Here is a 57,671-nt window from a genome sequence, read left to right as displayed (position 1 = left end):
ACGCAGCCCGCCCACGGGAACGCTACTCGCGCTCTCCGGTGGCAACCGATTCCGGGATCTCCTGAGGTCGGTACTTCGGGAGTCGACTGGCGGGCACGATGGCGAGGAGGCTGACGCCGGCCAGGATCAGCAGTCCGCTGCGAAGGGCGCTGAGGCGGGCCTCCTCGTTCAGCGCGACGGCGGCATCGACCTGCGCCGGTGTGGCATCCGTCTCGTCGAGTACCTCTTCGAGTCGGTCGTTGCTGACGAAGTTCGTGCTGTCCAGGTCGACCTGTGCCACGAGGGACGGCGGCAGCTCGACGCTCCCGGACAGGGCGCCGACGACGTTGGCTGTGAGGATGCCGACGAGGAGCGCACCCGCCACGGCGGTTCCGACGGCTGACGCGAGGTTCTGGGTGGTGCCACGCACGGAGCCGACGTCGCCGGCGAGCTCCTTCGGCGATGCCGTCACCAGAACGTTGAACACGAGTGTGACGAGTGCGCCCTGGCCGATCCCGAAGACGACCAGACCGAGGATCGTCGGGACGGTCTCCCAGTTGTTGGTCACGACGAAGGACAGCCAGACCAGCGCGATAGTGGTGAGTCCGAACGAGAACATGCCGATGGTACGGGGCGGGAACCTTGTGTAGAACCGCACCACCAATGTGGCTGTGACGAACACCGTCAGGTTGAACGGGAGCATCGCCAGCGACGTGTCGAACGGGGTGCGTCCCTGCACGATCTGGATGTAGAGCGGCACAGTGAAGTTGAGCGCGGCCTCCATGAAGACGACGATGAACATGGCGTAGACCGCCGCCCGTTCCCGGGAGGAGCCGAAGACGGACAAGCTCACCAATGGGACCTTGCCGGCCCTGGTGCGTCGGCGGGTCCAGAGGAAGAACAGTTGCACGAACACGACGCCGAGCACGATGAGGATCGGCGCGGGCGAGATCCCGCCGATGTCGAACGGAGCACTGGACGTCGCTTGCAGAAGACCCCACGAGTTGAGGTTGTTGACGCCCAAGGTCAACAGGACGATGCCGGCGCCGATCAGGATCGCAGCGACCACATCGATCTTGACGCCGGGGTTTCCCTTGTCGGATCGCAGCCAGAAGCTGAGGATGAAGACCGCGACGGCGAGGATCAGGACCACCACGAAGACCTGGCGCCAGCCGACGAGGGTGGCAAGAGTGCCGCCGATGAGGAAGGCGCTGACGCCGGCCAGGGCGCGCGCGGAGCCCAGCGATCCGATTGCCGTCGCCTGTTGGTCACCACGGTAATTCTCGGCGATGAGGGCGACCAGTGATGGCACGATGATGGCCGCCGAAGCGCCGGCCAAGGCCTGCGCGAAGATGACCCAGCCGATGGACGGGGCGAGGATCATCGTCACGGCCGACACCGCGAACAGTACGACCACGATGCGGAACACGACGATCCAGCCGACGCGCTGCCCGATCTTCGCACCGACCATGACGAGCGCGGCCACCACGAGTCCGTAGGTGACGATCGCCGTGCTGACATCCGTGGGGGGCACACCGAAGTCGTCGACCATGCCCCCGAGCGACACCGGCAGGGCCGACACGTTGTACGACATCAGGATCTGCGCCAGGAACAGGCCGATCATCGGCACCCACGAGGTGCGGACCTCAGTTCGGGTCGTGACGGATGTCATCGTGTCTCCTCGCTGGTGCGTGAGGCCGGCTTCGCCGACGCGAAGTGGGATGCGGATGCGAACACATTCAGTCCAAGAGATCGGGAGAGGTAGGCGGTGGCGATCTGGCCGCGGACGCTGTTACCGGCGGAGTCCAGACGGGGCGAATAGGAGCCGATCCCCGCCTTTCCCGGCGCGATCGTGACGAGTCCGCCCGCGACACCGGACTTGCCCGGAAGCCCGATCTCGAAGAGCCATTCACCGGAGCGTTCATACAGGCCATTCGCCGCGAGGACCGCCAGGGTGTCGCGAGCGACCTCGGCAGAGACAACGCGCGTTCCTGTGACGGGATTCACCCCGCCATCCGCGAGGGTTGCGGCCATGACCGCCAAGTCGCGGGCATCGACCGAGATGGCGCACTGGCGGGTGTACACATCGACGACGTCGAGTGGGTCGTGCGTGATCCGTCCATAGCTCTCGAGCAGCCGCGCTATCGCGTGGTTTCGTGTGTTGGTCGCTGCCTCCGACCGATAGACGACGTCGTCCACATCGAGGGTTCGTCCGGTGAATGCAGAGAGTCCGGCCAGGATGGCGTCCCACTTCTGGCCCGGAGTGTCTCCGGGCATGAGCGCGGTGGTGGCGATCGCCCCGGCATTCACCATCGGGTTCATGGGGTGCCCGTCGTTGAGTTCGATGGCGACGACCGAGTTGAAGGCGAGTCCGGTGTTGTTCACCCCAACGACATCCAGGACCTTCTCGTGGCCGAACTCCTGACACACGAGGGCGTAGACGAACGCCTTCGAGATGGACTGGATCGAGAACCGGGTGCGGGTGTCGCCGAGCTCATGGAGACCCCCCTGGACATCGACGATGCAAAGGCCGAACGCCTCGGGGTCGGCCTCTGCCAGGATCGGGATGTAGTCGGCAACGACACCTTCGTGGTGGGATTCGGCTCTGCCATAGGCGGCCGCGAGGAGTTCATCGATGATCGGACTAGGAGGCAGCACACCCGTACTCGCCTCCTGGGAGACCCCGCCTACATCCAGATCCACATCGCCCCCGTTCGCGCGCCACTGCGGGCGCACTTCGAAACCTAGCGGATCGGCGACATCGGTGTACTTCTGGAGGTCTTCGGGCCTCGCAAAGCTGGATCGCCTGGGGAGGATTCCTCGCGGCCCTCAGTCAGCCAGTGTCACAGGGGCCGTGTACTTCTCGCCGTCTCGGACGTAGTCGATGGTGACAGTGTCACCCGCTTCGCTGGTGAGCTGGACATGGGTGAGTACATCGAGGTTCGCGGCTGCTTGCCCGTTCACGGCAGTCACGACATCGCCCGGTCGGATGCCGGCTTCGTCTGCTGGACCGCCGGCGGTGGTGGCCTGCACGAAGAGTCCGTACTCCACTCCGAAGTGCTCGGCAACGGCGTGCGGAATGGGGATGAGGTCGGCTCCGATGTTCGGGTAGGTCACCTTTCCATCCTCGATGAGCTGGTGAGCCAGCGGGATGGCGATCGCCTGCGGTATGGCGAATCCGATGCCGACGCTGCCCGTGCTGTTCTGGCCTCCGGCTCCGGGGACGGAGGAGATGGCCGTGTTCACCCCGACGAGTCGGCCGCGGCAGTCGACGAGCGCTCCTCCGGAATTGCCGGGGTTGATGGACGCGTCGGTCTGGATCGCTCCTACGAGGATGGCGTTGCGGTCGTCGTCGCTCGGCACGGGCACATTGCGGCCCAGTGCACTCACGATGCCCGCGGTGACGGTGCTGTAGAGACCGAGCGGTGCGCCGAGGGCGACGACGGGCTGCCCCACGGAGAGGGATCCGGAATCACCCTCGTCGATGACCTGGAGGTCGTCATCACCTTCGACCTTGACGACTGCGAGATCCGTCTTCGGGTCCCGGCCGACGATGGTCGCTGGCAACTCATGTCCGTCGCTGAAGCGCACGGTGACCGTTCCCGATGTGGCCGCCGATGAGATGACGTGATTGTTCGTGAGGATGTAGCCGTCCTTCGTGATGACCTGGCCGCTCCCGTTGCCCGAGCCGACGACGATCGTCACGATGGAGGGCAGGACCCGGTTCGCCACCGACTCGGCGTCGCAGGCTCCACGGCCGGAGCTCAGAGCCGAGGCGGTGACAGTTCCGGCGATGAACCCGCCGCCGACGAGGACCAACGCCGTCAGGACGGCGACGGACACGATCAGCCAGCGGGGGAGGTTGGGTTTCGCCGCGGCCTCGGAGTCCGTCGCGGCCGGCGCCTGAGGTACTGCAGGCGTTTCAGCGCCGTCCGGTGAGATCCCGTCGTTCTGCTCCATCGTCAGCCCCTTCTCGCGTGTGCGATCAGGCTAGCGTTCAGTGCTCCGCCACCCGGGGATGATCATCCGTGAATGGCGACCCGGGTCGGCCTCAGAAATCGGCGCTGCCTTGACCCGGGCCATTGTCGGCCGTGTGGCGCTGGTGTTCCTCTGCTGTGCGCTGTCTCGCGACGCGTTCGCTGGCTGAGTCCTCGGCTGGCGGCTCAGAGCGCCTTCGAACCATTCGCACGATGAGAACTGACACCAACGCGAGCACAACGATCGCCAGGATCCAGTATTCGATTTCCATGCCGCACCTCCGTGCGTCTTCCCCCGCACTTGCCGACATCGTACGCCCCGCACTTCAGCCGTCGCAACGGCAGCCGCAGGACGCCAGGCCCAACGTTTCTGCCCGCCAGAACCCGACTGGACCGTCTCCGAAATAACAAAACCCCCGGAAGGCCGGGGGTTTGTCAGTGGGCGATACCGGACTCGAACCGATGACCTCTTCCGTGTGAAGGAAGCGCGCTACCAACTGCGCCAATCGCCCATCGCTGCAGGGTTGCCCGTGCTGCGGATACCGATACTAGCCGACGGATGGCGGCCGACGCACATCGGCGCACGGCCGGCCGGGGCATGCAGCATCCGTTGAACGGATTCTCAGCTTGGACACGCCCGGAGCCTGCTCGTTTTGTATGCGGCGACGGTTTCGGTTATTGTCGTTCTTGTTGCAGAAATGCAGCAGCGAGGCTGCGAGAGCAGTTACGCGGATGTGGCGCAGTGGTAGCGCATCACCTTGCCAAGGTGAGGGTCGCGAGTTCGAATCTCGTCATCCGCTCGAAGAGGATCGGGCGCAAGCCCGGTTCATTTTCATGGAGTGAACCCGCACGGTGGATTGGCCGAGAGGCGAGGCAGCGGCCTGCAAAGCCGTATACACGGGTTCGAATCCCGTATCCACCTCCAAGTTGAGATCGCAGATCCCAGCCTTGGGCGATTGGCGCAGCGGTAGCGCGCTTCCCTGACACGGAAGAGGTCACTGGTTCGATCCCAGTATCGCCCACCAACAAGCAGTTCGAATCCTCGGGTTCGAGCTGCTTTTTGTTTGCGCGGGGATCGCCCCTGGTGACCCCGCGACGGCATGCGCCGCCGTCGCGCTGGTTCGATCCCAGTATCGCCCACAGCACACCCCCGGTCCTCCGGGGGTGTTGTCGTTTAACCGGCTGCGTTCCGCGGCCTCAGGAGTGGGGTGCGTCGGCGGCTGGGGCCGTCAGTGGGCTGACATAGACTTTCCCCCGCGAGCCGCCGCTCGATCCGTTTCCGCACCGCCGCGGCGGAGTCGCGAAGTGGGCGGCCTCAGGCGAAGGAGGCACGCATGACGGGGTTCGTGTCGATGTTGTTCGGGCTTCCCGTGCAGCAGCCGGCCGAGTACCGGAAGCTCACACGGATCCGCGAGTGTGTCTACACGACCGCCACCGAACTAAGTGCGGAGATCGTGCGCTCGCCCGAGCCGATCCCTTTCGACGAACTCGATCGCTCGGCGTTCAGGCCGCTGAAGACCGGGACGCACTGGGGCAAGGTCTTCGACTGTGCCTGGCTGCGCATCACCGGTGATGTGCCCATCGGAGCCGAGAACGCCGTCGTGCTGCTCGGCATCCGGGGCGAGGGCCTCGTGCACTCCGCGGAGGGTGAGCTCCTCGACTCCGTGAGCACCGTGTTCCAGCAGGGCGACCTGCCGCAGAGCGGCGGTCAGTACCGCCCCGTGCGCAACGTCGACCTGAGCGCCGGCGGCATCGAGCTCTACGCGGACGTCACCTACAACGGATGGATCCTCTACGAGGTCGGTCGAGCCGTGTACCACGGCGCCCGGCTCGCCACCCGCGACGACGAGGCCTACGCGCTCTACTACGACTACCTCACGCTCGTGGTGCTCGCCGGTGCGACCGAGGACACCGGCCTCGAGAACGAGGTGCGTCGGGCCCTGGCCGCCGCATACGCCCGCTTCGATTCCGGAGATATCGCGGGCTCCCGCTCCGTGCTCGCTGATCAGCTGGCGCAGCCGTCGACGAGTGAATTCGTCTACAGCGCCGTCGGCCACGGCCACCTCGACATGGCGTGGCTCTGGCCGCTGCGCGAGACACGGCGCAAGTCGGCTCGCACCTACGTGCGGGCGTTGAACACGATCGACCAGCGAGACGACTACATCTACGGCACCAGCCAGCCGCAGCAGATGGCGTGGACGAAGGAGCGGCATCCGGCACTCTTCGAACGGATGCGGCACGCCGTCGCCTCCGGACGCCTCGAACTGCAGGGCTCGTTCTGGGTCGAACCAGACACGAACCTGCCATCGGGGGAGTCTCTGGTGCGCCAGGCGACTGTGGGACGCCGCTTCCTGCAGGAGGAGTTCGGGCTGACGGACGAGCAGCTGCGCCTGTGCTGGCTGCCCGACACGTTCGGCTACAACGGCAACCTGCCGCAGATCCTCCGTGGTGCGGGCATGGACTGGTTCCAGACCATCAAGCTGGCGTGGAACAAGGTCAACGACTTCCCGCACCGCACCTTCCACTGGCAGGGCATCGACGGCTCGAGCGTGCTCGTGCACATGCCGCCCGAGGGCGACTACAACAGCCGCGGCGCTGCCGACAACCTGCTCACCGGGCTGGCGAGGTACCCAGAGCGTGCCCTGAACACGGCGCTGCTCGTCTACGGCTCCGGCGACGGCGGTGGCGGGCCCAACGAGATCCATCACGAGGTGACCCGACGCGAGCAGAGCCTGCGCGGGCTTCCGAAGGTGGAGTACTCCTCGGCAGGGGACTTCTTCCGTGCTCTCGAGAGGCGCGACATCGCCCACACCCATGTCGGCGAGCTCTACCTCGAGACGCACCAGGGCACGTACACGACGCAGGCGCAGATCAAGCGGCACAATCGGCTCGTGGAGCGCAAGCTGCACGAGGTCGAGGCGCTGGCCGTGCTCGTCGGCGACGACAGCCGACCCGTGCTCGAGGAGCATTGGCGCGAGGTGCTGCTGAACCAGTTCCACGACATCATCCCCGGCTCCTCGATCGAGCGCGTGAACCGCGAGGCGATCGCCACCTACGAGCGCATCGAGGCCGACCTCGACGCCTACGCCGACGAACTGATCGCCAGACTCCCTCACCGGGGCGATGAGCCGGCCGCACTGAACCTCACCAGCCTGCACCGCGACGAGCACGTCAAGCTCGACGGCTCCTGGCACCGGGCGGTAGTGCCGCCGTACGCGGCCGCTTCGCTGGCGCCGGTCGGAGATTTCCCCGAGCTCGCATTCACCGACGACACCCTGAGCAATGGCATCCTGACCCTCCGATTCGACGACACGGGAACCATCGAGTCGTGCCTGGATGCCACCGGTTCCGAGCACGCCGGCGACGGTCTCAACAGGCTCGTCGTGCACAAGGACCCGTACGTGTGGCCGTTCAACGCCTGGGACATCAACCCCGACTATGTGAAGAAGGCGCCGCGCGTGCTGAAGGTCACGAGGGTCGAGAGCTTCGTCGACGGGGCCACCGTCGTGCGGCGGCAGCTCTATCGCAGTCGAACCGTGACGGTCGAACAGCGCGTCGTCCTCGAGGCGGGCAGCGACGTCGTGCGCTTCGAGACCATCGTCGACTGGCAGGAGCGGCACAGGATGCTCCGGGCCGAGTTCCGGCCGGCCCACTACGGCGACTCCGTGAAGTGCGAGATCCAGTTCGGCCACATCGAGCGTGTGACGACGGAGCGCGACTCGGTCGAGACGGCCCAGTTCGAGGTGTGCGCGCACAAGTGGATCGCCACCGAGGACGCCGGCGGCGGATTCGCTCTGCTCAACGACAGCAAGTACGGGCATCGGGCCAAGAACGGCCTGCTCAGCCTCAACCTGCTGCGCGCTCCCACCTACCCGGACAAGACCGCCGACCGTGGTCGGCACCGCTTCACGTACGCGTTCTGCCCGTTCGAGAGCGGCGATCTCGCGAAGGTCGTCCGCGAGGGCTACAGGCTCAACAACCCCCTGCGCATCACGGATGGCGCCGACTTCGACCCGCTTGCGACGGTGACGGATGCCGGAGTCATCGTCGAGACCGTCAAGCACGCGGAGCAGGGCGATGGAGTCGTGCTCCGGCTCTACGAGAGCCTCGGGCGCGCCACGACGACGGCGCTCCGGGTGAGCCTGCCGCACGGTGCCGCCCACGAGACCGATCTGCTCGAGCGGCCAACGGCTGACGCCGATCTCGAGCGGCTGGTGTTCCGTCCGTTCGAGATCAAGACCGTCCTGCTGGAGCCCGCCCGATGACAGTCACCACCGACCAGACGGCGACACCACCGGCGATTCCGCTGCGCACCCAGAGCCTCGCCGTCGTCACCGCCGGCTTCGGGCAGAACATCGTGCTCACCACGGTCTCGACGTTCATCCTCGTGTACCTGCTGCAGTACGCAGGGATCAGCACGGCCGGACTCGCCGTCGTCACCATCATCATCACGGTGTCGAAGATCATCGACGCGATCCTCGACCCCGTGATGGGCAGCATCATCGACATGACGCGAACCCGCTGGGGCAAGCTCCGGCCGTACATCCTGTTCTCGGCAGCTCCGGTCGCACTGCTCTCGGGGCTGCTGTTCACCATCCCCGACATCGCCGAGCCGCTCAAGCTGGTCTACTTCGGCGTCTGCTACATGCTCTGGAGCCTCGCCTATACGGTCTGCGACGTTCCGTTCTGGGGTCTCATCGGCTCGGCCTTCACCGACCCGGCTGCGCGCACCCGCGTGATCGGCATGGTGCGGGCGTTCGGCGCGATCGCCCTCGGGCTCGCGACGCTCGGGATGCCGTGGCTCGCCCGACTGCTGAGCTTCGGCCCCGAGACCACGAGTGCCGGCTGGTCGCTCGCCGTGTTCATCACCTCGATCCTCGGCATGAGCGTGTTCCTCCTCGCCTTCTTCTTCACCCGCGAACGCCAGACCACGGCGGCATCCACAGGCCTCACCATGCGTCAGCTGCTGTCGACGCTGGTGCACAACACCCCGCTGCTCATGGTGCTGCTCGGCTCGGTGCTCGGCTTCGGGCGTTTCATCGTGCAGGCCGGCGGTGCGGTGTTCGTGGTGATCGCCTACGGCGACGAGGGGACCTTCACGCTCGTCGGAGCCGCCATCATCCTCGGCATGGTGATCTCCTCCTTCACCACGCCGCTGCTGCTGCGCCGCATGTCGGCCCGCACGCTCGTCGTCGTGAGCACCCTGATCGCTGCCGTCCTGTACGCCGCGATGTACGTCGTCGGCTACTCGAACCTCGTAGCCATCCTGGTGTTCATCTTCCTGACTGGGCTCACCCTCGGCATCTTCCTCGTCACCCAGGCGACCATGATCGCGGACTCGGTCGATGACGCCGAACGCCGTCTCGGGGTGCGCAACGACGGCATCTCCTTCGCCGGGCTCACGTTCGCCTCGAAGATCATGAACGCCCTCGCGGTGCTCGTCTTCGGGGTGTTCGTCGTCATCGCGGGCTACGAGGCCGGCGTGGACGTCACGGAGTCGATGCAGAACACGGTCTTCGCTGCGATCACGCTGGTTCCGGCCGCGAGCTGCCTGATCTCGGTGATCCCGTTCCTGTTCTACAGGGTGGGTGCTCCTGCGGCATCCGTCACCCCCGAATGATGCGCTGACATCGAGCCGGATGTTGTCTGCGCATTTCGGGTCCGTGAACATCGCGTGGAGGACGCACTCCGCCCCCTTGTCGTGCAGCGCGTATGGGCGGAGACTGGCGCACGACCGATCGATCCGAGCTGGATTCGCGTTGCGGGGGACTCCATGAAGTCACGTTCTCGACTGATCGCGGTGGGCATGGCGACGACCGCCGAACTCACTGTCTCGCTCGTCGCGGCCGTACCGGCGCAGGCGGTCCCTCCGACGGTGCCGGCGATCGAGTTGCCCGCCGGAGTCGGCGGCGACTCGAGCTTCCTCAGCGAGTACGGGGCGACCAGTCCGGCCGCCCGGGTGATCCCGATCGGGCCGGCGACCACGTCGCTGGCCATCAGCCCGCCGTTCGACCCCTTCTATGAGCTCGCCTGCTCGCTCGAGGACGCGGCGGGCACGCTCGTGGCCGAGCGTTACTGGGGGGAGGGCGACGTGGATCAGGCACCGCCCTTCGTGATGCCCGTGCCGTCAGCATCCATCACGACCAGCGGCGGCCCCTACCTCGTCGACTGCTCCTCCCAGGCCGAGAGCACGTCTCGGGTGCAGTGGACGCTGACAGCGGATGCCGCAGCACCGGCGGCGGTCGTCCTCGAGCACGACCCGATCACGTACGTTCGGCTCACCGAGTTCGAACCGCTCGATGGCGGGTCTTATGCGCTCGATACCCCCGTGGCTCTCGGCGAGCGCGTGCGCATCCGCGGGAGCGCAGGCACCTGGTTCCCGGCGGGAGCGGGCTACGACCTCGCGACCAGCATCGAGGTGCCGGATGGCGACTTCCCGTTCTGGAGCGGACCCGCAGAGGAGGAGGCCGCCACGGCGTCAGGCGACGTGGTCGGGCTGACGATTCCCGAGTCGCTTCCCGCATCTGCAGGAACCGCCATTCGTGTCTTCGCACGTGCGCGATCGACTGTCGCCGGTACCGCCACGACGCCGGAAACCACGACGGTGCGCAGCTGGTCCACCCGCCTCGTCGTCGTCGACAAGGCCGCGACCAGCGCCGCCCTGCGCCTCGACCGTACTCTCGCCCTGACGAGTCGCGCTACCGTGCGCGCGCACGTCACGATCACCGCGGGGCCCACCGAGACGATCGCCGGCAGAGTGTCCCTGTTCATCGATGGGAAGCCGAGTTCGCAGGCCGCCATCACCGGGATCGGAGAAGCGACCACCACGATCCGACTGCCGAAGCTCGGGCGAGGCTCTCACGCGATCGTCGCCGTCTTCGAGGGTGGGGACAGCCTCCTCGGATCGACCAGCCCGAGTCGCTCGGTGCGCATCCTGCTCTGACATCCGGCAGCGCCGGGCGCGGAGGGTCGCGTCTCGCGCGGTCGACCGACAGGATGGCTGCATGGATGTCGTTGCCCGCCGCCCCCGCCGCCCCGTCGGCGTGACGATCGCCGTCGTGCTGATCTACGTGCAGGCCGTGCTCGAGGTGATCGCCGGTACCGTTCTGGTGCTCGCCCGCTACGGGGTCGACCCGAGCGACTCGGGAGCTGTGCTCGCCGTGACGTTGCTCGGCTGTGCGGTCATCCTGTTCGGGCTGTTCCTCATCGCTGTAGCGTCGGGAATCGCCCGAGGCAGCAGGTTCTCCCGGTGGATCGTCACGGCACTCCTCGCCCTCTCGCTGTCGGCGAACGTCGTGACGCTGATCGTGGGCGCGGGGGAGCCGTGGTGGACCGTCATAGACGGCCTGATCGCCATCGCCATCCTGCTCGTGCTGTGGACGGGACGCGGCCGTCGCTACTTCCGGGAATCGGTCGCTCCGACCGTCGACGAGTTCTGAGGCCCTGCGTCGGCAGCCGCTGAGGCGGAGGGGGTGACGGGCGCGATCGACGAACGGATGACGCGACGGTAGACGAAGCGCACGATCTCGATCCCCGCGATGGAGAGCGCCGAGATGACCGCGACGAGGAGGGCGGCATCCGGACCCGGATCGACGAGCTGGAGGAAGTCGGTGACGATCGGGATCGTGTACATCAGCACGAGGGCGATCATCATGGCGCCGATGACGACGGCCTTGAGCGCGGTGACCGGCCGGGAGAGCACGATGAGCACCCACAGCCCCACCAGCGTGAGGATGAGCGTGGCCCCTGTGCGCAGCTGAGCCTCGTCGATGCCGATGGCGTTGGCTGCCAGGGTGTACACGGTGAGGGCCGCTGCGATCACCAGTCCGGCGGGCACCGAGAAGATCAGCGACCGTCTCAGGAACCCGGAGACGTAGCGTCTCTGGTTGGGCAGCAGGGCGAGGAAGAAGGCCGGGATGCCGATCGTCAGGCCGTCGACCGCCGAGAGCTGGCGCGGCAGGAACGGGAAGGTCAGCAGCAGCGCCCCGAAGACGATCGCGAGGGCGCTGGCGTAGACGGTCTTGGTGAGGAAGAGCATGGAGATGCGCTCGATGTTCGCGATGACCTGGCGCCCCTCGCCGACGACGCCCGGCAGGTGCGAGAACTTCCCGTCGAGCAGGATCAGCCTGGCCACGGCCTTGGTCGCAGCCGATCCCGAGTTCATGGCGATGCCGATGTCTGCCTCCTTGATGGCCAGAGCGTCGTTCACGCCGTCGCCCGTCATCGCCACCACGTGACCACGCGCCTTGAGCGCCAGCACGAGGCGCTTCTTCTGCTGCGGGGTGACTCGGCCGAAGACCACGTTCTGCTCGAGCACCTCGGCGAGAGCATCGTCGTCCTCAGGGAGCTGCCTCGCGTCGAAGCCGTGCGGGGCGTCGAGGCCGACCTCTCGGGCGATGGCGGCGACGGTGTCCGGGTTGTCGCCCGAGATGACGCGCACGGCGACCCCCTGGGATGCGAAGTAGTCAAGCGTCTCGCGTGCATCGGCACGCACCTGCTCGCGGAAGGTGAGCAGCACCACGGGTTCGACGTCGGGAAGCAGACGTTCGGCTTCGGCGTCGGCCGCGTTCAGGACGGCGGCACTGCGCGCGAGCACGAGGGTGCGCCGACCGGACGATGCGAGGGTGCGCACCTGCTGCGCCATGGCGTCGAGAGCCGGGTCCCGGCCTCCGGATGCCGCGGGGAAGACCATCTCGGGACCGCCGAGCACCCAGGTACCCGCCGGGCCGTCGGCGAAGGCGACAGCACTCCACTTGCGGGCTGACGAGAACTCGATGGTCTGCGAGGGCTCGGCGTCGGGCAGCCGCGTGTAGGGCTCGGCGAGGCACCGGGCTGTCGCATTCGCGTCGGGCTGCGCTCCGTACCAGGCCAGCACCTGTTCCCAGCTCCGTGCCGCATCCGTCTGCAGGGGATGCGAGCCGTCGAAGACGATGTCGCCCTCGGTCAGCGTTCCGGTCTTGTCAAGGCAGATGATGTCGACTCGGGCCAGACCCTCCACGGCCGCCAGCTCCTGCACCAGCACCTGCCGCCGGGTGAGTTTCACGGCTCCGACGGCGAAGGTGATGCTGGTCATGAGCACGAGCCCCAGCGGGATCATGGCGACGATTGCCGCGATGGCTCCGACGGCGGCATCGCGCCAGGCTCCGGACGCGATGGCCTCCTCCCACCCGCCGGCCGCGACCATCTGGGCGTTCAGCACCAGCAGGGCGGCGGGACCGATGAGCCAGGTCACCCAGGTGAGTACGCGGTTGATCGAGGAACGCAGCTCGCTGTGCATCAGGGAGAAGCGCTTGGCCTCGCTCGCGAAGCGATTGGCGAAGGAGTCGGCCCCGACGTGCTGCACCTGGGCGTGAGCGTCGCCGGCGACCACGATTGAACCCGAGAGGATGTCGGAACCGGCGTCCTTGTCGACGGCATCCGACTCGCCCGTCAGCATCGACTCGTCGAGCTGGAGCCGGGTGGAGCGGAGCACGCGGGCGTCGGCCGGCACCTGGTCGCCTGCACGGAGGACCAGGACGTCGTCGAGGACGACCTCGGCCGACGGGATCTCCTTCTCCACCCCGGAGCGGAGCACGCGGGCCAGGGGAGCGTTGAGCAGGGCGAGACGGTCGAGTGCCCGCTTGGCGCGGTACTCCTGGCCGGAGCCGATGAAGGCGTTGGCGACGGCGCTCAGGCCGAACAGGGCGTCCTGCCACCGGCCGAGGAAGAGCAGGACCAGAAAGCAGGCGCCGATGATGGCGTTGAAGAGGGTGAAGACGTTCGCCCGTACGATGCTCCACACGCTGCGGCTGGATGCCTCGACGAAGGCGTTCGACCTGCCATCGGCGAGGCGGGCAGCCACCTCGCTGGCTGAGAGTCCCTGGCTAGTCTTCTCCGTCATCGATCCGCCGGTCATCGCGCGCTCGCTCTCCGTTCGGTGGTGGTGGGTTGCGGGCTGTAGACGGTGAGATCCGCCGGAATCAGGCGCATGGCGACCGTGTAGCGGCCGTCGGCCGCCGCCGCGGCATCCGTCGCCTCCCCGTCGTGGGCGTAGCCGAGAGCCCCGGGGTCGCCGTGGACCTCCACCTCCAGCTCGGTCACCGAGTACGCGGCGATGGAGCGCCGCGGCGACCACAGCGAAAGCGAATGCAGGACGCTGTCGGAGCGGCGACCGAGGATGAGGGCGGCGGCTCCGCGGGTACGGGCCCGGGAGCCGGCCCGGAGCACGCGCACGTCGAGCACGCCGTCGTCGACGCCGCTGCGCCGGAGCGGGGCGGCCGAGCCAGACGGCTCGTAGCGGTCCACGCCGACGAAGAGCGACCACGCGCGACCGCGCTCGCCGCGAGCGGTGAGTTCGACGGGCTCGGTCGAGTTCAGGATGCCGACGGCCGAGACGAGGGTCGCCAGGGGCTTCCCCACCGCCTTCTGGACCTTCTCGCGTCGCTGCACGAACTCGGGATACAGGCCGATAGACATGGTGTTCAGCACGGTGACGGGTGCGGCATCCGCGACCCGCAGTTCTCCGACGTCGACGCGCAGACCCGTGCCCGTGGCCAGAGCGTCGAGGGCAGCCTCGGGGGTGAGGGCGCCGATGGCCTTCGCGAAGTGGTTGAAGGTGCCGCCGGGGATCACCAGCAGGGGAAGATCGGCTTCGCGCGCGACGTGGGCGACGCTGGCGACCGTCCCGTCTCCTCCCGAGATGCCGAGCACGCGAGGAGGGGTGCCCGACGCCAGCGTCGAGCGGAGCACCGACCCCACGTCCTCGCCCTCGGCGAGCGGGTGCACCGTGGCCGCGGGGAGACGCCGTCGCAGCAGGTCGAGTATGTGCTCGCCCTCCCCACGCCGACCGGAGCCCGGGTTGACGATGACGAAGACCCCGTCCCCGTCGACGGATGCCGGAAGATCGTCACGCACGGCAGCCGACGCCCCGACGGGCCCGGGCCTGTCGTGAGGATGCGCAGGCACCAGGATGGCGCCGCCGGCGGCCACACCGAGCCCGATGCCGACCCCTGCGACGACATCCGAGAGCCAGTGTGCGCCCGTGTGCAGGCGGGAGTATGCGACTGCGCCGGCCAGGGGCGCGATGACGGCTCCGGCAACTGGGGACTGCACGGCCACGCCCGCCGCGAAGGCCGCAGCGCTCGCCGAGTGCCCGGACGGGAAGGATCCGGAGGTCGGGGTGGTCCGCAGACGCCGCCCATGCGGGACGGCGTCGAGTGCTGGGCGGTCGCCTCCGAACAGCTGTTTGCCGACCAGGTTCGCCGTCGCACTGGCGACGACGAGCGACGCGGCGCCACGGACAGCAGCCTGCCGATGGCCGAGCAGCGCGAGCACACCGGCGATGGCGAACCACAGCACTCCGCGGTTCGCCGCGCTCGACAGTGCGACATAGACCCCGTCGACGCCCCGGATGGTGTGTCGTCCGTTGATGCGTGCTGCCGTGAGCTCATCGACGCGTCGCACCCACGGAGGCAGCACCCTGGCCCGGCGCAGCGTCTCGATCGGGTGTCGCAGGTTCCACCAGGCCATGACGGCAGCCTAGGCGAGCGGCGTAGGGGCTGACCTCACCGGTCGCTGAGGCGTACGACGCATTCAGGGAGCGCGCACGATGACGTCGTCGATTCTGAAGACCACGGGAGCACTGGTCGAGCTGCCGGACAGGTAGGTGCTGACTCCGGTCGACCCTGCCGTCTGCAGGGACGGCGTGGCATCCGTCACCGACCGCACCCACCCGGCCGGCTCGGTCGTGCCGCTCTTCCAGACCTTCGCCTGGACCGTGGTCGGGCTGGTCCCCGTCACCTGCAGGCGAACCAGGAGAGCGTCTCCACCCACGTAGGTGAGGCCGGGCACGGTCAGCGTCGACGCGACGATGGCATCGGTGCCCGCCGGGCTCTCGCGCACGAGGGCCATGGCGACGTCGCCGTTCGGTCGCGCCGTGATCCTGGCCTTGTAGGCGCCGACGCCGACGATGCGACGCCCGAAAGCGAGGATTGTCATGTCCCCGACGGTCGGCCGCTTGTCGGGGGAGATGGAGAAGCTGAGGTCGGTCGTGGTCGAGGTGGCGCCCGTCAGGTAGGCGTTGAGGGTTCGCCCGGCTGCCGAGTGCAGAATGCGACCCGACCCTCCGGACACCGAGTAGTAGCTGCTCGTCCCCGTGGTCGTCCACGACCCCCCAGTCTCAGCCGTTCCGAATCCCACGGCGACACTGCGGGTGAAGGTGTCGGCTGCGTACACGGTCGGGCCGCCGGGTGTCGTGACGGAGACGGTCCGGGTGACGGATCCTGTACTGCCGTCGTCATCCGTCACCGTCAGAGTGACCTGGTAGCTGCCGGATGCCGCATAGCTGTGCGTCGTGGTCGCGCCGACGGCTGTGTCGCCGTCGCCGAAGGACCAGGCGTAGCCGGTCACGGTGCCGTCCGAGTCAGTCGAGGTCGAACCGTCGGCCGAACACGAGAGATCGGTGCAGGAGGCCGTGAACGCAGCCGTCGGGGGAGCGTTGGGCGGAGGCCCGCCGGCGGTGATGGTGAAGGCATCGGTGAAGCCCGCTCCGGCCGCCGGGGCGAACCGGGCGCTCAGCTGGGTCGCATCCGCTGTGACCTGCATCGATCCCCACGTCGGTGACGCGTTGAGCCCGGAGGTTGCGGCGAAGTAGGCGGCCTCGGTATCGCTCGCCGAGACGTCGCGCAGCGGAGTTCCCCCCGTTCCCACAATGCCGAAGACCGTGCCGGCTCCCTTCCTCAGGGCGTTGTCGCCGTCTGCCACGCAGGCCGCCGTGAATGAGCCGGGAACGATGGCGGAGCATGCGCCGCCGGTCGCGAGTTGCTTGCTGCGCGCGTAGAGGTGCTCGTGTCCGCTGAGTACCAGGTCGACGCGCTTGTCCACCAGAAGGCTGAGCAGGTCGGCTCCGATCTCGCAGCTGTACTGCCCGACGGACAGGCAGGGCTTGTGCATGCCGATGACGATCCACGGGATGCCGGAGGCGCGCGCCGAGTCGATCGCGGCGGAGGTCCAGGCGTAGCGCGGGGTTCCGGCAGCGTAGGACCACGCGCCGTCGGGGAACTGCAGCGCCGGCGAGATCTGGATGAACCGCACGAGTGGCGTCTGCTGCGGCACGTCGACGTAGTACTGGCGCCCGTAGGTGCCGACAGCGCCGGGCAACTGGTTGGGCAGACAGGCGGAGAAGTTGTTGATGCTCCCGTTGGCGCCGTCGCTCTCGTGGTTGCCCGACACGAGTTCGAACGGGAAGCCGGCCCCGACCCGGGCGGTCACATAGTCGCACCAGTTCTGCTCGGGCGTCGTCACGTACGACAGGTCGCCGAGAGCGAGGTGCAGGTCGGGGCCGATCGTCTTGATGTCGTTGAGAACGGCGGAGGTCTGGGTCGTCGAGTTGAAGTCACCCGATGCCGTGAACGAGACGACGCTCGCCGTTGTCGGCGCTACGGCCGTCGGCTGCACTCCGGTGGCGACGAGGAACCCCGCCGCGACGATGACGCCGGCGAATCCGGCGGTGAACGACTTCATTGCACTCATTGCGCTTCCTTGCACGTCGGGTCGGGTTCGTGTCAAGGCGGAGGGTGCCGACGGCGGTGTCGGCGACTCGGGCGTCTCGTCTGCAGGATAGCCCCGTGTGCCGGCGGGCGACAGTGACACTTCTATGATTGAGGGGTTCCGAAACGTACTAAGGGAGTAAACGACAGTGGCTGACGGCTTCGAGCTTTTCACCGACCGGTCCGTTGTCGCGATGCGCGTCAACGGTGAGCTCAAGGACCTGGCGACGACGGTGACGGATGCCGACACCGTCGAGCCCGTCACGATCGACTCTCCCGACGGACTCACCATCCTGCGCCACTCGGCTGCCCACGTGCTCGCCCAGGCCGTGCAGTCCATCAACCCGGAGGCCAGGCTCGGCATCGGCCCGCCCGTCACCGACGGCTTCTACTACGACTTCGACGTCGAGACCCCGTTCGCCCTCGAGGACCTCAAGCCCCTCGAGAAGGCCATGGACCGCATCATCCGTCAGGGCCAGCGCTTCGTGCGACGCGTCGTGACCGAGGACGAGGCTCGTGCCGAACTCGCGAACGAGCCGTACAAGCTCGAGCTCATCGGGCTCAAGGGTCACCCCACCGAGGGAGCAGGCAGCCACGACGACGGCGAGTCCGTCGAGGTCGGCGGCGCCGAACTGACGATCTACGACAACGTCGACCCGCGCACGGGCGAGACGGTCTGGAAGGACCTCTGCCGAGGCCCGCACCTGCCGAACACCCGCATGATCGGCAACGGCTACGCCCTGTCGCGTGTGGCTGCCGCGTACTGGCGGGGTTCCGAGAAGAACAAGCAACTGCAGCGCGTCTACGGCACGGCGTGGGCGACGAAGGACGAACTGCGCGCCTACCAGGCCCGCATGGAGGAGGCGCTCAAGCGCGACCACCGCAAGCTCGGCGCCGAACTCGACCTGTTCAGCTTCCCCGACGAGATCGGCTCGGGACTGGCCGTCTTCCACCCGCGAGGCGGCATCATCCGTCACGAGATCGAGAAGTACATGCAGGAGCGCCTGCTCGCCGCGGACTACGAACTCGTCAACTCGCCGCACATCACCAAGGGCTCGCTCTTCGAGACCAGCGGCCACCTGCAGTGGTACAAGGACGGCATGTTCCCGGCCATGCATCTCGACCAGGAGACGGATGCCGACGGACACGTCACCCGTCAGGGCCAGGACTACTACCTGAAGCCCATGAACTGCCCCTTCCACAACCTGATCTTCCGGGCGCGCGGCCGCAGCTACCGCGAGCTGCCCCTGCGTCTGGCCGAATTCGGAACGGTGTACCGCTACGAGAAGAGCGGAACACTCTCCGGCCTCACCCGCGTGCGCGGCCTCACCCAGGACGACGCCCACGTCTACGTCACGCCCGAGCAGGTGCGGGGCGAGGTGGCCAGCCAGCTCGAGTTCGTGCTCGAGACTCTGCGCGGCTACGGACTCGACGACTTCTACCTCGAGCTCTCCACCAAGGATCCCGAGAAGTTCGTCGGCGACGACGCCGCCTGGGAGGAAGCCACCGAGACGCTGCGTCAGGTCGCCATCGAGTCCGGTCTCGAGCTCGTCGACGATCCGGGCGGCGCCGCCTTCTACGGCCCGAAGATCTCGGTACAGGCCCGCGACGCGATCGGCCGCACCTGGCAGCTCTCGACCGTGCAGCTCGACTTCAACCAGCCCGAGCGATTCGAGCTCGAGTACACGGCCAACGATGGAACGCGCCAGCAGCCCGTGATGATCCACCGCGCGCTGCTCGGCTCCATCGAGCGCTTCTTCGCCATCCTGCTCGAGCATTACGCGGGCGCGTTCCCGGTCTGGCTCGCTCCGGTGCAGGTGGTCGGCATCCCCATCGCCGAGGACTACGTCGATTACCTGGGCGACGTGATCGGACGGCTCAAGGCTGCAGGCGTGCGCGCCGAGCTCGATGCATCCGACGACCGCATGCAGAAGAAGATCCGCAACCACACCAAGCTCAAGGTGCCGTTCCAGCTCATCGCCGGTGAGCAGGACCGCGCAGCCGGCTCGGTGAGCTTCAGGTTCCGTGACGGCACCCAGGAGAACGGCGTTCCCGTCGACGAGGCGATCAGTCGCATCCGTGCCGCCATCGCCTCGCACGCTCAGGTGACGAGCGCCGGCCAGATCTGATGGCGGAAGAGGAGGGCGCGTTCGCCGGGCTGGAGAGCTCGGCGGACTTCGCCGCGGTTCCGGATGCCTTCCAACGGCTGTGGACACCGCACCGGATGGTCTACATCGAGGGCGGGCCGACGCCGCACGAGGAGAAATGCCCGTTCTGCGCCGCCCCGAAGCTCGACGACGAGACGGCGCTCATCGTCGCTCGCGGGGAGCACGCCTACGTCTTGCTGAACCTGTTTCCCTACAACAGCGGGCACCTGCTGGTCTGCCCGTATCGTCACGTCGCCCTCTACGACGACGCGACGGCGGAGGAGGTCGCCGAGATCGCCGAGCTGACGCAGATCGCCATGCGCGTCGTGCGCGAGGTCTCGAACTGCGACGGCTTCAACATCGGCATGAACCAGGGCCGGGTCGCAGGAGCCGGCGTGGCCGACCACCTGCACCAGCACATCGTGCCGCGCTGGGCGACGGACGCGAACTTCTTCCCGATCATCGCCGAGACGAAGGCCATCCCTCGCCTGCTGGGCGAGACGAGGCAGGCGATTGCCGATGCTTGGCCGACCTTGCTGGTCGAGTAGCCTGCGAAGAAGGAGCCGGCGTATCGAGACCGCATCCGGCGGCGGTGATGGTCTCGATACGCGTCCTCGCTGCGCTCGGGCGCTACTCGACCAACGAAGGTAGTCGGTCTCAGCGCACCTGCCGTGTCGTGAACTGCATCCGCGGGTGAGCGTAGGCCTCCTGCGACTCGACGAGCTGCAACTCGCGCTCACCGGACTCGTGTGTGCGGGTGAGCAGGTCGAAGACGCTGGACGCAGTGCGGGCGAGGGCATCGGCAGCATCATCGGTACGCGCGTAGTGAGCGGTGAACAGCGCAGCGGTGACGTCGCCCGAGCCGTTCGCCTTCATCGGAAGCAGCGGCGTCTGCACGATCCAGGCGCCTCGGTCGTCGACGGCGAGCATCTCGATGGTGCCCTCCTCGCGATCGGGGCGCTCTACGCTCGTCACGAGCACCGTGCTCGGGCCCATCGCGCGGGCGAGATCGACCGACGCGAGCGTCGACTCGAGAGTGTCGGGCTCGGTTCCGGTGAGGTAACCGAGCTCGAACTGGTTGGGCGTGATGATGTCGGCGACGGGGACGACCCTCTCTCGCAGCAGCACAGGGATCTCGGGCGCGACGAAGCATCCCGACCTGGCGTTGCCCATCACGGGGTCGCAGGAGTAGATCGCAGCGGGATTGGCGGCCTTGATGCGCGCGACGGCGTCGATGATGACGTCGCCGATGCCTGCTCCGCCCTGGTATCCGGAGAGCACGACGTCGATCGCGGGGAAGACACCGCGCTCCTCGATCCCCGTGATGACGGCGGCGACATCCTCGGGGCTGATGAGCGGACCGCGCCAGGCTCCGTAGCCCGTGTGGTTGGAGAACGTGACCGTGTACACGGGAAGCACCTCCACCCCGATGCGCTGGAGCGGGAACACGGCGGCCGAGTTCCCGACGTGGCCATAGGCGACAGCGGACTGAATCGAGAGGATCTTCACCATCAGATTGTCCCACCCGGAAGTCAGCGCGAGACGACCTGCGTCTCGAAGACCCCCGCCGGGCGAATACACTTGGCGTTCATGACCGATAGCACTTCCTCCCAGCACTTCGGTTCGAGCCGCGTCAAGCGCGGACTCGCCGAGATGCTGAAGGGCGGCGTCATCATGGACGTCGTCACCCCCGAGCAGGCCCGTATCGCCGAGGATGCCGGCGCCGTCGCCGTCATGGCCCTCGAGCGCGTTCCCGCCGACATCCGTTCGCAGGGCGGCGTCGCACGCATGAGCGACCCCGACCTCATCGAGGCGATCATCGCCGAGGTCTCCATCCCCGTCATGGCGAAGGCCCGCATCGGCCACTTCGTCGAGGCGCAGGTGCTGCAGGCCCTCGACGTCGACTACATCGACGAGTCCGAGGTGCTGAGCCCCGCCGACTACGTGAACCACATCGACAAGTGGGACTTCAACGTCCCCTTCGTCTGCGGTGCGACCAACCTGGGTGAGGCCCTCCGCCGCATCAACGAGGGCGCAGCCATGATCCGCTCGAAGGGCGAGGCCGGCACCGGCGACGTCTCCGAGGCGACCAAGCACATCCGCAAGATCAAGAGCGAGATCGCCGCGCTGTCCTCGATGTCGAAGGACGAGCTGTACGTCGCAGCCAAAGAGCTGCAGGCACCCTACGACCTCGTCGTCGAGGTAGCCGAGACCGGCAAGCTCCCGGTGGTGCTGTTCACCGCCGGCGGCGTCGCGACGCCCGCCGACGCGGCCATGATGATGCAGCTCGGTGCCGACGGCGTGTTCGTCGGATCCGGCATCTTCAAGTCGGGCAACCCCGCCCAGCGTGCTGCGGCCGTGGTCAAGGCCACGACGTTCCACGACGACCCCGCCGTGATCGCCGAGGTCTCGCGCGGGCTCGGCGAGGCCATGGTCGGCATCAACGTCTCCGACCTCGCAGCCCCGCACCGCCTCGCCGAGCGCGGGTGGTAGCACCTCACGTCGCCACACGGCGGGTCGGGGTCCTCGCCCTGCAGGGCGACTTCCGCGAGCACGCCCACGTCCTCCGTGCCCTCGGGGCCGACGTCACTCTCGTGCGTCGCCCAGAGGAGCTCGCGGCCGTCGACGGCCTCGTGATCCCGGGCGGCGAGTCCAGCGTCATGGACAAGCTCGCGCGCACCTTCGGACTCGCCGAGCCGCTGCGCGCCGCCATCCGCGGCGGGCTGCCGGTGTACGGCACCTGTGCCGGGCTCATCATGCTGGCGGACACCGTGCTCGACGGCATCCGGGGCCAGGAGAGCCTGGGCGGCCTCGACGTCTCGGTGCGCCGCAACGCCTTCGGCTCGCAGACGCATTCCTTCGAGACCGACCTCGACGTGCCCGTGCTCGGGGGAGAGCCCATGCACGCCGTCTTCATCCGCGCGCCCATCGTCGAGTCGGTGGGGCCGACCGCAACGGCTCTCGCCACGCTGGAGGACGGCCGCTGCGTCGCCGTCGAGCAGGGCAACCTCCTCGGTACCTCGTTCCACCCCGAGGTGACGGGCGACTACCGCATCCACGAGTACTTCCTCGGCAAGGTGCGCGCGGCGGCCTGACCCGGCTGTCGCCGTCCGCGTCGGTCCTGTGGGGCATGATGAGCCCATGGCTGCGAAGAGATACGTCGCGCTGCTGCGCGGCATCAACGTCAACGGGGTGAAGATCCTCTCGGTCGATCTGGCCGAGCTGTTCCGCACCCTCGGCTTCAGCGAGGTGAAGACGGTGCTCGCTAGTGGCAACGTGCGATTCGATGCCGACACGACGGATGCCGCCGCCACTGACGCCGCAACGCTGAAGGCGACGATCGAGAAGGCGCTGGGGGAGCGCTTCGGCTACGACGCCTGGATCGTGCTGGTGAGCCTCGCCGACCTGGAGGCCGTCGTCGAGGCCTTCCCGTTCGACGCCGAGCGCGACGGCTGGCACCCGTACGTGCTGTTCGGCTCCGATGACGCCGTGCTCGCCGAACTGGGCAGCCTCGGCGCCGACCTCGACCCCGCCGACGACGTGATCGCCCCGGGGACGCACGTCATCTACTGGCACAATCGCCGCGACGTCGGAGTCGACAGCGCGTTCTCGAAGATCGCAGGCAAGGTGAAGTACCGCTCGACGACGACGAACCGCAACCTGCGCACGCTCCGCAAGCTGCTCGCCTGAGCCGATGCCGGGCCCCGCCTCCCGAGCCACCGCGGCCATGACGGGCCGGAGGTGAGTCCTCGCCTCGCGCCTGAGCGCCGTGAGCGTTCGTGTTGGGTAGAATCGAAGGCATGTCAGGGCATTCCAAGTGGGCAACGACCAAGCACAAGAAGGCGATCATCGACTCGCGTCGCGCCAAGTCGTTCGCCAAGTTGATCAAGAACATCGAGGTCGCCGCCAAGATGGGCGGTGCCGATCTGGCGGGCAACCCCACGCTCGTCGACGCCATCCAGAAGGCGAAGAAGACGTCGGTCCCGATCGACAACATCAACCGCGCGGTCAAGCGCGGTGCCGGCCTCACCGGCGAGGCCGTCGACTACACGACGATCATGTACGAGGGCTACGCCCCGAACGGCGTCGCGATGCTCATCGAGTGCCTCACGGACAACAAGAACCGCGCCGCAGCCGACGTGCGCACCGCCGTCAGCCGTAACGGCGGCACCATGGGCGACCCGGGCAGCGTGGCCTACAACTTCCACCGCAAGGGCCTCATCGTCGTGGCCCACGCCGACGGCCTCACCGAGGACGACGTGCTGATGGCCGTGCTCGAGGCGGGTGCGGAAGAGGTGACGGATGAGGGCGAGACCTTCGAGATCCTCACCGACCCGTCGCAGATGGTCGCCGTGCGCACGGCCCTGCAGGATGCCGGGATCGACTACGACTCCGCCGACGTCGCCTTCGTGCCGAGCCTCAAGATCGAGGTCGACGCAGACACCGCTCGCAAGGTGTTCCGCCTCATCGACGCCCTCGAGGACTCGGACGACGTACAGAACATCTACACGAACCTCGACCTGAGCGCCGAGGCGCAGGCCGAACTCGAAGCAGACGAGTAGCCCGCCGTGCGGGTGCTCGGCGTCGACCCCGGCTTGACCCGGTGCGGTGTCGGCGTCATCGACGTGGCGCCGGACCGCACGGCGAAGCTCGTCGACGTGGTGGTCATCCGCTCGTCGCCGGACCTGCCCATCGAGCAGCGGCTCGCCCATGTCGCGGCCGGGCTCGAGGCGATCCTCGATGAGCACCGACCGCAGACGGTCGCGCTGGAGCGGGTCTTCGCCCGCAGCGACGTCTCGACGATCATGGGCACGGCCCAGATCTCCGGCGTCGCCATGTACCTCGCGGCCAAGCGCGCGCTGCCGGTGTCGCTGCACACGCCGAGTGAGGTGAAGGCGGCCATCACGGGATACGGCCGCGCCGACAAGGCGCAGGTGGGAGCCATGGTCGCCCGCATCCTCGGTCTCGACGCCGTTCCGAAGCCGGCGGATGCCGCTGACGCCCTGGCGTTGGCGCTCTGCCACGCCTGGCGCTCCGGAACGCCAAGGGCGCCGGCAGGCGGCGGCGCGCTCACCCCGGCGCAGGAGGCGTGGCGCGCCGCGGAGCGCAGCGCCTCCGCGTCGGCGGGCGCCCGTAGGCTGAGTCGGTGATCTCCTCCCTTCGCGGCACAGTCCTCTCGGCACTCGGTGGCACGGTCGTCCTCGAGGTCGGGGGAGTCGGCTTCTCGGTTCTGACCACTCCCGTCGCCGCCCTGGCCGTGCGCATCGGAGACGAGGCACGTCTGCTCACCACTCTCGTCGTGCGCGAGGACTCGCTCACCCTGTTCGGATTCCCGACGGGGGAGGAGCTCAGCGTCTTCGAGGTGCTCATGGGCGTGACGGGCGTCGGCCCGAAGTCGGCGCTGGGCGTGCTCGCCGCGCTCTCACCCGACCAGATCGCCCGCGCGGTGGCCACCGAGGACGACGCGGCCTTCCGCAAGGTCAGCGGAATCGGCCCCAAGACCGCGAAGCTCATCGTGCTCTCGCTCACCGGCAAGCTGCTCGTCGCGCCGGGGGCCGCTCCGGCTCCGGCATCCGTTCCCGTGTCGAGCACGGGTGAGAGCGTGGTCGCCGCCCTCGTCGGCCTCGGCTGGTCGGAGCGCGTCGCAGCCACGGCCGTCGAGGAGATCATCGGCGAGACGCCCGGCATCACGGTTCCCGTCGCGCTCCGCCAGGCCCTGTCGCGCCTCGGCCCGGCCACCCAGAGCGGGAGCCGATCATGACGGATCTCGATCTCACCAACCCCGAACTGGAAAGCGAGTCCGAGCTCGCCTTCGAGGGCGCCCTGCGTCCGCGGTCGCTCGGCGAGTTCGTCGGACAGACCAAGGTGCGCGGCCAGCTGCAGCTGCTCCTCACGGCGGCGACCATGCAGCAGCGCACTCCCGACCACATCCTGCTCGCGGGCCCTCCCGGCCTCGGCAAGACCACCCTCGCCATGATCGTGGCCCACGAGGCCGGACGCCCGCTGCGCATGTCGAGTGGGCCGGCCATCCAGCACGCCGGCGACCTGGCCGCGGTGCTGAGCTCGCTCGTTCCGGGCGAGGTGCTGTTCATCGACGAGATCCATCGCATGGCACGCTCGGCCGAGGAGATGCTCTACCTCGCCATGGAGGACTTCCGCATCGACATCATGGTGGGCAAGGGTGCAGGAGCGACATCCGTTCCCCTCGATCTCGCGCCGTTCACGCTCGTGGGTGCCACCACACGCTCGGGGCTGCTGCCCAACCCCCTGCGCGACCGCTTCGGTTTCACGGCCCACCTCGAGTTCTACGCCGACTCCGAGCTCGAGCAGGTGCTGGAGCGCGCCGCCAGGCTGCTCGACCTGCGCATCGACCGTGACGCCATCGCCGAGATCGCCGGCCGATGCCGGGGCACGCCGCGCATCGCGAACCGCCTGCTCCGCCGCGTGCGCGACTACACGCTCGTGCACGGCCGGCCCACAGACGGCTCCGAGATGGCGCGAGCCGATGTCGCATCGGTGCGCGCGGCTCTCGATCTCTACGAGGTCGACTCGCTCGGCCTCGACCGCCTCGACCGGCAGGTCATGACGACGATGCTCGAGCGCTTCGGCGGAGGACCCGTCGGTCTCAACACGCTCGCCGTCTCGGTCGGCGAGGAGGCCGAGACCATCGAGGCCGTCGTCGAGCCGTTCCTGGTGCGCATCGGGCTCATCACCCGCACTCCCCGGGGCCGCATGGCGACCCCGGAGGGATGGCGACACTTCGGCCTCAGGCAGCCGGGAGTCGGCGTCACACTCGATGACCTATAATTCCTCTTGGCCCACGTTGTATCCCGCGCCAGACGGGCGTGGTTGAGGGGCCCATTCCGGAAGGCTTTCCCCGTTGGATCCCATCACACTCATCATGCTCGCCGTCCTGGCGCTGCTCATCTTCTTCATGTTCCGCAACAGCCGCAAGCGCTCGAAGGATCAGGCCAACCTGCAGTCCACGATCGTCCCCGGCGCCAAGGTCATGACCAACTTCGGCGTCTTCGGCACCATTCTCTCCATCGATGAAGAGGAGAACGAGGTGCTCCTCGAGACCACCCCGGGCACGGTCCTGACCGTTCACCGCCAGACCGTCGCCCGTGTCGTCACGCCGGCCGTCGGCGCCGAGTCGACCGCCGTCGACGCCCCGCATGACGAGCTCTCCACCGAGCCCGAGTTCGGTGAGCGCATCGACGAGTCCGCCAACACCGACAACACGGTCGTCGGAGACATCGACGTCGACGGGCAAGACCCCAAGAAGTCGAACGACTGACACCCTCCCTCCCCTTCGCACTCGCGCCGACGGCGGCGCGAGTGCGCGCGTAGAAAGCTGAGTTCCCTCGGTGGCAAAGTCGACACCCGTCAAGAAGGCGTGGCGTTCCCTCTCGTGGCTCGGAGCGATCGTCATCGCCCTCGTCGCGATCAACACCGCGGCCGTGCTGTGGGGCGGAGGGGCCTGGACCCCCAAGCTCGCGCTCGACCTCGAGGGCGGAACGCAGATCATCCTCGCGCCCAAGCTCGAGACGGGGCAGACGGTCACCGATGAGCAGCTCACTCAGGCTGTGTCGATCATCCGCCAGCGCGTCGACGCCTCCGGCGTCAGCGAGGCCGAGATCAGCACCCAGGGTGGCAGCAACATCGTCGTCGCCATCCCCGGCCAGCTCGACGAGGAGACGAAGAACCGCATCCAGTCGTCGGCCAAGCTCGAGCTGCGTCCGGTGCTGCTCGCCGGCGCACCGTCGGACTCCTCGGTCGGCGGTGACGCCAGCGCGTCTCCCACGCCGTCACCGACAGAGTCGCTGAGGGCCACGCCGACGGTGAGCCCGACCAACGGCTCGGACACCAACTGGATCACCCCCGCGCTGCAGGCGGAGTACGACGCGTTCACCTGCTCGTCCGATGAGGCGGCCACGACGAACGCGGCACCCGCCGACGTTCCCCTCGTCACCTGCGACACGACGGGGACGGTCAAGTACCTCCTCGGCCCGGTCGAGGTCGACGGCGCCGACATCAAGGACGCCACCAACGGTCAGGAGACGAACCAGCAGGGTGCATCCACCGGTCGCTGGGTCGTCAACCTCACCTTCAACGATCAGGGCACCAAGGACTTCGGCGAGGTCAGCCAGCGCCTCTACGGCCTGACCGCCACGCCGCCGCTCAACCAGTTCGCCTTCGTCATCGACGGCCAGGTGCTCTCGGCACCGACCATGAACGGCGTCATCACCGACGGAAAGCCCTCCATCTCGGGCAGCTTCGACCAGGAGTCGTCGAAGGCCCTCGCCGACCAGCTGAAGTTCGGTGCGCTGCCGATCAGCTTCACCGTGCAATCCTCCGAGACCATCACCGCGACCCTCGGCTCCTCCCAGCTGCTGAGCGGCCTCATCGCCGGTCTCATCGGCCTCCTGCTGGTGTTCGGCTACTCGCTGTTCCAGTACCGCCTGCTCGGCACCGTCACGATCGTGTCGCTGATCGTGGCCGGAGTCATCACCTACCTCACGCTCTGCATCCTGTCGTGGTACCAGGGCTACCGCCTGTCGCTCGCCGGCATCGCCGGCATCATCGTGGCCATCGGTTTCACGGCGGACTCCTTCATCGTCTACTTCGAGCGCGTGCGCGACGAGCTGCGTGACGGTCGGGTGCTCGGCTCCGCCGTCGAGGCGGGTTGGAAGCGGGCGCTGCGCACCGTGTACGCATCCAAGGCGACCAACCTGCTCGCGGCGATCGTGCTGTTCGTGATCGCCGTCGGCAGCGTCAAGGGCTTCGCCGTGACGCTTGGTATCACCACCGTCATCGACGTCATCATCGTGGTGCTGTTCACGCATCCGATGCTGCAGCTGCTCGCGCAGACCCGGTTCTTCTCGAGTGGCCACCCGCTCTCTGGCCTGGACCCGTCGGCCCTCGGCGCCGTCTACCGCGGCCGCGCGGAGTTCCGCACCTCCGCACAGCTGACGGCGGCCAAGGCCGCCAGCAGCTCGCGTGAGGCCGCCAAGCGCCAGACCATCGCCGAGCGCAAGGCCGCCGAGGCGGCAGCGCTCGACGCCTCGGGCGGGTCCAAGCCCGCCAAGTCCGCAGCATCAGCACCGTCGACCACCGGCGATATCTCGAAGAACGGGAAGGAGTCCTGATGGCCAGCCGTCTGACAACGTTCGGTAACGACCTCTACACGGGCAAGCGCTCCTTCGACTTCGTCGCGAAGCGCAAGCTCTGGTTCATCATCGTCGGCGCCCTGGTGCTGATCTCGATCCTCATCCCGGTGGTGCGCGGAGGGTTCAACCTCGGCATCGAGTTCCGCGGCGGTTCGCAGTTCCAGATCACCGGCGTCAGCGACGCCGAGACCCAGCCGGCGACGGATGCCGTGGCATCCGTGGTTCCCGATGCCGTGGCCCACGTCACCATCGTGGGCGGCGGCAGCGGCGTGCGCGTGCAGACCGACCAGCTCACGACGGCCGAGACGAAGGACGTCGCGACGGCGCTCGAGGACGCCTACGACGTCACGGAAGCCGACGTCTCGTCGTCCTTCATCGGACCCGTGTGGGGAGCCGACATCACACGGCAGACCATCCAGGGCCTGCTCGTGTTCCTGCTGCTGGCCGCTGTGGGCATGGCGCTCTACTTCCGCACCTGGAAGATGTCCCTCGCCGCCATCGTCGCCCTGCTCGTCGACCTCGTGGTCACGTCGGGGGTCTATGCGGCCTCCGGCTTCGAGGTGACGCCCGCGGCGATCATCGGCCTGCTCACGATCCTCGCGTACTCGCTCTACGACACCGTCGTGGTCTTCGACAAGATCCGCGAGAACACGCAGGAGGACGCGGTCGAGACCAAACGCACCTTCGCCGAGTCCGTGAACCTCGCGGTGAACCAGACCCTGGTGCGCTCCATCAACACCAGCGTCATCGCGGCCCTCCCGGTCGCGTCGATTCTGTTCATCGGCGCCTTCGCCCTCGGTGCTGACACGCTGCGCGACATCTCGCTCGCGCTGCTGATCGGCATCCTGGTCGGAACATGGTCGACGGTCTTCCTCGCCGCCCCGCTGTACTCGCTGCTGCGCGAGGGCGAGAAGAACGTGAAGAAGCACGACGCCAAGGTGCGCTCCATCCGCGAGCGGGCAGCGACGGATGCCGCCCCCGCCGAGGAGCTCACGGTTTGACGCTGCCCGCGAACACCGGGACCCTGGTCAATTCAGGGTCCCGGTAGCGGGATAATTGAACATCGGACGGGAGGCGATGCCATGACGGACATGAACACGTCATCCACGGCGTCGCTGCGCCGTCTGGTGCCGCGCATCTTCTCGAAGGCGCAGCCCGTCGGCGCCGTCGACACCCTGATCCGCACGGTCCGGATGCATCATCCGAAGGCCGATCTCTCGATCATCGAGCGCGCGTACACAGTCGCCGAGAAGGCCCACACCGGCCAGAAGCGCCGCAGCGGCGAGCCGTACATCACGCATCCCGTCGCCGTCGCGCAGATCCTCGCCGACCTCGGCATCGGCGCCAAGACCGTGGCTGCCGCGCTGCTGCACGACACCGTCGAGGACACCGAGTACACCCTCGACCAGGTGCGGGCGGACTTCGGCGACGAGATCGCGATGCTCGTCGACGGCGTCACCAAGCTCGACAAGGTCAAGTACGGCGACTCGACGCAGGCCGAGACCGTCCGCAAGATGATCGTCGCGATGTCCAAGGACATCCGCGTGCTCATCATCAAGCTCGCGGATCGCCTGCACAACGCCCGCACCTGGGGCTTCGTGCCCGCCGAGTCGGCCACCCGGAAGGCCACCGAGACGCTCGAGATCTACGCGCCCCTCGCGCACAGGCTCGGCATCCAGGCAATCAAGTGGGAGCTCGAGGACCTGTCGTTCGCGGTGCTCTACCCGAAGATCTATGCCGAGATCGAGTCCCTCGTGCGCCAGCGCACCCCCGAGCGCGAGCAGTTCGTGCAGAACGTCATCGACGCGGTCAACGGCGACCTCAAGGCGGGCAAGATCCGCGGCAACGTGGTCGGTCGGCCCAAGCAGTACTACTCGATCTACCAGAAGATGGTGGTTCGCGGTCGCGAGTTCGACGAGATCTACGACCTCGTGGGCATCAGGGTCCTGGTGAACTCCGTGCGCGACTGCTACGCGGTCCTCGGTTCCATCCACGCCCGCTGGACTCCGCTGCCCGGTCGCTTCAAGGACTACATCGCCACCCCGAAGTTCAACCTGTACCAGTCGCTGCACACGACGGTCCTCGGTCCGGCCGGTCGCCCTGTCGAGATCCAGATCCGGACCCACGAGATGCACCAACGCGCCGAGTTCGGTGTCGCGGCGCACTGGAAGTACAAGGAACAGGTCAACGGGAAATCGAACGGACCCGGCCCGCAGAGCGAGAACGACATGGCGTGGCTCGCGCACATCTCGGACTGGCAGGCCGAGACCGACGACCCGGGCGAGTTCCTCGATTCACTGCGCTACGAGATCGGCGCGAAAGAGGTCTACGTCTTCACTCCGAAGGGCAGGGTCATCGGCCTGCCATCGGATGCGACCCCTGTCGACTTCGCATACGCCGTGCACACCGAGGTGGGCCACCGCACCATGGGGGCGAAGGTCAACGGCCGACTCGTTCCCCTCGAGTCCACACTCTCGAGCGGCGATGTCGTCGAGGTCTTCACCTCGAAGAACCCCGACTCCGGCCCCAGCCAGGACTGGCTGAACTTCGTCAAGAGCCCGCGAGCGCGCAACAAGATCCGCCAGTGGTTCACCAAGGAGCGCCGCGACGAGGCCATCGAGCAGGGCCGGGATGCCATCGCCAGGGCCATGCGCAAGCAGAACCTTCCCCTGCAGAAGCTGATGAGCCAGGACTCGTTCGCCGAGGTGGCCGCCCAGCTCAAGTACGTCGACGTATCGGCTCTCTACGCCGCGGTCGGCGAGGGCCACGTCTCGACGCAGTCTGTGCTCGAGAAGGTCGTCGCGAGTGTGCAGGCCGACACCGAGGTCGAGACAAACGACTTCGCGCTGCCGGCCAAGGGGCGCACGCAGATGCTGCGGGACAGCGACTCCGGCGTGCTCGTGCGGGGTGCGCCCGACATCCTCGTCAAGCTCGCTCGCTGCTGCACCCCTGTGCCCGGAGACCCCATCGTCGGCTTCATCACGCGCGGCCAGGGCGTGTCAGTGCACCAGGCCGACTGCCACAACGTCGCCGGTCTCATGAAGGAACCTGAGCGGATGATCGAGGTGGAGTGGGCTCCGACCTCGAAGAGCCTGTTCCTCGTGCAGATCCAGATCGAGGCGCTCGACCGCGCCGGCCTGCTCTCCGACGTCACCAGGGTGCTCTCGGAGCACCACGTGAACATCCTCTCGGCGAACGTCTCGACCTCACGCGACAGACTGGCGCTCAGCCGCTTCGTCTTCGAGATGGGGGATACGACCCACCTCGACCGCGTGCTGAACGCCGTGCGGCGCATCGAGGGCGTCTACGACGTCTACCGCGTCAGCGACGGCTGACACAGCGCGTTCCAGGCGTGAGCGGGCTCGTCGCATGTGCGACCGGGCGCCCGCGCCGATGACTCTGGCAAGCACGGCATCGAGCGTGGTGTCCGTGCACTCCGCCAGTGCCAGGAGATGGCCGACGGCAGCCTCGTCGTCGACGGCTCCGTCACGGGCCAGGTCGAGCATCGTGCGTGCCGGCGACGTGACGAGAGCCGCTTCCACGACGGCGATCTCACTGCCGTCGATCACGACCTCTCGGAGGTCGAACCGCGTCGTCGTCTGCCGATGCCTGGAGCGGATGTCGATGCAGAACTGCAGCCGCACCGGGGGAGCGGCCACGGCACCCCATACCCAGGCGGCCGTCAGCCTGTCGGCGACGAAGCGGGCCGGAGCCTGCCGGGAGATGACCTCGGCTCGGACGGCGCGCAGTTCGGGGAGGTCGACCGGGGCGAAGCATCCGCCGATCGCATAGACCTCACCGGTGAGCCTGGCGGCGTGGAGCTCGGCGAGGGGCAGGTCGGCTGGGGAGAGGACGTCGGGGAGTCGCGGCATCCGTCCAGCATGGTCGCCCGCCCGGAACGCCGACGGCCCCGACGCGATTCTGTGCGTCGGGGCCGGCGGTCGTTCGGGCTGTGGACTACTGGCCGATGGCCTTCAGCCAGGCCTTGCGGGTCTCCAGCGCCTCGGTGGCGTCGGCGATCGCCTTAGCGTCCTTCGAGGCCGTGGCCTTCTCGAGGTCGGCCTCGAGCTTGGCGATGGCGTCGTTCAGCTGTCCGGCGAGGCCCTCGGTGCGGGCCTTCGTCTCGGGGTTGTTGCGCTTCCAGTGGTCATCGTCGAGCTTGCGCACGGCAGCCTCGATCTTGCGCAGGCGCTCCTCGACGACCTTCACCTGGTCGCGGGGGACCTTGCCGATCTCGTCCCAGCGGCGCTGGATGGAGGTGAGGGCCGTGCGCGCCTTCGTGCGGTCGGTCTCGGCGAGGATCGGCTCGGCCTCGTCGAGCAGGGCCAGCTTCAGCGTCAGGTTGCCCGAGTACTCCTCGTTCTCCTGCGCGTCGACCTCGGCCTTGGCTCCGTACAGCACGTCACCGGCCGCCTTGAAGCGGGCCCACAGGGCGTCGTCCTGCTTCTTGCCCGCCCGACCCGCCGTCTTCCAGTCCTCGAGGAGGTTGCGGTAGGTGGGGATGCCGTCAGCACCCTTCGGTGCGAGCGCCTCGGCCTGCTCGATGAGCGACTGCTTGCGGGTGCGCACGTCGCGGTGGGCGGAGTCGAGATCGGCGAAGAACGCCTTGCGGTGCTGCTCGATGGTCGTGCGAGCCGCACGGAATCGCTTCCAGAGCTCGTTGGCGGCCGCCTTCGGGATGCGCGGACCCTCCTGCTGATGGGTCTGCCACCGGGCGAAGAGGGCGTCGAGCTCGGCCGTGGCCTGCTTCCACTGCGTCTTCGCCGGGTCGGCTGCAGCGAGGGCCTCGGCGGCCTCGACGATGGCCGTGCGCTCGACGACGGCCGCTTCGGACGCCGCCTTCTCCTCGGCGCTCTGCGCTTCGGTCAGCTCGGAGACGGTGCCTCCGAGGGCGTCGAGACGGCGAGTGAGCGAGGCCAGGTCGCCGACGGCGTTCGCCGTCGAGATGGTCGAGCTCAGCGTCGACACGGCCTTCGAGATGTCGACGGCGGGGCCGCCGCGCTTGGCGCGCTGCTCGAGCAGGGTGACCTGACCGGCCAGGTCGGTGTACTTGCGCTCGAAGTAGCCGAGGGCCTCTTCCGGTGTGCCGTCGGGGAACTGACCCACTTCCCGTTCGCCGTCAGCTTCGCGCACGAAGACCGTGCCCGTCTCGTCGACGCGACCCCAGGGGTGCTCTTTCTCAGTTACCACGAGTTCCACCTTGTTTGTGATGCGCAACACGGGTTCGCCCCGCGGATGCCGCACGTTCGATCGGCCGCCGACGACGGCCACAGCGGCATAAGCCTATTCCACGCCTCGGGGCGCGGGTATCGGAAGCGGCGGGTTCGCCGCCCGTGGAGCGCCTACTTGACCGTCAGGTCGGACATCGTCACGGGAACGGCCGGCTTGCCGTCGCTGGCGCCGCCTTCAACGCCCTTCGAGGTGATCTGCGACTTCAGCTCGTCGAGCCCGCCTGTGACGGTGCCGATGACCGTGTAGCCGCCCGCGGCATCCGCCGGGATGGTGGTGTCGCCGTAGACGATGAAGAACTGGCTGCCCATGCTGTAGGCATTGCCACCCTGGCGGGCCATGGCGATGGTGCCGGCCGGGTAGACGCCGTCGGCCGGTGCGTTCTCGATCGGGCCGTAGCTGTAGCCTGGGCCACCGGCTCCGGTGCCTTCGGGGTCGCCGCACTGCAGCACCTCGAAGCCCTCTCCCGTGGTGAGGCGGTGGCAGGTGACGCCCTCGTAGAAGCCGCTCTCGATCAGGCTGACCGTCGACGCGACGCCCTGCGGTGCCGCTGCGCCGTCGAGGGTGAAGCCGAGGGTCACGTCGTTGAGCTTCATCGAGCCGGTCCAGCTCCGGTCCTCGGCGACGGAGACCGGCGGCACGTCGCCGGAGTTCTCGCCGGCAGCCGCTGTGGGCGTCGGTGTCGGGGTGGCGCTGGCGGAGGGCTCGGCCACTGGGGTGCCCGGGCCGCCGTTGAAGTAGGCGAGCTGAGCACCGACGGCGATGACGGCGACGGCCACGACGACGATGCTCGCGATGATGTTGTCGCGACGGCGCCGGGTCACCCTGTGCTGGTGAACCTTCTGCCGGGCCTGGTAGGCGCGAAGCCGCTGACGGGCCTCGCGGGTCTCACGGTCCGGACGGTTGTTCGATGCCACGGTGCTCCTCGAGATAGGCGAACTCCGCTGAACTCTACGGGAGCCGCCCATCAGTGGAAAAACCGACGTGCCGAGCAGTGTCATCCGGGCCGATTACGCTGAGGGGATGACGGATGCCGGCCTCGGGTTGCGCGGCGGCGCGACGCCGCTCGCCGTGCGCATGCGACCCCGCAGCATCGAGGAGGTGGCTGGACAGCGCCACCTGCTCACGCCGGGTTCCCCGCTCGTCGCCCTCGCGAGCGACAAGACGGGGGAGCGCGGCAGCGTCTCGATCATCCTCTGGGGTCCGCCCGGCACGGGCAAGACGACGCTGGCCCAGGCGATCGCGCACAGCTCCGGCCGGCGCTTCGTCGAGCTCTCGGCGGTCTCCGCCGGCGTGCGCGACGTGCGCCAGGTCATGGACGAGGCGATGTCTACACGCGACCTCTACGGCATCGCCACAGTGCTCTTCCTCGATGAGATCCACCGATTCACCAAGGCCCAGCAGGACGCACTGCTCCCGGGCGTCGAGAACGGCTGGGTCATCCTCGTGGCCGCCACGACGGAGAACCCGTCGTTCTCCGTCATCTCGCCGCTGTTGTCCCGCTCGCTCCTGCTCACCCTCGAGACCCTGAGCGACGACGACCTGGGCATCCTCGTCGACCGCGCCGTGTCCGATCCGCGCGGGCTCGACGGGAAGTTCACCCTCGACGACGAGGCGCGATCCTCCATCATCAGGCTGGCGTCCGGAGACGCCAGACGCGCGCTGACGGCGCTCGAGGCGGCGTCGGTCTCGGCCGGATCGACCCCGGCAGGTCCGGCGGCATCCGGAGCCGCCAAGAAGACGGCGAAGAAGCCCGTGATCACGGCCGAGCTGGTGGCGCTGGCCGTCGACCGCGCGCTGCTGCGCTACGACCGCAACGGCGACGAGCACTACGACGTGATCAGCGCGTTCATCAAGTCCGTGCGCGGCTCCGACGTCGATGCGGCCCTGCACTATCTCGCCCGCATGATCGAGGCCGGGGAGGATCCACGGTTCATCGCGCGACGCATCATCGTGTCGGCATCCGAGGACATCGGCATGGCCGATCCGCAGGCCCTGGTGGTGGCGATCGCCGCTGCTGACGCCGTGCAGTACATCGGCATGCCCGAGGGACGCATCCCGCTGGCGCAGGCCGTCGTGCACCTGGCGACCGCGCCGAAGTCCAACGCAGCCTACAACGGCATCAACGCCGCGATAGCCGACGTCAAGGCCGGGAAGATCGGCCGGGTGCCGAAGCCCCTCCGCGACGCGCACTACGCCGGCGCCAAGCGTCTGGGGCACGGCAAGGGCTACAAGTACCCCCACGACGACGCCATCGGCGTCGTCGAGCAGCAGTACCTGCCGAATGAGCTGAAGGGCACGCGCTACTACGTGCCGACGGAGCACGGGAACGAGCGGGAGGTCGGCGCGAGACTGACCAAGCTGCTGCGGATCATCCGCGGCAAGTAGGTCCTCCGCGACGTCCATTCGACGCTCAGGCAGCAGGCGGTCGTTGTGCTAAGCTTTCGGAGGCCAAAGGCCCGGAATTCCAAGCGCGGCTGCGAGGAACCCGGAGCCCGAGGGAACACGACCTGTAGCCGGTCTTCTCCCGCAGCCGATCCCTCTGACTTCACCGGGCACTCCTGTGCGCCGGTAACGACTGTTTGAGATCTTCTTCATCGAAAGGAAACCGTGTCTACCAAGTCACGTACCCGTAGCAAGACGCGCTTGTCGCGTGCGCTCGGAATCGCACTCACCCCCAAGGCTGCCAAGTACCTCGAGAAGCGTCCCTACGCTCCGGGCGAGCACGGCCGCACCAAGCGCAAGGCCGACTCGGACTACGCGGTTCGTCTGCGCGAGAAGCAGCGTCTTCGCGCCCAGTACAACATCCGTGAGGCTCAGCTCAAGATCGCCTTCCAGGAGGCTCGCAAGGCCCAGGGCCTGACCGGTGAGAACCTGGTCGAGCTCCTCGAGATGCGTCTCGACGCCCTCGTGCTCCGTGCCGGCTTCGCCCGCACCAGCGCGCAGGCCCGTCAGATGGTCGTGCACCGTCACATCCTCGTCGACGGCAAGATCGTGGACCGCCCCTCCTTCCGCGTGAAGCCGGGTCAGCTCATCCACGTCAAGGCCCGCTCCGAGGGCACCGAGCCCTTCCAGGTCGCAGCAGCCGGCGGTCACGTCGACGTGCTCCCGAAGGTGCCCGCGTACCTCGAGGTCGAGCTCGACAAGCTGCAGGCCACGCTGGTCCGCCGCCCGAAGCGCGCCGAGGTCCCCGTGACCTGTGAAGTGCAGCTCGTCGTGGAGTACTACGCAGCTCGCTGATCATCAGTACGCTGGAGGGCGGATCATCTTCGGATGGTCCGCCCTTCGTCATATAGCTCGACGTCGGGAAGCATGCCGGTTCGGGAATGGAGAGCATCGTGTCAGCTGGAGACATCGTCGGTCTGGTGGCGACGGCCCTGTTCGCCGTGCTGGTCGTGCTCATCGGCATCCTGCTGTTCAAGTTCGGCGGAGTGCTCGACGCCATCCGCGATTCCATCGTCGATGCCAACTCCAGCCTCACGCCGCTCGTCGGCGAGGTCACCGAGACTGTGCGCTCGACGAACACGCAACTGGCCAGGGTCGACACCATCACCAAGGACGTGGCCGATGTCACGGGCAACGTCTCGGCGCTGATCGCGCTGTTCGCCGCGACCGTCGGCGGACCCCTGATCAAGCTCGCCGGATTCTCGGCGGCCGTCGTGGCCGCCTTCGGCTTCGCCCGCGGGGCAGAGCGCTCCCCGGCGAAGCGCTGACGAAGTACTGTTGACAAGCACCACGAGAGCACGAGGAGCGGTTCGAATATGAAGAACGTTTTGTGGCTGATCATTGGCATCGCGGCCGGATTCGCCGTCGCCCACCAGGTCAACAAGACCCAGGAGGGGAAGCAGTTCTTCTCGACCATCGACGCCAGGGCCCGTGAGTTCGGCGAGGCCGTGAGCGAGGGCTACCGCCGTCGTGAGGCCGAGCTGCGCGACGCCATCGACGCCGACTGAGTTCGCGAGCAGCATCCGGTCGCCTCCGACCACTGTCCATCTGAACGCGCCCACGGGCGCTCCCCACCGAGTACGGAACCCATGCAGACTGCAGACATCCGCCGGCGCTGGCTCGAGTTCTTCGCTGAGCGCGGCCACACCGTCGTGCCATCAGCGTCGCTCGTCAGCGACGACCCCACCCTCATGTTCACCGTCGCGGGCATGGTGCCGTTCGTGCCGTACCTCACCGGAGTGGTCCCGGCTCCGTACCCGCGCGCCACGAGCGTGCAGAAGTGCATCCGCACCAGCGACATCGAGGAGGTCGGCCGCACGCCGCGGCACGGCACCTTCTTCCAGATGAACGGCAACTTCTCCTTCGGCGACTACTTCAAGGAAGGCGCCATCACGTACGCGTGGGAGCTGCTGACCTCCTCGGAGGCCGATGGCGGCTACGGCTTCGACCCGAAGGACCTGTGGGTCACCGTCTACAAGGACGACGACGAGGCAATCTCGATCTGGAAGCGCGTCGCGGGCCTGCCCGACGAGCGCATCCAGCGTCTCGACAAGGACACCAACTACTGGTCGACCGGCGTTCCCGGACCGGCGGGCCCCTGCTCCGAGATCTTCTTCGACCGGGGTCCTGCCTACGGCATCGACGGTGGACCCGCGACGGATGACGACAGGTACGTCGAGATCTGGAACCTCGTCTTCATGCAGTACCTCATCGACGATGTGCGCTCGAAGTACGACTTCCGCATCGTCGGCGAGCTGCCGAAGAAGAACATCGACACCGGCATGGGCCTGGAGCGCGTCGCGTTCATCAAGCAGGGCGTCGACAACATGTACGAGATCGACCAGGTGCGGCCTGTCCTCGATCGTGCAGCCGAGCTCTCCGGCCGCCGCTACGGGGCCGACCACGAGGACGACGTGCGCATGCGCGTGATCGCAGACCACGTGCGCTCGTCCCTCATGCTCATGAGCGACGGCGTCGCACCGTCGAACGAGGGCCGCGGCTACATCCTGCGCCGTCTCATGCGCCGCACGGTGCGGGCGATGCGCCTGCTCGGCGTCGACACAGCCACCTTCGGCGAGCTGTTCCCGGCGTCGCGCGATGCGATGAAGGCGGCTTACCCCGAGGTCGCGACCGACTTCTCGCGGATCGCCCAGCTCGCGAACGCCGAGGAGGAGACCTTCCTCCGCACGCTGACGGCCGGCACCAGCATCCTCGACCTGGCCGTGGCCAAGACGAAGACCGAGAAGGCTGCAGCGCTGCCCGGCGACACCGCCTTCCTCCTGCACGACACCTATGGCTTCCCCATCGAGCTCACCCTCGAGATGGCGGACGAAGCCGGCCTCACCGTCGACCGCACGGCATTCGACGAGCTCATGCTCGCGCAGCGCACCCGCGCCAAGGCCGACGCGCGTTCGAAGAAGTCAGTGCTGGCCGACCTCACCGTCTACAGCCCGTTCCGCGCCCTGGGCGAGACCGTGTTCACCGGCTACACCGAGTTGCAGACGCAGTCCCGCGTGCTCGGCATCATCGTGGACGGCGAGTCCGTGGCGAAGGCGACCGAGGGTCAGACCGCCGAGGTCATCCTCGCCGAGACGTCGCTCTACGCCGAGTCCGGCGGTCAGGCGGCGGATGTCGGCCTCATCGTCGGCGCCGGCTTCGAGCTCGAGGTTCTCGACGTGCAGAAGCCCGTCAAGGGTCTCATCAGCCACACGGTGCGGGTCAGCGTCGGCGAGGTGGGGGTCGACGCCGTCGCCACCAGCGTCGTCGACGAGGACAACCGCCGCGGTGCCCGTCAGGCGCACTCCGGAACGCACATCATCCACGCGGCGCTGCGCCAGGTGCTCGGCCCGACAGCGCACCAGTCGGGATCGTTCAACAAGGCCGGCTACCTCCGCCTGGACTTCGGGTGGAACAAGGCGCTCTCCGCCGAGACCCGCAGCGAGATCGAGGAGATCTCGAACAACGCCATCCGCGACAACCTCGAGGTGACGACTCGCGAGATGAGCGTCGACGAGGCCAAGTCGCTCGGCGCTATGGCCCTCTTCGGCGAGAAGTACGGCGACACAGTGCGGATGGTCGACATCGGCGGACCGTGGTCGCGCGAGCTCTGCGCCGGCACTCACGTCTCGACGAGCTCCGAGATCGGCATGATCAACCTGGTCAGCGAGTCGAGCGTCGGCTCGACGAACCGGAGGGTCGAGTCACTCGTGGGCCTCGAGGCCTTCAAGGACCTCGCGGCCGAACGCGCGATCGTGTCCGAGCTCACCACCAACCTGAAGACGCCGCGCGAGAAGATCCCCGAGCGCATCGCAGAGCTGATGGCGAACCTCAAGGCTGCCGAGAAGAAGATCGCGGCCTTCGAGGCACGCGCTCTCAGCGACCGGGTTCCCGCCCTGGTGCAGAACGCGACGACGGTCGGCGACGTCACCGTCGTCGCCGAGCACGTCGGGAACCTCGCATCGAGCGACGACCTGCGCGCACTGGTGACTGCGGCGCGCGAGCGCCTCGGCAGTGCGGCATCCGTCGTCGCCCTGACGGCCGTGGTGAACGAGAAGCCCGCCGTGATCGTGGCGACCAACCCGGCAGCCCGCGACGCCGGCCTCGGTGCCGGCGCCATCGTGCGCGCCATGGCCGGTGCGCTCGGCGGACGCGGTGGCGGCAAGGACGACCTCGCCCAGGGCGGTGGAACCGACGCCTCGGCCGTTCCGGCTGCTCTCGACGCCGCTCGCGACGCCGTTCGGGCCATCCGGTAGTCCCCGTGCGGACAGGAGTGCGGCTCGGAGTCGATGTGGGGAAGGTGCGCATCGGCGTCGCCCGCTCCGACCTGCACGGCATGCTCGCGACCCCCGTCGAGACCGTCCAGCGCGACGTGGCCGGCGGGGGAGCGGACATCGCCCGCCTGGTGGCGCTCCGTGATGAACTCGAGGCCTTCGAGGTGATCGTGGGGCTGCCGCTGGCGATGTCGGGCGGTCACACGGCCTCGACGGCCGATGCCCTCGGCTTCGCCCGAGCGCTGCAGGCCGCCGTCGACGTGCCCGTCCGCATGGTCGACGAGAGGCTCAGCACGGTGTCGGCGCAGTCGGCCCTGCGATCGTCTGGTCGCGGCTCGCGGACGCAGCGTCCCGTGATCGACCAGGTCGCCGCCGTTATCATTGTGCAACATGCGCTCGACAGCGAGCGCGGCACCGGTCAGCCTCCCGGCACCGTCGTCTCCTCCGTCGAAGGATCCTGAAGACTTGTCGAATGACACTCCCGTCCCCTCGGACGGAGATCGTGGCCCGCGCGATGACGCGCAGGAGCCAGCGGCCCCCAGTGACGGCGGCCTGAACTGGAACGACCTCCTCGCCGGACGCACCCCGGCGGCCGGGATTCCCGTCTCGCCCGATCCCGAACTGCACGACCCCGCCGTACAGGTTCCCCCTGTGCAGCCGCAGTCACGTCGCGAGGCCAGGGAGGCCGCCGCTGTCGCCGCGGCGCCGGCGATCCCGCCGACCACGCCCGTGCAGGCCACAGGACCTGTCGCCCTGCAGCCGGCCGGGACCTCGCGGTCGCAGCGCCGGTCGCAGCGCACCGAGTTCTACCCCGAGCGGGAGAAGAGAGGCCGCGGTCGCGGCGCTGCCATCGGCTGCCTCGTGATCGTGCTGGTGCTGGTCGGAGCTGCCGTCGGCGGCTGGTTCGCCCTGCAGGGCCCCATCCAGGACTTCATCGCGTCGACCCAGCCTCCCGCCGACTACGAGGGCGACGGAACCGGCGACGTGAACTTCGTCATCAAGGACGGCGACATCGGGGCCGACATCGCGCAGAACCTGCACTCCGATGGAATCACGGCGTCGTTCGGGGCGTTCTACGATCTCCTGCTGAAGCAGACTCCTGCGCCTGTCTTCCAGCCCGGTGCCTATGCAATGCACGAGAAGATGAGCGCCGCATCCGCCCTCACGGCGCTGGAGGACCCTGCGAACAGACTCGAGAACACCGTCGTGATCCCCGAGGGCACAGCGGCCGTCGACGTCTACTCGCTGATCAGCGAGGGCACGAAACTCCCGCTCGAGGATGTCGAGGCCGCCGCGAAGGACGTCGCATCGTTCGGCCTGCCGGCCGAGGCGAAGACCCTCGAGGGCTTCCTGTTCCCGGCCACGTACACCTTCGATCCGGGGGTGACGGCGCCCGAGGTGCTGACGACCATGGTCGACCGCTCCTTCCAGGCGCTCGACGAGGCAGGCGTGGCCGCAGACAAGCGCTGGGACACCATCCGCCTCGCCTCGTTGGTGCAGAAGGAGGCCGGCCTGCGTGATGACTACTACAAGGTCTCCAGGGTCTTCCTCAACAGGCTCGAGCAGGGCTGGAAGCTGCAGTCGGATGCGACGGTCGCCTACGGCACCGGCAACACGCACGTGGTGACGACGACGGATGCCGAGCGCGCCGACGAGGGCAATCTCTACAACACCTACGTGTACGACGGCCTGCCCATCGGCCCGATCTCGAACCCCGGCGATCTCGCGATCGATGCGGCGCTTCATCCGGCCGACGGACCGTGGATGTTCTTCGTGACCTGGAACCTCGACACCGGGGAGACCATCTTCTCGGAGACGGCGGATGAGCACGACGCCGCCGTCGCCAAGTGGCTGGCGTGGATGGACGAGCACCCGGAGTACGGTGGCTGACGCGGCGGTGCCCGTGGGTGACCGACTCGCCGTCCTCGGTTCGCCCATCGCCCACTCGAAGTCCCCGGCGCTGCACGCGGCGGCCTACGCCGCCCTCGGCCTGGACTGGAGCTACGAACGCCACGAGGTCGACGCCGACGGCCTCGATGCCCTCCTCGACGGCTCGGCCGGCGCGTGGCGCGGGCTCTCGCTCACCATGCCGTTGAAGGCCAGGGCGCTGAGCCGTGCCGACGAGCTCGACATGATCGCCGAGCAGACCGGCGCCGTCAACACGCTGGTGTTCTCCGCCGATGGCCGCAGCACCGGTTACAACACCGATGTCGCAGGCCTGGTCGCCGCGATCACCGAGGCCGGCGTGCACTCGGCGCGGCACGTCGTCATCCTCGGCGCCGGAGCCACCGCGTCATCGGCCATCGTGGCCGCAGCCGACCTCGGCGCCGAACATGTCCACCTCGCCGCGCGCAATCCCGTACGCGGCCACGAGCTCGACGGACTCAGCGCATCGCTCGGTCTCACGCACGCCGTGAGCACCTTCGACGAGCTCGACGGCGTCGCCGGTGAGCTCGTCATCTCGACGCTGCCCGGAGGGACCGTCCTGGAGGCCGGGATTCCGCTGGACCTGCAGCGCGACGCCCTGCTGTTCGACGTGGCATACGACCCGTGGCCGAGCGCGCTGGCGATGAGCTGGCTGAAGCGCGGCGGACGGGTCGCCTCCGGGACCGGGATGCTGCTGCACCAGGCGCTCGTGCAAGTGCGCATCTTCGTGTCAGGCGACCCACTCATCCCGCTTCCGGACGAGGCCGCGGTGCTCGCCGCCATGCGGACCGCGATCTCCTGACCTCCCGTCTCGGGCGCGGCGTCACACGGTCGGGCGCCGAGTCGCCCTGTGGAAAGATGGTTCCATGCTTCGTTGGTTGACTGCGGGTGAGTCTCACGGCCCCGAACTCATCGCCATGCTCGAGGGTCTTCCCGCCGGCGTGCCCGTCTCTCTCGACACCGTGCGCGCCGATCTCGCGCGCCGCAAGCTCGGCTACGGTCGCGGCGCACGCATGAAGTTCGAGCAGGACGAGCTCACCATCTCGGGCGGCGTCCGTCACGGTCTCTCGCTCGGCAGCCCGATCGCGCTCCGCATCGGCAATACCGAGTGGCCGAAGTGGTCCGAGGTCATGAGCCCCGAGCCGATCGACGCTGCTTCCCTCGGGCGCGGTCGCGGAGCTCCGCTCACCCGTCCGCGTCCAGGTCACGCCGACCTCGTGGGCATGCAGAAGTACGGTTTCGACGAGGCCCGGCCCGTGCTCGAGCGTGCGAGCGCACGCGAGACCGCCGCCCGCGTGGCGCTGGGAGCCGTCGCCCGGTCCTTCCTCGCCGAGCTCGGCATCACCCTCGTCGCCCACACCATCGCCATCGGTCCTGTCCGCGTTCCCGAGGACTCGGCGTTGCCGCATCCGGACGACGTCGACGCCCTCGATGCCGACCCACTGCGCTGCTTCGACGCCGCCACCAGTGCCCTCATGGTCGCCGAGGTGGATGCCGCCCACAAGGACGGCGACACCCTCGGCGGCGTGGTCGAGGTGCTCGCCTACGGGGTTCCGCCGGGTCTCGGCTCCTACGTGCACTGGGACCGCCGTCTCGACTCGCAGCTCGCCGCCGCCCTCATGGGGATCCAGGCCATCAAGGGCGTCGAGGTCGGCGACGGATTCCTCACCACGACCCGCCGCGGCTCAGAGGCCCACGACGAGCTCGTCATGAGCGACGGCGCCATCGAACGCGAGAGCGACAAGGCCGGCGGCACCGAGGGCGGCATGTCCACGGGCACTGTGCTGCGCGTGCGCGCAGGCATGAAGCCGATCGCGACCGTGCCGCACGCCCTGCGCACGGTCGACGTGGCGTCGGGCGAGGCTGCTGCGGCACACCACCAGCGCTCGGACGTGTGTGCAGTTCCCGCCGCCGGCGTCGTCGCCGAAGCCATGGTCGCGCTCGTGCTGGCGAACTCGGTGCTGGAGAAGTTCGGCGGCGACTCGCTGCCCGAGACCAGGCGCAACCTCGAGTCGTACCTCGCTTCGATGCCGGCGAACCTCACGACCTCGCGGCGATGACGCTCGAATCCCGACTGCCCGTCGTCTTCATCGGACCGATGGGTTCCGGCAAGTCGCGGATCGGCCGCAAGGTGGCCGCTGCCATCGGGGTTCCGTTCATCGACACCGACAGCGTCGTGGTCGCCGGCCACGGTGCCATCAGCGACATCTTCGAGCGCGATGGCGAGCAGCGGTTCCGGGAGCTCGAGCGACAGGCCGTGGCTGAGTCCCTTGCGGAGCACGCCGTGGTCTCGCTCGGCGGGGGAGCCGTGCTCGATCCGCAGACGCAGGACGACCTGCGCGGTGCGACGGTGGTGCTGCTCACTGTGACGAGCGCAGCCGTGGCCAAGCGCATCCAGGGCGGAAAGCGTCCCCTCGTCGCCGACGAGGGCATCATCGCGTGGGAGCGCATCCTCGAGGAGCGTCGCCCGATCTACGAGGATCTGGCCGCAGCGACCTTCGACACCTCGACGGGCTCGCTCACCGAGCTCGCCGACGACATCGTGACCTGGCTGAAAGAGGGACAAGTGACCGACACCGTCATCTCCGTGACCGGAGCAGACCCGTACGACATCGTCGTGGGCAGCGGAGTGCTCTCGGGGCTCGCCGACACGCTGGGCCAGAACGTGCGCAAGGTGCTCATCGTGCACGCGCCCACTCTCGGTGCGAAGGCCAACGAGCTGCGCGAGAGCCTGCAGGACCGCTTCGAGGTGCTGCTGGCCGAGGTGCCGGACGCCGAGACCGCGAAACGGGTCGAGGTGGCCGCCTTCTGCTGGCAGGTCATGGGCCAGTCCGACTTCACCCGCTCCGATGCCGTCATCGGCTTCGGCGGCGGAGCCGTCACCGACCTGGCCGGCTTCGTCGCAGCCACGTGGCTGCGCGGCGTGAAGCTCATCCAGGTTCCGACGTCGGTCGCCGGCATGGTCGACGCCGCCATCGGCGGCAAGACCGGCATCAACACCGCCGAGGGCAAGAACCTCGTGGGCGCCTTCTACGCCCCGGCTGCGGTTTTCTGCGACCTCGAGACCCTGGACACGTTGCCGAGGAACGAGATCCTCGCCGGCTTCGCCGAGATCGTGAAGGCCGGCTTCATCGACTCGCCCGAGATCCTCGACATCATCGAGGCCGATGTCGAAGCCGTCACCGACCCGTCGACTCCGCAGTTCCGCCGGGTGGTCGAACTCGCCATCGCCATGAAGGCGCGCGTCGTGAGCGAGGACTTCACCGAGCAGGGACTCCGCGAGATCCTCAACTACGGCCACACCCTCGGCCACGCCATCGAGCACGCCGAGCGCTACCAGTGGCGCCACGGAGCGGCCGTCTCCATCGGCATGGTCTTCGCCGCCGAACTCGGCCGTCTCACGGGCTCGCTCTCCGACGAGGTCGTCGACCGGCACCGGAGCATCCTGGACTCCCTCAGCCTGCCGATCAGCTACCCCGTCGGCCGCTGGAGCACCCTGCTGGCGACCATGCAGCGCGACAAGAAGGCGCGAGCGGGAATGCTGCGTTTCATCGTGCTCGACGACCTCGCGCGACCGAGCGTGCTGACGGCCCCTGAGACGTCGCTGCTCTTCGCGGCCTACCAGGAGATCGGCAGCTAGGCTGACCTCTCATGACGACGATCCTCGTGCTCAACGGCCCCAATCTCGGTCGGCTCGGCTCGCGTGAGCCCGAGGTGTACGGCTCGGCGAACCTCGAAGACCTGCGGAGCGCCATCACGCAGCAGCTGACGGATGCCGCGACCGATGCAACGCTCGAGCTGCGTCAGACCGACGACGAGTCCGAGCTCGTGCGCTGGCTGCACGGTGCCGTCGATTCCGGCTCGCCCGTCGTGCTGAATCCCGCCGCATTCACGCACTACAGCTACGCCCTGCGCGACGCTGCGGCCCTCGTCACCGGCGCCGGGCTACCGCTGATCGAGGTGCACATCACCAACCCGCACGCGCGTGAGAGCTTCCGTCACACCAGCGTCATCAGCGGGGTGGCATCCGGGGTCATCGCGGGATTCGGATTCGACTCCTACAGGCTGGCCGTCGATCAGATTCTCCGTTCGCAGGCGTGAGAGTCTAAACTTCCCTGATGGCCCGCGCGTTACGCGCCATCGGCCGCGCAACTTCCCCAACTGAAACGGATCACTTTCGCATGGCATCTACCGCTGACATCAAGAACGGCGTCGTCCTCTCGATCGACGGGCAGCTCTGGAGCGTGATCGAGTTCCAGCACGTGAAGCCCGGCAAGGGTGGGGCGTTCGTCCGCACCAAGCTGAAGAACGTCGTCACGGGCAAGGTCGTCGACCGCACCTACAACGCCGGCGCGAAGATCGAGATCGAGAACGTCGACCGTCGTGACTTCACCTACCTGTACGCCGATGGCGACGGGTTCGTGTTCATGGACACCGCCGACTACGACCAGATCACCGTCACCGACACCGTCGTCGGCGACGCGAAGAACTTCATGCTCGAGAACCAGGCCGTGACCGTGGCGCTGAACAACGGCAACCCGCTCTACGTCGAGCTCCCGGCATCCGTGGTGCTCGAGATCACCTACACCGAGCCGGGCCTGCAGGGCGACCGCTCCACCGGTGGCACCAAGTCGGCCACGGTCGAGACCGGCTACGAGATCCAGGTTCCGCTGTTCCTCGAGACCGGCACCAAGGTCAAGGTCGACACCCGCACGGGCGACTACCTCGGTCGCGTCAACGACTAGTGAGCGCGCGCACCAAGGCGCGGAAACGCGCCCTCGACATCCTGTACTCGGCCGACATGCGGCAGATCAGCGTTCCGCAGGCCCTCGCGGTCGAGGCGGAGCGCGCTGCCAGCGAGCCCGCGCGCGAGGCGAGCTGGCTCTATGCGCGTGAGATCGTCGACGGCGTCGTCGACAACCAGGCCGAGATCGACGAGCTCATCGAGACCTACGCTCAGGGCTGGACCCTGAAGCGGATGCCGGCCATCGACCGTGCGCTCATCCGCATCGGCATCTGGGAGATCGTCTTCAACGACGAGGTGCCGGACGGCGTCGCGATCTCCGAGGCCGTCGAGGCTGCCACCGTGCTCTCGACCGACGACTCCGCCGGGTTCGTCAACGGCCTGCTCGCCAAGATCTCGCAGGTCAAGGCGTAGAGCCTCAGCGCGTCGCCTGATGCTGCGTTCGGATCCGGCGCGCCGATCCGAACGTGGCAAAGGGCCGAAGCCGTGAGAACGGGCCAGTCCGGCCTGTTCTCACGGCTTCTCGTCGTTCCGGCCTGTTCCGGAGCGCGTCGCCAGCAGTGCGAGCGTGTGCGCGACCACCTCGGCCGGTCCGTCGTGACCGGCGAGGCTCGCCGCGATGCGCCGGGCGTTCTCCCGGTACGACGGCGTGGACGTGACGCGGCGCCAGCCATCGAGCACCCGGCGAGCTGACGGCGTTCCCGTGCGCAGGCTCACTCCGGCTCCAGCCCAGGCCACGCGGGCCGCGATCTCCGGCTTGTCGAGGTCGCCGCCGGCGACCACGAGGGGGATGCCGTGCGCGAGGCCCGCCAGCACGCCGCCCCATCCGCCGTTCGTGATCATCACGTCGACATGGGGGAGCAGCTCTCCGTATGGGAGCAGGCCGGCGACCCGCGCGTTCGGCGGCACAGGGAACGGCAGTTCCGGCGCATCCGGCCGTCCTGTCGTCACCACCACCGTCACGTCCTGCCTGCCCAAGGCGCTCATGGCCGGCTCGATGAGGTCGTGAGGGTCGACGTTCAGCGTTCCCTGCGTCACGTGCACCACGGATGCCGCAGGCTCGACGAGCTCGGGCCACCACGCGGGCAGCTCCCCGGTCGCCCGTGGCGGCGTCGCGAGCGCCCCGACGAAGACGACCTGCTCGGGCAGGTCGGCGCGCGGGTACTCGAGTTCGGGCGCTCCGCTGGCGCAGACCAGGTCGGGGGAGTACCAGGCGTCGTCGAAGCTGCGTTCGACGACTGGCAGGCCGCAGAGCTCGCGTTGTTCGCGGTAGGCCGAGCGCATGCCGCGGGTGGCCAGGGGCAGCAGTCGGCGGAGGGCGGCATCCCGCAGCCGACCGACGGGTCCGCGCGCCGGGGGGATCCCCAGCGACGGTGGCGGCAGCTCTCGACTCGGGATGGCCAGCGGTACTATCGCCACGGTCACCCAGGGCGAAGCCGTGCGCTCGGACGCCAGACGGGCGCCGAGGCTGAGGTTGTCGGCGACGATCACGTCCCAGGGGCGCTCGGCCCAGGCCGCCACCAGATCGTCGCTCTGCGCGGCCGCCGTGCGGATGAACACGTGCTCGACGTTCGCGAGCAGCTGGCGCGGACCCCTGCGGCCGCGCAGCGCCGGAAACGTCGGGGCGAGGTCGTGCTCGTCGAAATCCGGAGCGGCGTTCCAGAGAACGATCTCGGCTCCGAGCCCGGCGAAGACCGGGGCGTGGGCCGAGCCCGTGTAGACGCGCACGGCGTGGCCGTCGGCGAGAAAGGCGCGGGCGACGGCGGCGACAGGTGCGACATGCCCGATGAAGGGCATCACGGCGATCATCACGTCGGCCATGGTCCATGCAAGCACACCGGCGCTGTTTCACGGTGTTTCGTGGACGTTACGTTTCCAGCGTGAACCGCCGACAGGGTGATCGTCGCTGCTACTTTCCGACTGGGGGTGGGACGGTCTCGCTCATTCGGTTCTGTGGGGTCACCGTGGTCGTTCTGTCCCGAGTACTGCAGCGTATCGCCGTCTTCACCTGCCTCGTCGTGGTCTGCACCCTGGTGGTCACGACACGCCAGAGCGCCGCTGTCGCCGACACGGCCGCGAGTCGGAAAGGGTCGATCTCCGGGGCCATCTCCGATTCGACAGGGAGACCGCTGGGTGGTCCGGTTGACGTCGTGGTCCAGAAGTTCGAGGGCGGCGTCGTCGTCCAGCACTTCCCTGTCACCTCCGCGGATGACGGATCCTTCGAGGTCGACGGGTTGCCGACTGGCTCCTACAGGGTCGAATTCGACGACGCCGGCTTCGCCAACGATCACCCGTACACGATCATCGAGCAGTACTTCGGTGGCTCGGCGGTGCGCCCATACGGAACCGAAGTCATGGTCACGGCCGGCACCGTGAGGTCCCTCGGCATGGTTCGTCTGGTTGGCGGTGGTTCCGTCTCGGGGAGCTGGACTTGTCCGACCTGCGAGACCATCGATGGCATCTCCTCTGTGAGCGCAGACCTGTTCGACCCCGCGACGGGGCAGTGGATCGGTGTGAGGCCACTGCTCCCGGCCTCTGTCGGCAACCCATCCACCGATCCCGATGGGTACCACCGTGATGGCGGCTTCTCAGCGAACGGCTTGTATCCGGGGACCTATCGGATGCGGATCAACTACTCCAGTGTCGATGGGAGGCTCCGCGGTGCCGTGTCTGCTCCCTTCGACATCAGCGCGCATCCGCGCTGGCAGTCCACCGAGGTCCTGACCCTGGACCTCAAGCTCTACGCGATCCAGGGGCCGGCAGGCCGCCTCGTGCGTGTGGCCGGTCAACCAGAGGTCTACCTGTCCGATCGACTCGACGGTCTCATCCACATCGCCAACTACGGTTCCGTCTCCGATCTGGGCTTTCCGACAGCGGTGTCGTTGATCACGGTGTCGCAGTTGCGTGCGGCCACGATCGCGCCGGCATCGCTGACGGGGCTTGCGACGTGTGGAGACGGGGTCTTCCTCTCATCGGGCGGCATCCGTCGGCTGATCCCTGCCGCAAGCCGCACCGGGAGACCGGTGACTGTGCTGCCCCCGGAGATCTGCGCAGCGCTCCCGGGCGTGCCGGTCCCGCTGCCGACACCGATCTTCCTCAAGGGGAGCAACTCGCCCGTGGTCAGTTTGCTGGAGGGCGGTGCTCTGCGCAGTGTCCCGAATCCTGCGACGCTCGCGTCGATACGCTCCGGACGGCCGACCACCGTCGTCACTCCGACGGCCTTGGCGACCTTCCCTGCGGGCGAACCCGTGCCAGCGATCGGCACGCTGGTGAAGGATCCCGCGCACGCGACCGTCTACCTTGTCGACACGCCTCGCTCGTTCGTCCCGGTGCGCGCATTCCAGTCTGTTCTCGACATGGGACTGCAGCGTTCAGTCACCACCCTCCCGACGGCGGTGGTGGGGCAGACCGCGAAAGCGCCGGTCGTGCTCAGCAACTTCGTGCGATGCAACGGCGCATCGTGGCTCGCAAGTGGTGGGGCGCTGCTCCCCATGCGAGCAGCCGCTGCCGGTTCGGCTCCAGTCACGAACCTCTCGACCTGGCTGTGCACTCAGCAGGCGCGTCCCTCATCGCATGCGGCCGACGGGGCCCGTCTGTTCATCAGGGCCACGGGCGCCGCCCGGGTGTACCTGGTGTCTGGAGGGGTGAAGCAGGCTGTGAGCTCTCCCGCCGTGCTCAAGCGACTGGCGCCGTCGGGGGCTGCCGTCAATTCCGTCGACTCCGCATTCGTGTCTTCCCTGAGGACGGGCGCCACCCTGAGGTGACCTGGCCTGACGCTCGGCCGGCGCTCCGTGTTCGCTATGCTGGAGAGGTTGGCAACCTTTAATGCCGTCCTGTGAGACGGAGAAGGGAGTCGGTCTGATGGCGCGTACAGTGCTGAATCACTCTGACATTTCGCGGGCACTCACCCGCATCTCGCACGAGATCCTCGAATCGAATCGCGGTTCGTCCGATCTCGTCATCCTCGGCATCCCCACGCGTGGCACCGTCCTGGCCCGCCGCATCGCCGAGATCATCCAGCGCATCGAGCCCGACGCGCCCGTGCAGCTCGCAGGGTCGCTCGACGTGACCATGTACCGCGACGACCTGTCGCGCACCCGAACGCGCACCCCGTCGCCGACGGATGTGCCCGTCGGCATCGACGGCAAGACCGTGGTGCTCGTCGACGACGTGCTGTTCTCCGGACGCACCATCCGCGCAGCATTCGACGCCCTCAACGACCTCGGCCGGGCCAGAGCCGTGCGCCTGGCCGTGCTCGTCGACCGCGGCCACAGGGACTTCCCGATCCGGGCCGACTTCGTCGGCAAGAACCTGCCCAGCGCCACGTCCGAGCGCATCAACGTGCACCTGAGCGAGATCGACGGCGCCGAGTTCGTCTCGATCGAGGGAGGCGAGGAATGAGACACCTGCTCTCCACGCGAGACCTGAGCCGCGACGAGGCCATCGAGCTGCTCGACATCGCGGAGGACATGGCAGACGTGCAGCTGCGCGAGGTCAAGAAGCTCCCGACGCTGCGCGGACGCACGGTGGTCAACCTGTTCTTCGAAGATTCGACCCGCACGAAGGTGTCGTTCGAGGCCGCCGCCAAGCGCCTGAGCGCCGACGTCATCTCCTTCAGCGCGAAGGGCTCGAGCGTCTCGAAGGGCGAGAGCCTGAAGGACACGGCGCAGACCCTGGCGGCGATCGGCGCGGATGCCGTCGTCATCAGGCACGGCTCCTCCGGCGCCCCCCTCGTGCTCGCGCAGAGCGGCTGGATCGACGCCGGTGTGCTGAACGCCGGCGACGGGACACACGAGCACCCCACACAGGCGCTGCTCGACGCGTTCACGCTGCGCCGCCGCATCCACGGCGCAGCATCGCGTGGCCGCGGTCTCGACGGCGTGCGGGTCACGATCGTCGGCGACATCCTGCACTCCAGGGTCGCGCGCTCCAACGTCTGGCTGCTCTCGACCCTGGGCGCCGAGGTGAGCCTCGTCGCGCCGCCCACACTGCTGCCCGTCGACCTCGCCAACTGGCCGGTCAGCGTCGGCTACGACCTCGACGACGCCATCGACGCCCAGCCCGACGCCGTCATGATGCTGCGCATCCAGCTCGAGCGCATGCACGCCGCGTTCTTCCCCAACAGCCGGGAGTATTCCCGAGCGTGGGGACTCGACGACGAGCGATTCGCACGCCTCAGGGCGGATAGCATTGTGATGCACCCTGGCCCGATGAATCGAGGCCTCGAGATCTCTTCCCGAGCAGCCGACTCTCCGCAGTCGAGCGTGCTCGAGCAGGTTGCGAATGGAGTTTCGGTGAGAATGGCCGCCCTGTATCTACTGCTCTCCGGCGAGAAGGGGGAGTAGGCGACATGGCCGAGTCCTATCTCATCCGTGGCGCGTCGCTCGCCGACGGCACCACGTCAGACATCCTCCTCGACGGCGGGATCATCGCCGAGGTCGGCACAGGCCTGAGCGCCGCGGGAGCGAGAGTCATCGACGCCGACGGGCTGATCGCCCTGCCCGGCCTCGTCGACCTGCACACGCACCTGCGCGAGCCCGGCTACGAGCAGAGCGAGACGATCCTCACCGGCACCCGCGCCGCAGCAGCCGGGGGCTTCACCGCCGTCTTCGCGATGGCCAACACGGCCCCTGTCGCAGACACCGCCGGCGTCGTCGAGCAGGAACTCGCCCTCGGCGACGCAGCCGGCTACGCCACCGTGCAGCCCATCGGCGCCGTCACCGTCGGCCTGCAGGGTGAGCGTCTCGCCGAACTCGGTGCCATGGCCCGGTCGCGAGCGAACGTGCGGGTCTTCTCCGACGACGGATTCTGCGTGTCTGATGCCCTCCTCATGCGCCGCGCGCTCGAGTACGTGAAGGCGTTCGACGGCGTCATCGCCCAGCACGCGCAGGAGCCGCGGCTCACGCAGGGTGCGCAGATGAACGAGGGCGCCCTCTCCGGCGAGCTCGGACTGGCAGGCTGGCCGGCCGTGGCCGAGGAGGCGATCATCGCCCGCGACGTCCTGCTCGCCGAGCATGTCGGTTCGCGCCTGCACATCTGCCACGTCTCGACGGCCGGCTCGGTCGACGTGATCCGCTGGGCCAAGGCCCGCGGCATCCAAGTCACAGCCGAGGTCACCCCGCACCACCTGCTGCTCACCGAGGACCTGATCTCGGGCTACGACGCTCGCTTCAAGGTGAACCCTCCGCTCCGGCGCCGTGAAGACGTCGAGGCCGTACGTGCGGCCCTGGCAGACGGCACCATCGATATCGTCGCCACCGATCACGCACCGCATCCGTCGGAATCGAAGGAGTGCGAGTGGGATGCCGCAGCCAACGGCATGGTCGGGCTCGAGTCGGCCCTCTCGGTCGTGCACGCCTCTGTCGTGGAGAACGGACTGCTCGACTGGACCGATGTCGCCCGGGTGCTCTCGCAGACGCCGGCCCGCATCGGACGCATCCGCGGCCACGGCGAGGCGATCGCCGTCGGTGCAGCTCCCGAGATCGTGCTCTACGACCCGAGCGCCAGCCGCTCATGGGGCACCGCCGACCTCGCCGGTCGCAGCGTGAACTCGCCCTACCTCGGCCGAACGCTTCCCGGCCGGGTCGTCGCGACCTTCCACCACGGCTACGCCACGGTGCTCGACGGTGCCGTGCTGGAGACCGCCGAGATCGCCGCGGCAGCAGGGGAGGCGCGCGCATGACCGACTACACGGTCCCGGCCATCATCGTGATCGCCATCACCGCGCTCATCCTGCTCGCCATGTGGCTGGGCTGGCGCGGACGCAGCCGGCGCGACGTCCAGGTGGGCGCCTACCCGCTCCCGGCATCCGTCGCGGCCCCCATCGTCGGAGCCGACGGCTTCTACGTCGCCACCACGCAGCACGAGAAGCCGCTGGAGCGTCTCAACATCCGCAGCCTCGGCTTCAGGGCCAAGGCACGCGTCACTGTCGGCGCCGACGGCGTCGCCCTCGAGATCCCGGGCGAGGAGACGGCCTGGATCCCGAGCGAGGCCATCCGGGGAGCAGGGCCTGCGACCTTCGCCATCGACCGGGTCGTCGAGCGCGACGGACTGGTCTGCATCACCTGGGCCCTGGCCGGCTCCGGCGACCTCGCCGACAGCTACCTGCGGGTCTCCGATTCCTCCGACCGCGAGCGCGTCCTCGACGCTCTCGCCCACATCCTCAGCTCCGCTCCTGCGGAAGCCATTGAAGAAAGCGAGGCCTGAACATGGCTGCATCCATTCCGAGTCCGGCCGTCCTCGTCCTCGAGGACGGATCGCGCTACCGCGGCCGCGCTTACGGCGCCGAGGGCCGCACAGTCGGCGAGGCCGTCTTCTCCACCGGCATGACCGGCTATCAGGAGACGCTGACCGACCCGAGCTACGCCGGCCAGATCGTTCTGCAGACGGCTCCGCACATCGGCAACACCGGGATGAACGACGAGGACATGGAGTCCTCCAAGATCTGGGTCGCCGGCTACATCGTGCGCGACCCCTCCCGCGTGGTGTCGAACTTCCGGTCTGAGCGCAGCCTCGACGACGACCTCGTCGCGTCGGGCGTCGTCGGCATCAGCGGAATCGACACGCGCGCCGTCACCAGGCACCTGCGGTCCGCCGGTGCCATGCGTGCCGGCATCTTCTCGGGAGCGGATGCCGCCCTCAGCGACGGCGAGCAGCTCGAACTGGTGCGCGGCGGCGTCGAGATGGCCGGCCAGAACCTGTCCGGCGCCGTCTCCACGCAGGAGCGCTACGACGTTCCGGCCACGGGGGAGCGCATCGGCTCCGTCGCCGTGCTCGACCTCGGCGTCAAGACCTCCACGCTGAACTTCCTCGCTGAGCGCGGCTTCGACGTGGTCGTGCTGCCCCAGACCGTGACGGCCGAGGAGATCCTGGAGCTCGAGCCGAGCGCGCTGTTCTTCTCGAACGGCCCGGGCGACCCCGGGGCATCCGACCACCATGTCGAACTGCTCCGCACAGTGCTGCGTGCCGACGTGCCCTACTTCGGCATCTGCTTCGGCAACCAGCTGCTCGGCCGTGCGCTCGGCTTCGGAACCTACAAGCTGCCGTTCGGTCACCGCGGCATCAACCAGCCCGTCATCGACGTCTCAACGGGTCGTGTCGAGATCACCGCGCACAACCACGGCTTCGCCGTCGACGCGCCGCTGCACGAGGTGAGCGACTCCGCCGAGGGCTTCGGCCGCGTCGAGGTCAGTCACTACGACCTCAACGACAACGTGGTCGAGGGGCTCAACTGCCTCGACATCCCCGCGTTCAGCGTGCAGTACCACCCCGAGTCCGCTGCAGGCCCGCACGACGCCAACTACCTGTTCGACAGGTTCCGAGACATGGTGCTCGCGAGGACCTCGACGAGCGAGGCGACCGAAGCACCTGAAGCACCCGACGAGACCGAAGCAACCGATGGAGACCAGAACTGATGCCCAAGCGTGAAGACATCACCAGCGTCCTCGTCATCGGGTCGGGCCCGATCGTCATCGGCCAGGCCTGCGAGTTCGACTACTCCGGCACCCAAGCCTGCCGCGTGCTGCGCGAGGAGGGCGTTCGCGTCATCCTCGTGAACTCCAACCCGGCGACCATCATGACCGACCCGGACTTCGCCGACGCGACCTACGTCGAGCCGATCACCTGGGAGGTCATCGAGACCATCATCGCCAAGGAGAAACCGGATGCGATCCTGCCGACCCTGGGCGGACAGACCGCCCTGAACGCGGCAATCCAGCTGCACGAGAACGGCATCCTCGAGAAGTACGACGTCGAGCTCATCGGCGCCAGCTTCGAGGCCATCAACAAGGGCGAGGACCGCCAGATCTTCAAGGAGCTCGTGATCGAGGCCGGGGCGGACGTGGCGCGAAGCCACATCGCCACGACCCTCGACGAGGCGAAGGAGTTCGCCCTCGACCTCGGCTACCCGCTCGTGGTTCGCCCCTCCTTCACGATGGGCGGCCTCGGCTCGGGCTTCGCCTACGACGAGGCCGACCTGGTGCGCATCGCCGGCCAGGGCATCCACGACTCGCCCACGCACGAGGTGCTCCTCGAGGAGTCGATCCTCGGCTGGAAGGAGTACGAGCTCGAACTCATGCGCGACACGGCCGACAACACCGTCGTCGTCTGCTCGATCGAGAACGTCGACCCCGTCGGCGTGCACACCGGCGACTCGATCACCGTCGCGCCGGCGCTCACCCTCACGGATCGCGAGTACCAGAAGCTACGCGACATCGGCATCGACATCATCCGCGCCGTGGGCGTCGACACGGGCGGCTGCAACATCCAGTTCGCCATCGACCCGGCCGACGGTCGCATCATCGTCATCGAGATGAACCCCCGCGTCTCGCGCTCCTCGGCGCTGGCATCGAAGGCGACGGGCTTCCCGATCGCCAAGATCGCGGCCAAGCTCGCCATCGGCTACAGGCTCGACGAGATCCCGAACGACATCACCCGCGTCACCCCGGCGAGCTTCGAGCCCACGCTCGACTACGTCGTCGTCAAGGTCCCACGGTTCGCATTCGAGAAGTTCCCCGCGGCCGACCCCACCCTCACGACCACCATGAAGAGCGTCGGCGAGGCCATGGCCATCGGCCGCAACTACGCCTCCGCCCTGCAGAAGGCGCTGCGCTCGCTCGAGAAGAAGGGCTCGTCGTTCCACTGGGGCGAGGAGGCCCGCTCGCTCGACGAGCTGCTCGAGATCTCGAAGACGCCGACGGATGGCCGCATCGTGACGGTCCAGCAGGCACTCCGGGCCGGAGCCACCGTCGACCAGGTCTTCGACGCCACCAAGATCGACCCGTGGTTCATCGACCAGATCGTGCTCATCAACGAGGTGGCAGACGCCATCGCGGCGGCAGACACCCTCGACTTCGACACCCTGCGCTACGCGAAGGACCACGGCTTCTCGGATGTGCAGATCGGCGAACTGCGCGGCTTCGGCGAGGACGGGGTGCGCGAGGTGCGCCACACCCTGGGTGTGCGCCCGGTCTTCAAGACCGTCGACACCTGTGCCGGCGAGTTCCCTGCGCTCACGCCGTACCACTACTCGAGCTACGACGAGGAGACCGAGGTGGTCCCGAGCGACCGCCGCAAGGTCGTCATCCTCGGCTCTGGCCCGAACCGCATCGGCCAGGGCGTCGAGTTCGACTACTCCTGCGTGCATGCATCGTTCGCACTCTCGGCCGCCGGCTTCGAGACGATCATGATCAACTGCAACCCCGAGACCGTCTCGACCGACTACGACACCAGCGACAGGCTGTACTTCGAGCCGCTCAC

48 protein-coding genes, 4 tRNA genes and 1 pseudogene (2 of these 53 only partly in view) are annotated in these 57,671 nt (G+C 68.1%); 41 read left to right on the top strand and 12 right to left on the bottom strand.

What is annotated here, in order from left to right; translation table 11 throughout:
- The 5 genes from AADV74_RS06060 to AADV74_RS06040 all read right to left on the bottom strand — a co-directional run.
- Positions 1-15: the beginning of a cation diffusion facilitator family transporter gene (locus AADV74_RS06060; RefSeq protein WP_342112575.1), read on the bottom strand. Its footprint begins 897 nt before the window's first position; the window shows 15 of its 912 coding nt (coding positions 1-15); its start codon is at positions 13-15; its stop codon lies beyond the left edge, outside the window.
- A gap of 7 nt (positions 16-22) precedes the next feature.
- Positions 23-1,651: an MFS transporter gene (locus AADV74_RS06055; RefSeq protein ID WP_342112574.1), complete on the bottom strand. Its 1,629-nt coding sequence runs from the start codon at positions 1,649-1,651 to the stop codon at positions 23-25.
- Complete coding sequence (glsA, locus tag AADV74_RS06050; RefSeq protein WP_342112573.1) at positions 1,648-2,637, bottom strand: glutaminase A; 990 nt, start codon at positions 2,635-2,637, stop codon at positions 1,648-1,650. The genes AADV74_RS06055 and glsA overlap by 4 nt, the downstream gene beginning before the upstream one ends.
- A gap of 171 nt (positions 2,638-2,808) precedes the next feature.
- The gene (locus tag AADV74_RS06045; RefSeq protein ID WP_342112572.1) at positions 2,809-3,939 is read right to left on the bottom strand and encodes a S1C family serine protease; all 1,131 of its coding nucleotides are present in this window, start codon (positions 3,937-3,939) and stop codon (positions 2,809-2,811) included.
- A gap of 456 nt (positions 3,940-4,395) precedes the next feature.
- Positions 4,396-4,468, bottom strand: a tRNA-Val gene (locus AADV74_RS06040).
- Positions 4,469-4,684: 216 nt separating this feature from the next.
- On the opposite strand from AADV74_RS06040, the gene AADV74_RS06035 reads away from it, so the two are divergent.
- The 7 genes from AADV74_RS06035 (at position 4,685) to AADV74_RS06005 (ending at position 11,395) form a co-directional block, all read left to right on the top strand.
- Positions 4,685-4,756, top strand: a tRNA-Gly gene (locus tag AADV74_RS06035).
- Positions 4,757-4,807: 51 nt separating this feature from the next.
- Positions 4,808-4,881: transfer RNA gene (locus AADV74_RS06030), tRNA-Cys, on the top strand.
- A gap of 25 nt (positions 4,882-4,906) precedes the next feature.
- A tRNA-Val gene (locus AADV74_RS06025) sits at positions 4,907-4,981 on the top strand.
- Positions 4,982-5,290: 309 nt separating this feature from the next.
- The gene (locus AADV74_RS06020) at positions 5,291-8,221 is read left to right on the top strand and encodes an alpha-mannosidase (RefSeq protein ID WP_342112571.1); all 2,931 of its coding nucleotides are present in this window, start codon (positions 5,291-5,293) and stop codon (positions 8,219-8,221) included.
- Positions 8,218-9,576, top strand: coding sequence for an MFS transporter (locus AADV74_RS06015; protein WP_342112570.1), 1,359 nt, complete (start codon positions 8,218-8,220; stop codon positions 9,574-9,576). The genes AADV74_RS06020 and AADV74_RS06015 overlap by 4 nt, the downstream gene beginning before the upstream one ends.
- A gap of 153 nt (positions 9,577-9,729) precedes the next feature.
- Positions 9,730-10,899, top strand: coding sequence for an Ig-like domain-containing protein (locus AADV74_RS06010; RefSeq protein WP_342112569.1), 1,170 nt, complete (start codon positions 9,730-9,732; stop codon positions 10,897-10,899).
- A gap of 61 nt (positions 10,900-10,960) precedes the next feature.
- Entirely contained in the window at positions 10,961-11,395 is a 435-nt protein-coding gene (locus tag AADV74_RS06005) for a DUF7144 family membrane protein (RefSeq protein WP_342112568.1), read from the top strand.
- Here AADV74_RS06005 and AADV74_RS06000 read toward each other — a convergent pair.
- From AADV74_RS06000 to AADV74_RS05990, 3 genes are all read right to left on the bottom strand, one after another.
- Entirely contained in the window at positions 11,353-13,836 is a 2,484-nt protein-coding gene (locus AADV74_RS06000) for an HAD-IC family P-type ATPase (RefSeq protein ID WP_342112567.1), read from the bottom strand. The genes AADV74_RS06005 and AADV74_RS06000 overlap by 43 nt on opposite strands.
- 11 nt (positions 13,837-13,847) lie before the next feature.
- Positions 13,848-15,464 carry a bifunctional phosphatase PAP2/diacylglycerol kinase family protein gene (locus AADV74_RS05995; RefSeq protein WP_342112566.1) on the bottom strand — a complete coding sequence of 539 codons (1,617 nt, stop codon included), beginning with the start codon at positions 15,462-15,464 and terminating at the stop codon, positions 13,848-13,850.
- Positions 15,465-15,527: 63 nt separating this feature from the next.
- Positions 15,528-17,465 carry a PKD domain-containing protein gene (locus tag AADV74_RS05990; protein ID WP_342112565.1) on the bottom strand — a complete coding sequence of 646 codons (1,938 nt, stop codon included), beginning with the start codon at positions 17,463-17,465 and terminating at the stop codon, positions 15,528-15,530.
- Between the two features lie 211 nt (positions 17,466-17,676).
- Between AADV74_RS05990 and thrS the strand changes: the two genes are divergently transcribed.
- Positions 17,677-19,611: a threonine--tRNA ligase gene (gene thrS / locus AADV74_RS05985; RefSeq protein ID WP_342113103.1), complete on the top strand. Its 1,935-nt coding sequence runs from the start codon at positions 17,677-17,679 to the stop codon at positions 19,609-19,611.
- Entirely contained in the window at positions 19,611-20,177 is a 567-nt protein-coding gene (locus AADV74_RS05980) for an HIT family protein (protein ID WP_342112564.1), read from the top strand. The genes thrS and AADV74_RS05980 overlap by 1 nt, the downstream gene beginning before the upstream one ends.
- Positions 20,178-20,286: 109 nt before the next feature.
- Here AADV74_RS05980 and pdxY read toward each other — a convergent pair whose 3' ends face one another.
- On the bottom strand, positions 20,287-21,138 hold the full coding sequence (gene pdxY, locus AADV74_RS05975; RefSeq protein ID WP_342113102.1) for a pyridoxal kinase PdxY: 852 nt from the start codon (positions 21,136-21,138) through the stop codon (positions 20,287-20,289).
- 81 nt (positions 21,139-21,219) lie between these two features.
- Here pdxY and pdxS point away from each other — a divergent pair, with 81 nt between their 5' ends.
- From pdxS to AADV74_RS05920, 11 genes are all read left to right on the top strand, one after another.
- Positions 21,220-22,122: a pyridoxal 5'-phosphate synthase lyase subunit PdxS gene (gene pdxS, locus AADV74_RS05970; protein ID WP_342112563.1), complete on the top strand. Its 903-nt coding sequence runs from the start codon at positions 21,220-21,222 to the stop codon at positions 22,120-22,122.
- Positions 22,116-22,724 (top strand): pyridoxal 5'-phosphate synthase glutaminase subunit PdxT, encoded by a 609-nt coding sequence (gene pdxT, locus AADV74_RS05965; protein ID WP_342112562.1) that lies wholly within the window; start codon positions 22,116-22,118, stop codon positions 22,722-22,724. The genes pdxS and pdxT overlap by 7 nt, the downstream gene beginning before the upstream one ends.
- A gap of 46 nt (positions 22,725-22,770) precedes the next feature.
- A complete protein-coding gene (locus AADV74_RS05960; RefSeq protein ID WP_342112561.1) occupies positions 22,771-23,319 on the top strand; it encodes a DUF1697 domain-containing protein in 549 nt (182 codons plus the stop codon).
- Between the two features lie 110 nt (positions 23,320-23,429).
- Entirely contained in the window at positions 23,430-24,191 is a 762-nt protein-coding gene (locus tag AADV74_RS05955; protein WP_342112560.1) for a YebC/PmpR family DNA-binding transcriptional regulator, read from the top strand.
- 6 nt (positions 24,192-24,197) lie between these two features.
- Positions 24,198-24,779 carry a crossover junction endodeoxyribonuclease RuvC gene (ruvC, locus tag AADV74_RS05950; protein WP_342112559.1) on the top strand — a complete coding sequence of 194 codons (582 nt, stop codon included), beginning with the start codon at positions 24,198-24,200 and terminating at the stop codon, positions 24,777-24,779.
- Positions 24,776-25,390 carry a Holliday junction branch migration protein RuvA gene (gene ruvA, locus AADV74_RS05945; RefSeq protein WP_342112558.1) on the top strand — a complete coding sequence of 205 codons (615 nt, stop codon included), beginning with the start codon at positions 24,776-24,778 and terminating at the stop codon, positions 25,388-25,390. The genes ruvC and ruvA overlap by 4 nt, the downstream gene beginning before the upstream one ends.
- A complete protein-coding gene (gene ruvB / locus AADV74_RS05940; RefSeq protein ID WP_342112557.1) occupies positions 25,387-26,436 on the top strand; it encodes a Holliday junction branch migration DNA helicase RuvB in 1,050 nt (349 codons plus the stop codon). The genes ruvA and ruvB overlap by 4 nt, the downstream gene beginning before the upstream one ends.
- Positions 26,437-26,509: 73 nt before the next feature.
- Positions 26,510-26,926, top strand: a complete 417-nt coding sequence (yajC, locus tag AADV74_RS05935) for a preprotein translocase subunit YajC (protein ID WP_342112556.1) — start codon at positions 26,510-26,512, stop codon at positions 26,924-26,926.
- A 70-nt stretch (positions 26,927-26,996) separates the two neighbouring features.
- Positions 26,997-28,778 (top strand): protein translocase subunit SecD, encoded by a 1,782-nt coding sequence (gene secD / locus AADV74_RS05930; RefSeq protein WP_342112555.1) that lies wholly within the window; start codon positions 26,997-26,999, stop codon positions 28,776-28,778.
- Entirely contained in the window at positions 28,778-29,800 is a 1,023-nt protein-coding gene (gene secF, locus AADV74_RS05925; protein WP_342112554.1) for a protein translocase subunit SecF, read from the top strand. The genes secD and secF overlap by 1 nt, the downstream gene beginning before the upstream one ends.
- An 81-nt stretch (positions 29,801-29,881) precedes the next feature.
- Complete coding sequence (locus AADV74_RS05920) at positions 29,882-32,134, top strand: RelA/SpoT family protein (RefSeq protein WP_056163364.1); 2,253 nt, start codon at positions 29,882-29,884, stop codon at positions 32,132-32,134.
- Between the two features lie 622 nt (positions 32,135-32,756).
- Here AADV74_RS05920 and AADV74_RS05915 read toward each other — a convergent pair.
- A complete protein-coding gene (locus tag AADV74_RS05915; RefSeq protein WP_342112553.1) occupies positions 32,757-33,989 on the bottom strand; it encodes a DUF349 domain-containing protein in 1,233 nt (410 codons plus the stop codon).
- A gap of 152 nt (positions 33,990-34,141) precedes the next feature.
- On the bottom strand, positions 34,142-34,945 hold the full coding sequence (locus AADV74_RS05910) for a peptidylprolyl isomerase (RefSeq protein WP_342112552.1): 804 nt from the start codon (positions 34,943-34,945) through the stop codon (positions 34,142-34,144).
- 106 nt (positions 34,946-35,051) lie between these two features.
- Between AADV74_RS05910 and AADV74_RS05905 the strand changes: the two genes are divergently transcribed.
- The 14 genes and pseudogenes from AADV74_RS05905 (at position 35,052) to nusB (ending at position 47,828) form a co-directional block, all read left to right on the top strand.
- Positions 35,052-36,416: a replication-associated recombination protein A gene (locus tag AADV74_RS05905; protein WP_342112551.1), complete on the top strand. Its 1,365-nt coding sequence runs from the start codon at positions 35,052-35,054 to the stop codon at positions 36,414-36,416.
- A gap of 222 nt (positions 36,417-36,638) precedes the next feature.
- Positions 36,639-37,268 (top strand): 30S ribosomal protein S4, encoded by a 630-nt coding sequence (gene rpsD / locus AADV74_RS05900; protein ID WP_055818161.1) that lies wholly within the window; start codon positions 36,639-36,641, stop codon positions 37,266-37,268.
- 98 nt (positions 37,269-37,366) lie between these two features.
- Positions 37,367-37,741 (top strand): DUF948 domain-containing protein, encoded by a 375-nt coding sequence (locus tag AADV74_RS05895; RefSeq protein WP_342112550.1) that lies wholly within the window; start codon positions 37,367-37,369, stop codon positions 37,739-37,741.
- Positions 37,742-37,789: 48 nt separating this feature from the next.
- Positions 37,790-37,981 (top strand): hypothetical protein, encoded by a 192-nt coding sequence (locus AADV74_RS05890; protein WP_342112549.1) that lies wholly within the window; start codon positions 37,790-37,792, stop codon positions 37,979-37,981.
- 81 nt (positions 37,982-38,062) lie between these two features.
- The gene (gene alaS / locus AADV74_RS05885) at positions 38,063-40,726 is read left to right on the top strand and encodes an alanine--tRNA ligase (protein ID WP_342112548.1); all 2,664 of its coding nucleotides are present in this window, start codon (positions 38,063-38,065) and stop codon (positions 40,724-40,726) included.
- A 5-nt stretch (positions 40,727-40,731) separates the two neighbouring features.
- Positions 40,732-41,205, top strand: a complete 474-nt coding sequence (ruvX, locus tag AADV74_RS05880; protein WP_342112547.1) for a Holliday junction resolvase RuvX — start codon at positions 40,732-40,734, stop codon at positions 41,203-41,205.
- A gap of 4 nt (positions 41,206-41,209) precedes the next feature.
- Positions 41,210-42,634, top strand: a complete 1,425-nt coding sequence (gene mltG / locus AADV74_RS05875; RefSeq protein ID WP_342112546.1) for an endolytic transglycosylase MltG — start codon at positions 41,210-41,212, stop codon at positions 42,632-42,634.
- A gap of 13 nt (positions 42,635-42,647) precedes the next feature.
- Positions 42,648-43,472: a shikimate dehydrogenase gene (locus tag AADV74_RS05870; protein WP_342112545.1), complete on the top strand. Its 825-nt coding sequence runs from the start codon at positions 42,648-42,650 to the stop codon at positions 43,470-43,472.
- Between the two features lie 64 nt (positions 43,473-43,536).
- Complete coding sequence (gene aroC, locus AADV74_RS05865) at positions 43,537-44,730, top strand: chorismate synthase (protein WP_342112544.1); 1,194 nt, start codon at positions 43,537-43,539, stop codon at positions 44,728-44,730.
- Positions 44,727-45,212 (top strand): annotated as a pseudogene (locus AADV74_RS05860) (shikimate kinase); the annotation flags it as partial. The gene aroC and the pseudogene AADV74_RS05860, both read left to right, overlap by 4 nt.
- 24 nt (positions 45,213-45,236) lie before the next feature.
- Positions 45,237-46,310: a 3-dehydroquinate synthase gene (aroB, locus tag AADV74_RS05855; protein WP_342113101.1), complete on the top strand. Its 1,074-nt coding sequence runs from the start codon at positions 45,237-45,239 to the stop codon at positions 46,308-46,310.
- 11 nt (positions 46,311-46,321) lie between these two features.
- Complete coding sequence (locus tag AADV74_RS05850) at positions 46,322-46,771, top strand: type II 3-dehydroquinate dehydratase (RefSeq protein ID WP_342112543.1); 450 nt, start codon at positions 46,322-46,324, stop codon at positions 46,769-46,771.
- Positions 46,772-46,851: 80 nt separating this feature from the next.
- A complete protein-coding gene (gene efp / locus AADV74_RS05845) occupies positions 46,852-47,415 on the top strand; it encodes an elongation factor P (protein WP_342112542.1) in 564 nt (187 codons plus the stop codon).
- Positions 47,415-47,828 carry a transcription antitermination factor NusB gene (gene nusB, locus AADV74_RS05840; RefSeq protein WP_342112541.1) on the top strand — a complete coding sequence of 138 codons (414 nt, stop codon included), beginning with the start codon at positions 47,415-47,417 and terminating at the stop codon, positions 47,826-47,828. The genes efp and nusB overlap by 1 nt, the downstream gene beginning before the upstream one ends.
- Before the next feature lie 99 nt (positions 47,829-47,927).
- Here nusB and AADV74_RS05835 read toward each other — a convergent pair whose 3' ends face one another.
- Complete coding sequence (locus AADV74_RS05835) at positions 47,928-49,235, bottom strand: nucleotide disphospho-sugar-binding domain-containing protein (RefSeq protein ID WP_342112540.1); 1,308 nt, start codon at positions 49,233-49,235, stop codon at positions 47,928-47,930.
- Between the two features lie 143 nt (positions 49,236-49,378).
- On the opposite strand from AADV74_RS05835, the gene AADV74_RS05830 reads away from it, so the two are divergent.
- The 7 genes from AADV74_RS05830 to carB form a co-directional block, all read left to right on the top strand.
- The gene (locus AADV74_RS05830) at positions 49,379-51,178 is read left to right on the top strand and encodes a carboxypeptidase-like regulatory domain-containing protein (protein WP_342112539.1); all 1,800 of its coding nucleotides are present in this window, start codon (positions 49,379-49,381) and stop codon (positions 51,176-51,178) included.
- 94 nt (positions 51,179-51,272) lie between these two features.
- Positions 51,273-51,815 (top strand): bifunctional pyr operon transcriptional regulator/uracil phosphoribosyltransferase PyrR, encoded by a 543-nt coding sequence (pyrR, locus tag AADV74_RS05825; RefSeq protein WP_342113100.1) that lies wholly within the window; start codon positions 51,273-51,275, stop codon positions 51,813-51,815.
- Entirely contained in the window at positions 51,812-52,759 is a 948-nt protein-coding gene (locus AADV74_RS05820) for an aspartate carbamoyltransferase catalytic subunit (RefSeq protein ID WP_342112538.1), read from the top strand. Before pyrR ends, AADV74_RS05820 begins: the two co-directional genes overlap by 4 nt.
- 5 nt (positions 52,760-52,764) lie before the next feature.
- Positions 52,765-54,096 (top strand): dihydroorotase, encoded by a 1,332-nt coding sequence (locus AADV74_RS05815; protein WP_342112537.1) that lies wholly within the window; start codon positions 52,765-52,767, stop codon positions 54,094-54,096.
- A complete protein-coding gene (locus AADV74_RS05810) occupies positions 54,093-54,620 on the top strand; it encodes a PH-like domain-containing protein (protein WP_342112536.1) in 528 nt (175 codons plus the stop codon). The genes AADV74_RS05815 and AADV74_RS05810 overlap by 4 nt, the downstream gene beginning before the upstream one ends.
- 2 nt (positions 54,621-54,622) lie before the next feature.
- On the top strand, positions 54,623-55,828 hold the full coding sequence (carA, locus tag AADV74_RS05805; protein WP_342112535.1) for a glutamine-hydrolyzing carbamoyl-phosphate synthase small subunit: 1,206 nt from the start codon (positions 54,623-54,625) through the stop codon (positions 55,826-55,828).
- Positions 55,828-57,671, top strand: partial view of a carbamoyl-phosphate synthase large subunit gene (carB, locus tag AADV74_RS05800; protein WP_342112534.1) — the 5' portion only. Its footprint extends 1,447 nt past the window's final position; only the first 1,844 of its 3,291 coding nucleotides appear in the window; its start codon is at positions 55,828-55,830; the stop codon falls past the right edge of the window. Before carA ends, carB begins: the two co-directional genes overlap by 1 nt.

The organism is Leifsonia stereocauli, from assembly GCF_038432415.1.
In the GTDB taxonomy this organism is placed as follows: domain Bacteria; phylum Actinomycetota; class Actinomycetes; order Actinomycetales; family Microbacteriaceae; genus Orlajensenia; species Orlajensenia stereocauli.
This window is presented reverse-complemented; position numbering and strand designations above follow the sequence as displayed.

What these genes read in the sequence shown, in the direction of transcription:
- AADV74_RS06055 (WP_342112574.1), bottom strand. Translation starts at nt 1,651, where the DNA reads ATGACATCCGTCACGACCCGAACTGAGGTCCGCACCTCGTGGGTGCCG.
- AADV74_RS06045 (WP_342112572.1), bottom strand. Translation starts at nt 3,939, where the DNA reads ATGGAGCAGAACGACGGGATCTCACCGGACGGCGCTGAAACGCCTGCA.
- AADV74_RS06020 (WP_342112571.1), top strand. Translation starts at nt 5,291, where the DNA reads ATGACGGGGTTCGTGTCGATGTTGTTCGGGCTTCCCGTGCAGCAGCCG.
- AADV74_RS06015 (WP_342112570.1), top strand. Translation starts at nt 8,218, where the DNA reads ATGACAGTCACCACCGACCAGACGGCGACACCACCGGCGATTCCGCTG.
- AADV74_RS06010 (WP_342112569.1), top strand. Translation starts at nt 9,730, where the DNA reads ATGAAGTCACGTTCTCGACTGATCGCGGTGGGCATGGCGACGACCGCC.
- AADV74_RS06005 (WP_342112568.1), top strand. Translation starts at nt 10,961, where the DNA reads ATGGATGTCGTTGCCCGCCGCCCCCGCCGCCCCGTCGGCGTGACGATC.
- AADV74_RS06000 (WP_342112567.1), bottom strand. Translation starts at nt 13,836, where the DNA reads ATGACGGAGAAGACTAGCCAGGGACTCTCAGCCAGCGAGGTGGCTGCC.
- AADV74_RS05995 (WP_342112566.1), bottom strand. Translation starts at nt 15,464, where the DNA reads ATGGCCTGGTGGAACCTGCGACACCCGATCGAGACGCTGCGCCGGGCC.
- AADV74_RS05990 (WP_342112565.1), bottom strand. Translation starts at nt 17,465, where the DNA reads ATGAGTGCAATGAAGTCGTTCACCGCCGGATTCGCCGGCGTCATCGTC.
- thrS (WP_342113103.1), top strand. Translation starts at nt 17,677, where the DNA reads ATGCGCGTCAACGGTGAGCTCAAGGACCTGGCGACGACGGTGACGGAT.
- AADV74_RS05980 (WP_342112564.1), top strand. Translation starts at nt 19,611, where the DNA reads ATGGCGGAAGAGGAGGGCGCGTTCGCCGGGCTGGAGAGCTCGGCGGAC.
- pdxS (WP_342112563.1), top strand. Translation starts at nt 21,220, where the DNA reads ATGACCGATAGCACTTCCTCCCAGCACTTCGGTTCGAGCCGCGTCAAG.
- AADV74_RS05960 (WP_342112561.1), top strand. Translation starts at nt 22,771, where the DNA reads ATGGCTGCGAAGAGATACGTCGCGCTGCTGCGCGGCATCAACGTCAAC.
- AADV74_RS05955 (WP_342112560.1), top strand. Translation starts at nt 23,430, where the DNA reads ATGTCAGGGCATTCCAAGTGGGCAACGACCAAGCACAAGAAGGCGATC.
- ruvB (WP_342112557.1), top strand. Translation starts at nt 25,387, where the DNA reads ATGACGGATCTCGATCTCACCAACCCCGAACTGGAAAGCGAGTCCGAG.
- secF (WP_342112554.1), top strand. Translation starts at nt 28,778, where the DNA reads ATGGCCAGCCGTCTGACAACGTTCGGTAACGACCTCTACACGGGCAAG.
- AADV74_RS05920 (WP_056163364.1), top strand. Translation starts at nt 29,882, where the DNA reads ATGACGGACATGAACACGTCATCCACGGCGTCGCTGCGCCGTCTGGTG.
- AADV74_RS05905 (WP_342112551.1), top strand. Translation starts at nt 35,052, where the DNA reads ATGACGGATGCCGGCCTCGGGTTGCGCGGCGGCGCGACGCCGCTCGCC.
- AADV74_RS05890 (WP_342112549.1), top strand. Translation starts at nt 37,790, where the DNA reads ATGAAGAACGTTTTGTGGCTGATCATTGGCATCGCGGCCGGATTCGCC.
- alaS (WP_342112548.1), top strand. Translation starts at nt 38,063, where the DNA reads ATGCAGACTGCAGACATCCGCCGGCGCTGGCTCGAGTTCTTCGCTGAG.
- aroC (WP_342112544.1), top strand. Translation starts at nt 43,537, where the DNA reads ATGCTTCGTTGGTTGACTGCGGGTGAGTCTCACGGCCCCGAACTCATC.
- AADV74_RS05850 (WP_342112543.1), top strand. Translation starts at nt 46,322, where the DNA reads ATGACGACGATCCTCGTGCTCAACGGCCCCAATCTCGGTCGGCTCGGC.
- efp (WP_342112542.1), top strand. Translation starts at nt 46,852, where the DNA reads ATGGCATCTACCGCTGACATCAAGAACGGCGTCGTCCTCTCGATCGAC.
- AADV74_RS05835 (WP_342112540.1), bottom strand. Translation starts at nt 49,235, where the DNA reads ATGGCCGACGTGATGATCGCCGTGATGCCCTTCATCGGGCATGTCGCA.
- AADV74_RS05820 (WP_342112538.1), top strand. Translation starts at nt 51,812, where the DNA reads ATGAGACACCTGCTCTCCACGCGAGACCTGAGCCGCGACGAGGCCATC.
- AADV74_RS05815 (WP_342112537.1), top strand. Translation starts at nt 52,765, where the DNA reads ATGGCCGAGTCCTATCTCATCCGTGGCGCGTCGCTCGCCGACGGCACC.
- AADV74_RS05810 (WP_342112536.1), top strand. Translation starts at nt 54,093, where the DNA reads ATGACCGACTACACGGTCCCGGCCATCATCGTGATCGCCATCACCGCG.
- carA (WP_342112535.1), top strand. Translation starts at nt 54,623, where the DNA reads ATGGCTGCATCCATTCCGAGTCCGGCCGTCCTCGTCCTCGAGGACGGA.